The following is a 54139-nucleotide window of genomic DNA, read 5'->3' on the forward strand; positions in this document are numbered from 1 at the left end:
AGGGACTGCTGGCCGAGGTCGCCAAGTACGGCACCGCCCACGTCAAGCGGGCCTACGGCGACTGGACCGGCACGAGCCTCAAGGGCTGGAAGGACCACCTGCTGGCCCAGTCGATCCAGCCCATCCAGCAGTTCGCGTACACGACCGGCAAGAACGCCACGGACGCGGCGATGGTCATCGACGCGATGGACCTGCTCTACTCGGGCCGCTTCGACGGCTTCTGCATCGTGTCCAGCGACAGCGACTTCACCCGGCTCGCCGCCCGCCTGCGCGAGTCCGGCCTCACCGTCTACGGATTCGGCGAACGCAAGACGCCGCAGCCGTTCGTCGCCGCCTGTGACAAGTTCATCTACATCGAGAACCTGCTCGCGCCGCCGGTCGAGGCCGCGCCGAAGCCGAAGACCACGTCGGCCGCCGAGCAGCTCAAGGCCGACAAGGCGCTGGTCAAGCAGCTGCGCAACGCGGTCGAGGCGGCGTCGGATGACGACGGCTGGGCGGCGCTCGCGTCCGTGGGCAGCATCATCACCAAGCAGCGCCCGGACTTCGACTCGCGCACCTACGGCTACTCGAAGCTCAGCGACCTGATCACCGCGACGACGTTGTTCGAGTTCGACCGCCGCAGCCCCGGTGACGGCAAGTCGGCCATCATCTACACCCGGGACAAGCGGCGCAGGCCGGTCGCCTAGACCAGTTCGAGAACGACGTCCAGCAGCTCGTCCGGCGTCTCCACCTGCGGCAGGTGTCCGCTGCGGGGCACGAGCGTGAAGGTCGCGCCGGGGATCGCAGCGGCGAACGCCTTGCCGTACTCGACGTCGACGATGCGGTCGCTCTCGCCCCACACGACGTGCACCGGGACCTTCACCTCGCCCAGGCGCGCGGCGAGCGTCGGGTCGGCCATCGCGGGGCCGGTGTAGCCGATCAGAGCCATGATGTCCGGGCTTGGGCCGGGACCGCCGGTGGGCCGCGGTGCCTTGCTCGGGTCGTGCCACGACAGCTGCTGGATCTCGGCGATCGACAGGCCCTTGACGTCGGTCTGCGGGTGGCCGTCCACCTCGACGCCGACGCCGTTGACGACCACGGCGGCGTGCACGCGCGGGCTGCCCAGCAGGGCGATCTCGGCGGCCACCCAGCCGCCGAACGAGTTGCCGATCACGGTCACGTCGGTCAGGTCCAGCTCGTCCAGCAACGCGACGTAGGTGCGGGCCAGGTCCGTGACGCCGGCCAGCTCCGCGGGTTTCGGGGTGCCCGCGAAGCCGGGGTGGGTGGGCAGCAGCACGCGGGAGTGCGTGCGGTCGGCGAGCAGGTCGGCGAACCCGGCCATCGTCGGCACGCCGCCACCGCCGTGCAGCAGCAGGTAGGGCCGGGTGCGGTCGCGGTCCTGGACGGTCAGCGGGACCGAGCCGAGGGTCAGTTCGAGGGTGGAGGTCATCGTCGCTCCCAGCGAGGTCAGGTTGCTTAGATAAGGAACCTTAGATCAGCTTCCTTATCTAAGCAACCTGAGTAAGGTGGGGTAGGCTCCGGCCATGCCCCACCAGCCCGCCGAAGTCGCCCTGGCCGTCAAACGCCTGCAGCACCGTCACCACCGCGCGCTCAGCAAGGCGCTCGCACCGCTCGGGCTCTCGCTGGTGCAGTGGGACGTGCTGCGCCACCTGAACCGGAACCCGGACGCCTCGCTGCACGACCTCGCCGTGCTGACGTTCCAGACCGACCAGTCGTTCGGGACGCTGGCCACGCGCATGGCCGACCGCGGGCTGGTCGAACGGCTGCCGGGACCCGGACGACCGGTGCGGCACCGGCTCACCGACGAGGGGGAACGGCTGCGCGCGGCCGGTCAGGAGCTCGTCGACGGTGTCGTGCAGGCGTCGTTCCAGCACCTCTCGGCCACTCAGATCGAGCAGCTGGGCGCGCTGCTCGACGTGGTGCTCGCGACCGACCCGACGGCCTGACTCAGCCGAGGAACGCCGTCAGCTCGGCGAGCAGGGCGTCCGGGCGGTGCTGCGGGATGATGTGGCCGCAGCCGGGCAGGACCACCCCGCGCACGTCGTCGGCCACGGCCTTGAGCTGCCGGAACGTCGCGTCGCCGACCGGTGCGGCACCCACCGCCAGCGTCGGCACGGCGAGCCGCCGGCGCGCGACGGCCTCGGCTATCTGCCGGCCACTCTCGGGCAGCGCCCGGTAGTGCTCGAACGCCGACCGCAGCGCGTCCTGGCCGAGGTAGGCCTCGTGAACGGCTTCCCGGAACCGCGGCGTGACGCCGTCGCCCGACGTGCCCAGGAGCAGGAAGAAGTCGAGGTACTCGCGCTCGTGGCCGGGCAGGACCGTCTCGGCCAGCCCGGGAACGGCGTGGAAGCCGAACCACCACGGCGGCCCGCCGCGCAGGAAGTCCTCCGCGCCCGGCAGCGTCCCGACCAGCGCCTCCATCAGCACCAGGCGCCGCACCCGGTCCGGGTGCTCCAGACCCAGCAGGAACGCGGGCGGCGTCCCCAGGTCGATGCCGACGACGTCCGCGCGGCCGATGCCCAGCTCGTCGAGCACGCCGACCACGTCCGCCGTCACCTCGGCGACGGAGCAACGCGACTCCGGACGGGACGACGCACCGAGCCCGCGCAGGTCGGGAGCCACGACGGTGTGCCGCTCGGCCAGCGCCGGGATGACCGGCTCCCAGAGCTGCCAGGTGTGCGGGAAGCCGTGCAGCAGCACGATCGCGGGCCCGGCACCGGTCACGGCGACGTTCAGCTCCACGCCGTTGGTCGGGATCTTGCGCACTTCGATCATGCGACGACCGTAGGAACGGCGCTGACCAGGCGGAAGACGGCACTTCCCGGTCAGGTGGTTTCCCCGGCGTAACCGCGGGCCCTGTCGATCTCGGCCATGTGCGTCTCCGCCCAGTCCCGCAGCCCGGCCAGGTGCACCTCGAGCGACTGGCCGAGCGGGGTGAGCCGGTAGTGCACCTTCGGCGGCACGGTCGGCTCGACCCGCCGCGCGACCAGGCCGTCGTTCGTGAGCGACCGCAGCGTCGAGGACAGCATCTTCTGCGAGACACCGGGCATCCGCCGCTGCAGCTCGGCGAAGCGGACCTCGCCGTCACCCGCCTCGGCCAGCAGCTTCACGACCATCGACGTCCACTTCGTCCCGATCCGGTCGAGCAGCAGCCTGGTCGGGCAGGCGGGGCTGAAGAGGTCACCACGACCGGTCGGGGAGGTCATCCTCCGAGCCTAATCACCAGCCACGAAGACGCGGCCACGTCGCGAGTGGAACGCCGCCGCTCACGACCTCGTAGCGGTCGTGCTGGGCGGCGGTCGCGCACGCGTGGTTGGGGAAGATCCGCAGCCGGGTGCCGATCGGCAGGTCGGGCACGGGCGAGCCGTCGCGCGTGCTCAGGACGCCGTGCTCCTGGCTCGCCCCCGTCATCAGCAGACCGGGGACCAGGTCGCCGCCCAGGCGTGCGACCAGCCCGTAGCCCTGGTCGACGGCCTGCGCCTGCGTGCCCCGGTCCCGCGAGGTGGCCATCCAGCCGCCGTCGGTGAGCACCCGGTTCTTGTCGGGCTGGTGACCGATCACGGTGACGACGACGGACAACGCGAGGTCGTCCGTCGTGCACACGCCGATCCCGGCCATGACGAGGTCGAAGAAGACGAAGTTGCCGGCGCGGACCTCGGTGACGCCGGTCAGGTCGGTCGCCGCGTGGGCCGTGGGGGTGGACCCGACGCTGACGATCTCGCACGTCAACCCGTTGTCGCGCAACGTGGTCGCGGCCGCCACGGCGACGTCCCGCTCGTTGTCGGCGGCCTTCCGCAGTGCTTCGGGCGTGTAGGCGAAGTAGGACTCACCGGCGTGCGTGAGCACTCCCGCGAGGTTGGCGCCGAGTGTCCGGCCGATCGGAACCAGGCCGGGATCGGCAGGCAGGACGCCGCCGCGGTGGCCGTCGCAGTCGATCTCGATCAGGGCGGGCACGCGAAGACCCTGCGCGGCCGCGAACTCGGCCACCGCCTCGGCCTGCACGAGCGTGTCCAGCAGCACCGTGAGCGTCACGCCACGACGCAGCAGGGCGGCGACGCGAGGCAGCTTGTGCGGGGCGATGCCGACGGCGTAGAGGACGTCGCGGTAGCCCGCGTCGGCGAAGTGTTCGGCCTCCGCGAGCGTCGACACCGTGATCGGGCCGCCGTCGTGCACCCGGCGGGCGACGTCGACGGACTTCGCCGTCTTGACGTGCAGGCGCAGCGGAACGCCGAGCGAACCCAGGTGGTCGCGCAGCCGGGACGCGTTGCGGTCCAGGCGATCCGCGTCGACCAGCGCGTAGGGAGTGTCCGAAGTGGTCACTGGGCTCCTCCTGAGGAACGGGACAGCAGCGCGGCGGCGAGGGTGAGGTCCTGGAGGGCGAAACCGGAGCTGTCGAACACCGTCACGTCGTCGTCCGACCGGCGGCCCGCGGCCTTGCCCGTGAGCACCGCGCCGAGCGCGACGGGCACGGAGGACGCGTGCTGGAACTCGCCGATGGCCCGCGACTGGTCCGGCAGGTCGCAGAACAACGACGCGCGCTTGTACAGCGCGATCGGCAGCTCCTGCTTGCCGGGACCGTCCGCGCCCATCGCGGAGATGTGCGTGCCGGGGGCGACCCAGCGGGCGTCGAACAGCGGTTCGCGTGCGGTCGTGGCCGTGACGAGGACGTCCGCGGCGGCGACTCCGGCCGGTGCGTCGACCGGTTCGGCGGGCAGGCCGGTCGCGGCGGTGACGTCGGCGGCGAACGCCAGGGCCGCGTCGGCACGCCGGCCGATGACGAGGACCCGGTCGATCGGCCGCACCCGGCTGACGGCACGCACCTCGTGCAACGCCTGGTGTCCGGTGCCGATCACGGTCAACGTGCGGGAGTCCTTGCGCGCCAACGTCTCCACGGCGAGCGCGTCGGCGGCGGCGGTGCGGTAGGCGTTGGCCGCGGCGGCCTCCACCACGGCGCGCAGCCGGCCGGTCGCGGGGTCGAGCAGCACGATCGTCGAACTGTGCCGCGGCAGTGCGGTGTTGCCGGGCCAGAAGCTGCCGACCTTCACGCCGACCAGGTCGCCCGCCGAGCCGGACTTGAGGGTGAACCTGTTCTGCGGCACCGACGAGTGCCCGATCACGACCGGGAACGACGACCCGGTGGCGGTCGCCAGGAACGCCTCCCGCGCGGCGGCCAGCGCCAGCTCGTCGTCGACGAGCGCCGCCGACTCGGACTCGCTGAGGAAAACCGGGGTCATGACTTGTCCTTCCTGAGCTCGGCGAGGTCGTTGTAGAGGCCGGTGCGGGAGATCCCGAGGCGCTTCGCGATCCGGCCCGGCGCGCCGCGCAGGCCGAAGACCCCGGCCTCGTTCAGCGACCGGACGAGCGCCAGCCGGTCCTCCCGCCCGAGTGCCGTCACGGGCACGGCGTGGGTGCGTTCGGCGCGTTCGACCAGGGAGTCGACCACCTGGTCCAGATCGCCGGAGAAGTTCGTCGTCGTGCCCGAGTCCTCCACGGAGGACAGTCCGAGCAGGTCCGAGAGCACGCCCGTGGCGCGGTTGATGGCCGAGAGGTCGATGTTGACGCACAACGCGCCGATCAGCGTCCCGTCCACGTCGCGCAACGGCAGCGTCGTGCACTTGAGCAGCCGCCCGTCCTGCGCGCGGGTGACGTACCCGACCTCGTTGCGGGCGTCGTCCCCGGCGGCGAGGACGCGCAGCCCGATCTCGCTCATCGCGTCGCCGACCTCCCGGCCGGTGACCGATCCCGCTACCGCGACGACCGAGCGCTCCGGGTCGCGGTAGTCGTGCAGGACCACCTCGCAGCTGCGTCCGAACGTCGCGGCGATGCCCTCGATCACGGGGGACATCGCCGCGAAGACGGCGTCAGCGGTGCTGCTGCCGGGCACGGCACCTCCAGGTCTGAACAAACTGTCAGAAGCTGGACGAAGTGTCACACGCGCCGGCGCCGGCTGTCACGTCAGGAGTGGGCGACGCCACGCAGAAGGGCCTCCAGGTCCCGCTCGCCCACCACCGTCTGGGCTCCGGTGGCCATCGCGCCGCTCATCAGCCGTTGCGCGGCGGGACGGGTGACCAGCGACGCCCAGGCGTCGTTCTCGGTGACGAGCCCGGTCCCGAAGTCGGTGGGAGGCAGCGCGCGCTTCGCGGCGGCGACCACCCCGTCGGCGAGCGAGGCGATGTTCCGCGCGACGCGGCTGACGTGCTCGTCCAGCTCGGCGGCGGGCACCGCCCGGTTGACCCAGCCGTACGCCTCGGCGGTGCGGGCGTCGACCAGCTCGCCGGTCAGCACCAGCTCCAGGGCGCGGTTGCGGCCGACCCGCTCCCGCAGGTACTGCGTGCCGCCACCACCGGGCGTGATGCCCATGAGCGCCTCGACCTGTCCGAGCCCCGCGGTCTCGACGGCGGCGAACGCCAGGTCGGCGGCGGCGACCAGCTCCGCACCGCCACCACGGGCCTTGCCCGCCAGCTTCACGATCGTGACCTGCGGCTGGTGCCGGATCTGCTCGCCGACGGCCTGGAACACGTTGACGCCTTCGGGCGCGGCGGCGGCCAGCTCCTCCAGGACCTCGCGCTCGTCGAGGATCGCGATGTCGACGTGGGCGAGGAAGAACTCGGGGTTGGCGCTCTCGAACACGACGACCTTCACCGAGTCGTCGTTCTCCAGCCCTCGCAACAGATCCCGCAGCTCGCGCATGGTCGTGGCGCCGAGCGCGTTCACCGGTGGGTTGTCGAAGACGACCGTCAGCACGCCGTCGTCGGTGCTCGTGCGCAGCGTGGGGTTCATGTGCGGATCCGTTCGGGGTAGGTATGCGATGAATACCTAGGGTCGAATCCGCTGCTAGCCTCGCGCAAGAACGCACTTTCGGAACACCAGGGATCCTGGAGGACACCACCGTGCCGGAGGACCCCGTCTTCAGCCCCGACTGCCCGAGCCGGCCGATTCTCGACCAGATCGCCGACAAGTGGTCGATGATGGCCATGGCCGTGCTGGAGAAGCCGACCAGGTTCAACGAGCTGAAGCGCCGGCTCGGCGGTGTCACGCAACGGGTGCTGACCCAGACGCTGCGCCGGTTGGAGCGCAACGGGATGGTGAAGCGGACCGTGCTGCCGACCTCACCGGTGGGTGTCGTGTACTCGCTGACGCCGATGGGGGAGTCGCTGCGCGTCCCGTTCGGCCACCTCTACGGCTGGACCGTCGAGCACAGCGAGCAGATCCGGCGCTGCCAACGGGAGTACGACGAGAGTCAGGTCGTCGCGTCGAACGTCTGAGCGCCCAGGACGTTCAGCAACGCCAGCGCCTCCGCGTCACGGGACCCCTGCGGCGCGCTGTAGAGCACGAGGTACTGGTCGCGTTCGCTGAGCTCCAGGGTGTCGCACTCGACGGTCACCTTCCCGACGAGCGGGTGGTCGAACGACTTCGTGAGCACGGCCGTCGCCTGCACGTCGTGGCGCTCCCAGAGCCGGGCGAACTCGGGGCTGCCGGCGAGCAGGTCGTCGAGCAGCCCGGTGATCGCCGGGTCGGACGGGTAGCGCGCGACCACCGCCCGCAGCCGCCGGACGACGTGGTGCCGGAACTCCGCGGCGTCGGACACGCCGTACAGGCCCTCGCCGAGGAACGCGCGGCGCGCCAGGTTGCGGTCGCGCGGGGCGAGCTTGCGGAAGTCCTCCATCAGCGCGGCCGTGAGGTCGTTGCACGCCAGCACCTCGAACGCCGCCGACACCACGAACCCCGCCGTCTGCGGCAGGCGGTCGAGCAGCGTGAGGATGCTCGGCCGGACGTCGCGGCGGTGCAGCCCGGACCGGTTCGGCGTGGTGCCCGCGAGGACGTGCAGGTGGCCGGACTCGTCGTCGGTGAGCAGCAGCGCGCTCGCGATCCCGCCGAGGACCTCCGCCGACGGGCGCGGCGCCCTGCCCTGTTCGAGGCGGACGTAGTACTCGGTGGAGATGTGCGCGAGGACCGCGACCTCCTCGCGGCGCAGGCCGGGCGTGCGGCGGCGCGGACCGGAGGGCAGGCCGACGTCCTCCGGCCGCAACCGCTCACGGCGGCTGCGCAGGAACTCCGCGAGCTGCTGCTTGTCCATGACCCGAGTATGGCCCCGGCGCGACGGCGGAGCCTGGTACCGCCTGTACCTGTATCCGCCCGTGGAACGGATCGACGCTGGTTCCCATGACGAACAACAACTCCGCCGGTCTGCTGACCGGCAAGGTCGTGCTCATCACCGGTGCCAGCCGCGGCATCGGCGAGGCGGCCGCCCGGCTCTTCGCCGAGGAGGGCGCCTCCGTGGTGCTGGCCGCCCGCGGGGTCGACGCCCTCGACACCATCGTGAAGGAGATCCGCGCCGACGGCGGCACCGCCGACGCGGTCGCGATCGACCTCGGTGACCGGGCGAGCGTCCGCGCCGGCGTGGCCAAGGTCGAGGAGCTGCACGGACGGCTCGACGGTGCCTTCAACAACGGCGCGGTGATCCAACAGCCCGGACCAGTCGACCAGACCAGCGACGAGGACATCGACCAGCAGTTCGCGGTCAACTTCCGCGGCCACTGGACCGCGATGACCGCCGAGGCCGCCCTGATGCGCCGCGGTGGTGGCGGCGCGATCGTGAACACCTCCAGCATCGGCAGCCGCCGGGCCAACCCCGTGCTGCCCGCCTACGGCGCCATGAAGCGCGCGCTCAACAGCCTCACCGAGAGCGCGGCCGTGACCTGGGCTCCCGAGGGGATCCGGGTCAACGGCATCACGCCCGGCGGCACCGCCACGGCCATGATCGACGAGTGGGAGGCGGCGACGCCCGGCGTCGTCGAGCGGATCGGCAGGACCGTGCCGATGGGGCGCATGGCCGAGCCCCGCGAGGTCGCCGAGGTGGCGGCGTGGCTGCTCAGCGACCGGGCGTCGATGGTGACCGGCGCGATCGTGCCGGTCGACGGCGGCGCGGGCGCCTGACGCAGGGGCGGGGACGGGCGGCCCGGTCCGGGCCGCCCACCCGCGTCACCGCTGCTGGAGCTTCGCGAGGGTGAGGACCTCGCCCCGGATGCCCCAGCCGCCGTCGACGACCTCGTCGACGAGGACCATGGTGTTGGCACGGGCGGCGTCCCCGAACGTCTCGGCGTAGAGGTCGGTGACCTTCTCGACGAGCGTCTGCTTCTGCTCGGCGGACAGCGTGCCGGCGGGGACCTTCAGGTTGGCGAACGGCATGACGTGCTCCTTTTCGTTGTGCCACCCACACTTCCCGCCGGGCAGGACCGCTACCAGTTGCCGGTTACCCCGGGGTCGGCGTCCCCTGGCTGCGACACCGCCGGTCGCGCAGACTGGACACGTGAACCTCGCGGAGCTCGGCCTGTTCCTGCAGTCGCGGCGCGCTCGCATCACGCCCGCCGAGGTGGGCCTGCCGACGGGCTCGCGCCGCCGCGTGCCCGGACTGCGCCGCGACGAGGTCGCCCAGCTCGCCGGGGCGTCGGTGGACTACTACATCGAGCTGGAACGCGGCCGGGGCGCGCAGCCGTCCGTGCAGATGCTCGTGGCGCTGGCCAGGGCGCTGCGGCTGGACAACGACGAACGCGACCACCTGTTCGTGCTGGCCGGCAGGCCCGTGCCGCCCGCGCACGGGGTCTCGGCGCACGTCGCGCCCGCCATGCTCGCGTTGCTCGACCGCCTCGACGGCACCCCGGCGCGCATCATCACCGACCTGCACGAGACGCTGGTGCAGAACCGGCTCGGCACGGCGCTGCTCGGCCCGGCGTCGCAGGAGAGCTTCATCGCGGAGTGGTTCACCGACCCCGCCGTGCGGGCGATCTACCCCGGGGACGACCACCCGCACCACTCGAAGGTGATGGTGTCCGACCTCCGCGCCGCCGTGGCCCGGCACGCGCCGTCCGGTGCGGCGGCCGCGATGGTCGCCCGGTTGCGGCAGGCCAGCGAGGAGTTCGCGGCCCTGTGGGACACCGGCGACGTCGCCGTCCGGCGGGGCGAGCAGAAGCGGATCGTCCACGCCGAGCTCGGGGTCGTCGAGGTGCACTGCCAGAACCTGTTCAGCGAGGACGGGCACCAGCGGTTGCAGTTCTTCGTCCCGGTGCCCGGCACTCAGGCCGTGGACCAGCTGCGGCTGCTCGACGTCATCGGGGTGCAGCAGTTCGCGCGGTGACGGTCACCAGGGCAGGACCTGGTTCTGGTGGTCGACGAAGTGCAGCCCCTTCTCGCCCGCACGCGCCTCCACGGTGTCGACCACGCCGGGAACGCTCTCGTCGATCTCCAGCAGCGCGCCGGGGCCGCCGAGGTCGGTGCGCACCCAGCCCGGGCTGATCAGCAGCAACGTCCGCGCACCCGCGGCACGGGCCGCGTAGCTGCGCATGAGCTGGTTCAGCGCGGACTTGCTGGCCCGGTAGACCTCGTGGCCGCCGTTGGTGTTCATCGTGAGGCTGCCCTGCCTCGACGACATGACGGCGATGGTCCCGGTCTCGGTGACCAGGGGGCCGAGCGTCTCGACCACGCGCAGCGGGCCGAGCGCGTTGGTGACCATGACCTCGGTGAACGACTCGGTGGTGACCTCGCCGACGCCGATGTTGTCGTGCGCGATGCCCGCGTTGACGAACAGCAGGTCGAGACTCCGCCCGGCCAGCCGGTCGCCGAGGGCGTGGATCTGCTGCTCGTCGGTCATCTCCAGCTGCTCGACCTCCAGGCGGTCGGCCGCGAGGTCGTGCAGGCCGGTGTGCCGCTCACCGCGCACGGTCCCGATGACGTGCCAGCCGCGGCGGTGCAGCTCGGTCGCCACCGCCAGCCCCAGGGTGCGGGAGGCGCCGATGACGAGAGCGGTCTTGGTCATGGTGAGGCTCTTCCTCTTGCGAAACCCGAATATCGAAACACGGTGTATCGAAACCGTAGCGGTTGCGATACACCGTGTCCAGTTATCCTGTCGCCGTGACCAGTTCCGGTGGGCGCCCGCGCAGTGAGGAGGCACGGCTCGCTGTCCTGCACGCCGTGGACGACCTGCTGGTGGAGGTGGGGTACGCGGCGATGACCATGAAGAGCGTCGCCGAACGGGCCGGCGTCTCCCGCGCGACCGTCTACCGCTGGTGGTCCACGAAGGCGGAGATCCTCTTCGAGGCGAGCGTGCTCGACTCCGAGAAGGAGCTCGCCGTCGCGGCCACGGGCGACCCGCTCGCCGACCTCACCGCGTACCTGGAGGCGCTCGCGGAGTTCCTCCGGTGCTCACCGGCCGGCATCGCCTACCGAGTCCTGCTCACCGAGGCCGCCGCCGACAGCGCCGTCGCCGAGCTGCTGGGGTCGAAGGACGTGCTCGGCGATTCCGCCAGGACCGTGCTGGACCGAGTCCTGCCGGACCTCGACCCGTCCACTGCGGACCGTGCCGCCGCGGCGCTGGTCGGCCCGACCTTCTTCTGGGTCACCAGCGGCCGCGACCCGGCCAGGCTCGACGCGCGCGAGCTCGCCGAGGCGTTCCTGCGCTCAGCGGGCCGCTGAGAACCGCTCCTGCAGGAACGCCACCGCTCCGGCGACGCCGACCGTCTGCTCGGCGCCGTGGGTCTGCCCCTCGTGCTCGACCATCACGACGTCGGCGCCGCGGGCCCGGTACTGGGCCGCCAGCTCCCGTGCCGCCGAGATCGGCAGCAGCTCGTCGGCCGTGCCGTGGTACATCAGCACCGGTGCCGTCGGGGTGCCGCCCATGCCGACCGGGCTGACGCCGTGCGCGAGGTCGTGGAACGCGCCCGAGGTGAGCGATCCGGGCGACGCCTCGAACTGCTGGACCGTCGCGAAGTGCGGCCCTCCGACGATCGCGGCGCCCGCGCACCCGTGCGCGACCTTGTCGGCCGACTCGCGGCCCAAGGTGTTGAGGTACTGGTCGACGTTCGCGCGCGGGTGGGCGTTGCGCAGCGCCGCGAACCCGAACGGCAGCCAGCCGGAGAACACCTGGCCGCTGAGAGCGCCGATGGCCGCGTTCACGTCGGCCACCACACCGCCCTCGGCGATGCCGGAGATCTCCAGCTCGGGCGCGTACCGGGCCTGCCGTTGCGCGGCCGCCGCGGTGGCGAGCCCGCCGCCGGAGTAGCCCCACAGCCCGATCGGGGCGTCGCGGTCCACGCGGGCGAGCGGGAACGACCGCGCCGCGCGGATGCCGTCGAGCACGCCGTGGGCCGCGGCCTCGGTGCCGAGGAACTCCGACCTCGGGCCCTCGTAGTCCGGGACCATCACCGCCCAGCCGCGGTGCACGGCGTCCGCGACCTGGTCGCGGTCGAACCGGGCCTGCCCCTCGGACGGCTGGTCGTACGTCACCGACCCCGCGCGCAGCAGGTAGGACGGCGCGCACGTGGTGGCCAGGCCGTCCTCGGGCGTCTGGTACGACAGCAGTGGTCGTTCGCCGCCACCGGTCCAGCCGGCCGTCGGCACCAGCAGCGTGCCGACCGTGGCCGTGGGTTTTCCGGCGTTGTCCCGGGTCTTGTAGAGCAGCTGCCAGACGTGCGCGGGCGCCGGGACCGCGAGCGCGCTGGACGGCAGGCGCCGGAACCGCAGCACCGTGCCGTCGCGCTTGGTGTCCAAACGGGACGGTACGGCGTAGAACGGGTCGTCGTCCGGCGCCAGGACGTCCGCGGCCGAGGCCGGTGACGCGGTGACGGCCGGCGCGACGAGCGTCGTGACGGCGAGTGCGGCCACGAGGGTGAGTTTTCGCAAGCGGGCGAGCATGTGTCGGCTCCTCGTTCGGGTGCTGTCCACTCGCGAACCTAGGGAGCTTCCGCCGGACCTCGGTTGTCCCGGTTTTCCTGGGAATCCGAGACCCACCTTCCCATCGCGGCCCGCTGGCACACTGGCCGCATGACCAGCAAGCACCTGCACGCCCGCGAGCTCGGCACGTTCCTGCGCGCCCGGCGCAGCCGCCTGCGCCCGCAGGACGTGGGCCTCGAGCCCGGCGGCCGGCGCAAGGTGCCGGGCCTGCGCCGCGAGGAGCTGGCGCTGCTGGCCGGCCTGAGCACCGACTACTACCAGCGCATGGAGCAGGGCAGGGAGGTCCGGCCCTCCGACGACCTGCTCGACGCGCTCGCCTCCGCCCTGAACCTCGACGACGAGGAACGCCGGCACCTCTTCGCCCTCGCCGACGCCGTGCGCCGCGGCCGGCCGGAAGCGCAGGACCCCGGATCCCAGGACAGCGTCCCCGCCGCCACCCGGCACCTGCTGCAGACCATGGGCACCCCGGCGTTCGTGCTGAGCCGCCACCTCGACGTGCTGGCCTGGAACCGGCCGGCGGAGGCCCTGCTCGGCCACCCGGCCGGCGTCCGCCCGGAACAGCGCAACCTGCTGCTGGCGCTGTTCCTCGACCCGTCGGTCCGATCCCGGTGCGCGCACTGGGAAAGCTTCGCCACCCAGTACATCAGCATGCTGCGCGCCACCGTCGCCGCCGACCCGTCCCACCCGCGCGGCACGGCGATCGTCGGCGAGCTGAGCATCCGCAGCGCCGACTTCCGCCGGCTGTGGGACCAGTACGACGTGCACGCGCCCGTGCAGGGGCGCAAGGTGTTCCACCGCGAGGGGATCGGCGACATCACCGTCGACTGGGCCACCTACCCGCTGCCCGGCAGCCCCGGCCCGGTGCTGATGGTCTACACGGCCGAGCCGGGCAGCGTGGACGCCGAACGGCTGCGGCGGCTCGGGGCGTTGAGCACCTAAGCCAACGGACCGAGCAGCCACGCCCCGGGCCCGTCCGGGTCCTCCGAGTAGTAGTAAGCCCGAAGCGCCGCCAGCAGGTCCTCGGTCCCGATCAACCCGTCACCGTCGTGGTCGAGCCGTGCGTGGGCGGCGCGCGCGTCGGCGGGGGAGACGTTCATCAGCGCCTCCGACCACCGCACGTGCTCCTCGACGCCGATCTGGCCGTCCCCGTCGTGGTCGGCGACGGCCAGCAGTGCGTCGAGGTAGGGCACGTAGATGTCGTCGAACGCCTCGGGACGGCCCAGCAGGCCGTCCGCGAACGCCGTCTTGTACTCGGACAGGCTGATCCTGTCGTCGTCGTTGACGTCCGTCACGGCGGCCAGGTGGTCCCAGACGCCCAGCAGCTGCTCGTGGAACCGCTTCGCCGGCAGGTCGTCCTCGCGCAGCCCGAAGGCCTTGGTGAGGCGGTCGCTCGCCAGGTCGAAGTCCTCGCGTTCGACGTAGCCGTCCCGGTCGGTGTCGTAGGTGGCGAACCTGCGGCCCAGCCTGAGGTCCAGGAACGGCGTGATCGTCATGCCCCCTTGGTACCCGTTCAGCGCTTCCTGCGTCGAGCCGGGGCTCCCACGTAGTCCGCCAGGTGTTCGCCGGTGAGCGTCGACCGGCCCGCCACCAGGTCGGCGGGCGTGCCCTCGAAGACGACCTTGCCGCCGTCGTGGCCGGCGCCGGGGCCCAGGTCGATGATCCAGTCGGCGTGCGCCATCACGGCCTGGTGGTGCTCGATCACGACCACCGACTTGCCCGACTCCACCAGGCGGTCCAGCAGGCCCAGGAGCTGTTCGACGTCGGCCAGGTGCAGGCCGGTCGTCGGCTCGTCGAGGACGTAGACACCGCCCTTGTCCGCCATGTGCGTGGCCAGCTTCAGGCGCTGGCGCTCGCCGCCGGACAGGGTCGTCAGGGGCTGGCCCAGCGACAGGTAGCCGAGGCCGACGTCGTTCAGCCGCTCCAGGATCGCGTGCGCGGCCGGCGTGCGGGCCTCACCGGCGCCGAAGAACTCCGCCGCCTCGGACACCGGCATCGCCAGCACCTCGGAGATGTCGCGGCCGCCGAACTTGAACTCCAGCACGGCCTGGTCGAACCGCTTGCCCTCGCAGACGTCGCACGGCGTCTCGATCGTCGCCATGATGCCGAGGTCGGTGAACACCACGCCGGCGCCGTTGCAGTTCGGGCACGCGCCCTCGGAGTTCGCGCTGAACAGGGCCGGCTTCACGCCGTTGGCCTTGGCGAACGCCTTGCGGATCGGCTCCAGCAGGCCGGTGTACGTGGCCGGGTTCGACCGCCGCGAGCCCTTGATCGGCGTCTGGTCCACGACGATCGCGCCGGAGTCCTTGGGCAGCGACTGGTGGATCAACGACGACTTGCCAGACCCCGCCACGCCCGTGACCACGGTCAGCACCCCGAGCGGGATGTCGACGTCCACGTCGCGCAGGTTGTTCGCGGACGCACCCCGGATCTCCAGCACGCCGGAAGGCGACCGCACCGTCTCCTTCAACGACGCCCGGTCGTCGAGGTGGCGCCCGGTCACGGTGTCCGACTTGCGCAGCCCCTCCAGCGACCCCTCGAAGCAGATCGTGCCGCCGTTGCGGCCGGCGCCGGGGCCGAGGTCGACGACGTGGTCGGCGATCGCGATCGTCTCGGGCTTGTGCTCGACGACGAGCACGGTGTTCCCCTTGTCCCGCAACCGCAGCAGCAGGTTGTTCATCCGCTCGATGTCGTGCGGGTGCAGGCCGATCGTCGGCTCGTCGAACACGTACGTCACGTCGGTCAGCGCCGAGCCGAGGTGCCGGATCATCTTCACGCGCTGCGCCTCACCACCGGACAGCGTGCCCGCGGGCCGGTTCAGCGACAGGTAGCCGAGACCGATCTCGACGAACGAGTCCAGCGTGTGCGCCAGCTTCTCCACGAGCGGCGCGACGCCCTTGTCCTTCACCCCGCGGATCCACTCCGCCAGGTCGGTGATCTGCATGTCGCACAGGTCCGCGATCGACACGCCCTTGATCTTCGACGACCGCGCCGCCTCGGTCAGGCGGGTGCCGTCGCAGTCGGGGCAAGTCCCGAACGTCGCCGCGCGGTCCACGAACGCGCGGATGTGCGGCTGCAGCGCCTCGCGGTCCTTCGACAGCATCGACTTCTGCAGCTTCGGGATGAGGCCCTCGTAGGTCAGGTTGATGCCGTTGACCTTGATCTTGACCGGGTCCTTGTACAGGAAGTCGTGCAGCTCCTTCTTGGTGTACTTGGCGATCGGCTTGGCCGGGTCGATGAAGCCGGACTGCGCGAACGTCTGCACGGTCCACTGGTTGTCGACGTTGTAGCCGGGCACCTTGATCGCGCCCTCCAGGATCGACTTCGAGGCGTCGTACACCTCGGTGAGGTCGATGTCGGAGACCTTGCCGCGGCCCTCGCAGCGCGGGCACATGCCGCCGGTGATGGAGAACTCGCGGCGCTCCTTGACCTTCTGGCCCGCCTTCTCGATCGTCACGGCACCCGCGCCGGAGATCGAGGCGACGTTGAACGAGAACGCCTGCGGGCCGCCGACGTGCGGCGTGCCGAGGCGGCTGTACAGGATGCGCAGCATCGCGTGCACGTCGGTCGCGGTGCCGACGGTCGAGCGCGGGTCGGCGCCCATCCGCTGCTGGTCGACCAGGATCGCCGTCGTGATGCCCTCCAGGAGGTACACCTCCGGGCGCGGCAGGGTGGGCATGAAGCCCTGGAGGAACGCCGAGTAGGTCTCGTTGATCAGCCGCTGCGACTCCGCGGCGATGGTGCCGAACACCAGTGAGCTCTTGCCGGAGCCCGAGACGCCCGTGAACACCGTCAGCCGGCGCTTCGGGATCTCGACGTCGACGTCGCGCAGGTTGTTCACCCGCGCGCCCTGCACGCGGATCAGATCGTGGGTGTCCGCGTCGTGCGGCGCCGGTGCTGTCCTGGTCATGGCGCAAAACCTAACTCGCAGGTCCGCGTCCTGCCTTCTTGATTCCTGATTGCTTATGCACGGATCCGATAGTGGTACGTGCACACCTCGCGGAAGCCCGTCCGCTCGTAGAGGCGGAACGCGGCCACGTTCGACTTCACCATCTGCAGGTACATGTGGTTCGCCTCGCGCGCGGCCGCCCACGTCGCCAACGTCGCGAGCACGGACCGTGCGGCACCTTGCCCACGTGCCTCTGGCAACGTTGCCATGCCGAACACACCGGCCCAGCCGTCCTCGTCCACGGCCCGACCCACGGCCACGACCTGGCCCTCCACCGCGGCGTACGCGTACGCGCTGGGGTGCTCGATCCGGCTGAGCAGGTCGCGTTCGGCACTGACGTCCCGTCTGCTGACGGCCTGCCACGCCGCGAGCCACTCGTCGGTCGGCCGCGAGCTCACCTCGCCCACGTCGGCGTGGGTCTGGCGCAGCACGTCGGCGGTCGACGCGATCTGCAACGACATGTCGTGGCTGCGCTCGTACCCGCGGTCGCAGAGCCGTTCGTCGAGGTCGTCCGCGCACACGCCCGGCGTGATCTGGAACCGCACCTGGGACCCGAGCGAGGTGCAGAACGTCTCGGCGAGGTCGACCCGGTCCTCGCGGTCGTGCGGCAGCACGGACCCGACCCACCAGGCGTCGCCGGGGGAATGCCGCAACCACCAGCCGCCCGCCTCCTCGACGAGCGCCGCCGGCTGGGCCCGCGCCGCGCACTCCTGCAGTGTCTTCAGCAGCACGTCTGGTCAACGACCCCCGGATGCGGTGCTCTCCATGAGTCCCTTGTACCGCATCCGGCCGCCCGGCAACACGTCTCAGTGCCTGCCCAACCCGCCCAGCGCAGCGGCCACGACCGCCATTCCGATGACGCTGATGATCGCCGTGACACCGCCGACCGCGGGTTTCGACACCTGCTGGACGTGCGCGACGGGCTTCGGCGGCGCGGGCTGGTCCGGGGTCGGCGCCGGCGGCTCCACCGGCGCGGCCACCGAGGCGATCCGCACGACGGCGCTCTCGCTGACCGCCTGACCGGCACCCGCGCCGGACACCGTCAGCCGCGAGCTCACCGGCGCGACGACCCGGCAGGTGTAGGTGAGGCGTTCGCGGGGTTTCAGCACCGGGAACGTCCGGCGGCACGCGGCCGGCTCGCCCTCGACGCGGACGTTCTCGATCGCGTGCTCGGACGGGTTGCCGACCGTGATCGTCACCGTCACGACCTCGCCGTCCGCCGCGCGGTCCTTCGACCAGACCGCGGCGATGGTCAGCCGCGGGTAGATCACCTTGACCCGCACCGACGCCGAGGCCTCGACCTTGCCGCCGAGCTTGTCCGACGCCGTGACGGTCGCGGTCAGCGCACCGGTCTCGTCGCCCGCGGAAGCCGTGCAGTCGACCTTCGCCGTCGCGCCGGGGTCGAGCTGGCCCTGCATCGACGTGCATCCCGACGCAGCGCGCGCGTTGAGGCCGAAGAGCGGCGTGTCACCGGTGTTCGTGACGGTCGTGGCGAACGTGACGGCCTGGCCGGGCAACGCGGTCATCGGCTCCGCGGCCGTGGTGGCCTTCAGCGCCGGGTGCAGCACGTCGACCGTCGAGGTCCGGCTGGCGGCGAGGAGGTCGCCCGCGAGGCTGGCCCCGCTGACGGCGACGGTGGCCGGGTAGTCGTCCTCCGCGGCCGTGGACGAACACGTGCGGCTCACCGTGGCGCGCGGTGCGATCGTGCCGACCTGCTGACCGCACACCAGGACGTCCGCGGCGGGCGCGTCACCGGTGTTGGTGACCTTCGCGGTCTGCTGCACGGTGCCCTTCGGGTGCGCCGCCGGCTGTTCCGGGTCGACGGCGAGGGTGAGCTCGGGCAGCGGGAACGACCAGGCGACGCTCTGCATCAGGAACGCGTCGTCGTCCCGCTTGAACGTGAGCTCGGCGCTCTTGGTGCCGGGCTTCAACGCACCCTCGTCCACCGTCAACGTGCGTGCGTCCACGCTCATGTTGTTGGGGTGCTGCGCGCCCTGGGCGGACGAGACGAACACGTTGCGGCCGCCGACGGGCGTGCCGTTGACCAGCAGCTGGTCGCCTTCACTGGCCCAGTCGCCCTCGTAGGCGGTGATGCCGAGCCGGACGACGCCGCCCGCGGGGTGGGTCGGCGCGACGGGGGTGCGCAGCGACGGCACCTTCGTGGGGAGGCGGACGTGACCGCCGTGCACCGCGACGTGCCGCTTCGCCGGGGCGGCGGGGGTGGCGTTCGCGAACTTCCACACGACGGTCAGCGACCAGCCGCCGAAGCAGTCGAAGCCCTGCGGCGTCCAGACGTTCCCGACGGTCACGGTGCCGGCCCCCACGAGCCGGGTGACGTCGGCCTCCGCGCTGTAGAAGGCGTTGTCGGTGCTGGTCAGCTCGTCGGGGGAGTCGGCGCGGAACTCACCGGGGCTGACGGCCGTGCCGTTGAACACGACCGGGTCGCGCGGGGCCCCGGGAGGCGCGGCCGCGTCGCGGCACGCGGAGTTGCCCGCCCAGCCGAGCTTGGCGTAGGCGACGGTCGCACCGGCGGGGAGCTCGAGCCGCGCGCTGGAGGAGTTGAACGTCGCCGGGTCGGCGTCGACGTCGGTCCACGACATGCGGTGCGCGTTGTTCTGGGCGGACGGCCCGCGGCCCCTGCGGTCCAGCGCGTCCACACAGGACTGCGGCGGGTACTTCGGCTGCGGACCGGCCTGCTCGGGCGTCGGGCAGGTGAGCACGGCGTTGCCGACGACCACGACGTCCCCGTACACCGCCTCGTCGAACTGGGTGCGCCACACCTGGGCCGCCTCGACCGGCGGACCGGGCGTGAGGAGCGGGACCAGCAGCACCACGGCGATGAGGATCGGTATGCGCATGCCACGCCTTCCCGTCGGGGTCGGCACAGGTTGGCACGCGCGGTCGTGGTTGTCACCGCCCGATGATCACCGCGTCCTCACTCTCCGTCGAGGACGGTGCCGCGGCGGTTCTCCTGTTCGTGTGCACGGCTTTCCGGCGCTGCGTCCGATGTGGACGGGCTGTGTCCAAGATCCACCGCCGGTTGGTCTTGTCGGGCGGGAGAGACCGCCGGGAAGCGTGGTGTTGGTGGTCAAACGGCGTGCGGCTGTGGGGAGATGGAGGACATGTGGACAGCGCTGGTCATCGTTCTCGCCTCGGTGGTCGTGACCGCCGTCGCCTGCATCCTGTTCGGGCGCTCGCGCTCTCACGAGCAGTCCGATGACCGGGACGCGGACTCGCGCGGGTTCCTCGGCGCCGTGATCAGCGGCCTGTTCATCGTCGCGCTGGCGTTCTACGTGGTGATCGTCTGGGAGGAGAACGGCGCCGCCGAGGACAACGCCTCCCGCGAGGCCGCCGCCGTCGCCGACGTCTACTGGCAGACGTCGGTCATGCCGCAGCCCCAGCGGGACCTCATCCGCGGCCTGCTGACGGAGTACCCGAAGCTGGTGGCGGAGAAGGAGTGGCCGCAGCTCGCGGTGGGGGAGTCTGACCAGGAGACCGCGGCGGCGCTGAGCTCGTTGCACGCGGAGATCCTCAGCCTGCCCGCCTCGCCGGACGAGGTGAAGAGCGCGCGGGAGCGGGCGGTGGAACGGCTGCGGGAGATCACCGACCTGCGGCGCGACCGGATCGACTCCGCGAGTGGCCTCGACGACACCGGCAACCTGATGCTGATCGGCACCATCGTCGGCGCGGTGGCGATGGTCGTGTTCCCGTTGCTGATCGGCTTCACCGCGCGCCGGCGGCACGTGCTGCAGATGTGCCTCACCGCCGCGGTGCTCGCCTTCGTCTGCGTGCTGTGCCTGGGGATGACGCAGCCGTTCGACGGGATGCTGCGGGTGGACCCGGACTCGTTCACCAGCCTCACCGACGAGCTCGCGGGCATCCCGGTCGAGCAGAGCAGGTGAGACGGCGCCGCCCCGCGCGCCGGGGGCACGCGGGGCGGCGGTCACGCGGTCGTGGTCACCAACCGCGGTCGGGCATGATCACCCACAGCACGAGGTAGACGACGAACTGCGGTCCGGGCAGAAGGCAGGACAGCAGGAACAGAAGGCGCACGGTGCCCGCCTTCATGCCCCAGCGCTGGGCGAGCCCCGCGCACACACCCGCGATCATCCGGTTGGTCCTGGGCCTGCTCAAAGCGACTGTCGTGGTCATACTTCGAGGATGCCCGTTTTCCGCGATCTGGTGCATCGGGACCAACCCTGATTTGACCCCGAGGGGGCAGGCCCCACCTCCCGGGGTGGGGTGAGCTCTACCCCACCGACGCCGTGGACAGCTGGTCGACGAACCGCAGGCAGGTGGTCCGCATGACGTCGACCGTCATGGCCCGCGAGCCGGCCAGCACCTGCAGCGCCAGCCCGTCGAGCATGCTCACCAGCATGTTCGCCAGCTCGACCGGGTCACCCGGCGTCAGGATGTCGCCGGACGCCTGGCCGTCGCGGAAGATCGCCGCCACGATGTCGCGCCACTCGCCGTAGAAGCGCTCGTTCAGCTCCTGCAGCTCGGGGCTGCGGATGGCCTCGACCCACAGCTCGGCCCAGACCTTCCACGCCTCGACGGTCTCCGCGCCCTCGGGCAGGTAGGACTCCACGACCATGCGCAGCCGCGAGAGAGGCGGTTCGTCGGACTCGAGGATCCACCGGCGGCGGGTCACCGACTGCTGGAAGCAGTGCTCGAACGCCGCGTCCGTCAGCTCGCGCTTGGTCTCGAAGTAGTAGTGGACCGTGCCACCGGAGACGCCCGCGTCCTTCGCGACGTCGGAGACGCGGAGGTGGCGGAAGCCCTCGGCCGCGATGACCTTGCAGGTCGACGCGAGGATCTGCGCCTTGCGTTCTGCTTCCACGCTTGGACGGGGCATCCGCCGTCACCTCCTGATTTGCGTTGAACCTTACCGAAACAGTGAACGCAGTTGACGCTTGTCGACCTTTCCGACCTTCGTCAGGGGCAGTTGAGGCAGGATCGTGACCCCCCTGGGCTGGTAAAGCTCTCCCAGTTCGGCGACGACCGAATCGCGAATGCTGTCGAAATCGACAGCGTTGTCGTCGTCCACCACCAGGAACAGGTGCACGACCTCGCCCAACGCTTCGTCCGGTCGGCCCACGGCCGCTGCCTGCCGAATGCCGGGCAACGTCACGAGAAAGTCGTCGAGGAGTCGTGAGTAGACGTTGTCCGAGGTCCGCCCGGTGACGATGACGTCTTTGCTCCGGTCGTTGAGGTAAAGGTAACCGTTGTCATCGAAATAGCCCATGTCCCCGGTGTCGAACCAGCCGTCCGCCGTTTCGCGCAATGGCGGTTCGCCCCAATAGCCCTCCATGACCATCGGGCCGCGCACCCACACGTCGCCGTCGCGGACCTCCACCTCCATGCCGGGAACCGGCTTGCCGACCGTGCGCAGGGTGTCGGGCCGGGCCAGGTCGACGTCGGCGGCCGGCATCATCGAGATGCCGAGCGCCTCCGTCATGCCGTAGGCCTGGAAGACCACCGGTCCCCACTTCTCCACGGCCTGCCGCAGCCGGTGCGGGGAGAGCATGGCGCCGCCGACGCTCACGCCGAGGAACTGCGGGCCGGGGCAGTCCGGGTGGTCGAGGACCTCGTACATCATCGGCGGGACGAACATCGTCATGGTGATCTTCTCGTCGACGGCGAGCCGCACGAAGGTGTCCGCGTCGAACGTCGAGGGGCCCAGCACCAGCTTCGAGCCGACGACCAGCGCCATCCTCGACACCCCGGCGCCGCTGCCGTGGGTGATGAGGGTGTTGCACAGCATGGTCGACGGGGGCAGCTGCCTCAGCGCCTCCCACCTGGTGCTCGTCCGCTCGTGGTGGACGGCGAGCTTGGGCAGGCCCGTGGTGCCGCCGGTGTAGCTGACGGTGGTGAAGCCGGGCGCCGGGGTGCGTTCGACGGGGTCGCCCGGCAGGTCCTGCAGGTGCCAGCCGTCGAGGCGGTCGCTGAAGGTGGGGTCGACGACGACCGCGGCAACGTCGGCCCTGCTGATCAACGCCGCGAGCTCCTTCGGTCCCGGCTCCGGCGGCACGTGGACGAGCCGGCAGCCCAGCAGGTGCACGGCCACGGTGAGCAGGAGCGCCTCCGGCGTGTTGCCGATGAACACCGCCACGCCGTCACCGGGGCGCACGCCACGCCGGACGAGGCCGTCGGCCAGGCGGAACAGCAGGTCACGGGCCTGAGAACGGGTGAGTCTGGTGTCGCCGCCGACCAACGCCTCACGTTCGCCGTCCGTCGAGAGCTTCTGCAACACAAGATCCACGTAGGTCATGACGTCCTGTGTACTCCAGGCCTCGTAGGCTGATCGGGTGGTCGCACCCCCCATCGCGCCGGAATCGTCGGAATTGCCCGCGCGTAGGCGGAAACTCAGTCCGCCGTTGCTGTTGCGCCTGGCACTCGCCGTCGCCGGCGGTGTGCTCGTGTACCTGTCGTTCCCGCCGCGGCCGCTGTGGTTCCTGGCGCCGGTCGGGTTCGCGTTGCTGGCCTGGACGATCCACGAGCGCCGCGCGCGGGCCGGGTTCGGCTACGGGCTGCTGTTCGGGCTCGGGTTCATGGTGCCGCTGCTGCGGTGGACGGGGGAGTTCGTCGGCCTGGTCGCCTGGCTGCCGCTGGCGCTGGCGTGCGCGCTGATGATCTCCATCGGCACGACCCTCATGGCGGTCGTCTCCCGCGTGCCGGGGTGGCCGGTGTGGGCGGCGCTGCTGTGGGTCGGCGACGAGGCGCTGCGCGGGGTGTTCCCGTTCGGCGGCTTCACCTGGGGCAAGATCGCGTTCGGGCAGCCGGAGGGCTGGTACCTGCCGCTCGCGTCGCTCGGGGGAGCGCCGCTGGTGTCGTTCGCGGTGGTGCTGACCGGGTTCGGGCTCTTCTGGCTGCTGCGCAACTGGAAGCTCGGCGCGCCGCTGGTCCTCGTGCCGCTGCTGGCCGGGTTCGCGGTGCCGGTGGGCGTCGACGCGTCCGGCGGGACCGTCACCGTCGCGGCGATCCAGGGCAACGTGCCGCGCGCCGGCCTCGACTTCAACGCGCAGCGCCGCGCCGTGCTCGACAACCACGCCAAGCGGACGCTGGAGCTGGCCGCCGACGTCGCCGCCGGCAAGGTGAAGCAGCCCGACATCGTCATCTGGCCGGAGAACTCCTCCGACATCGACCCGTTCCGCAACGCCGACGCCGCCGCCGTGATCGACGCGGCCGCCGACGCGATCAAGGCGCCGATCGCGGTGGGTGCCGTGGTGGTCGACCGCAACGACAACCTGCCGCGCAACACCGTGGTGCTGTGGGAGCCGGGCAAGGGGCCGACGGACACCTACACCAAGCGCAAGCTGCAGCCGTTCGGCGAGACGATGCCGATGCGCTCGTTCTTCCGGCTGTTCGCCTCGGAGGTCGACCGGGCGGGCGTCTTCCAGCCCGGCACCGACCCCGAGGGTTTCGTCATGGGGCCCGCGAAGGTCGCACTGGACACATGTTACGAAGTGGCGTTCGACTCAGTCGTCCGCGACTCCGTGACGGCCGGCGCGACGATCATCGCGATCCCGACGAACAACGCCACGTTCGGCTACACGGAGATGACCTACCAGCAGCTTTCCATGTCCCGCCTGCGCGCGGTGGAGCACGGCAGGGCGGTCGTCGTGGCGGCCACGTCGGGGGTCAGCGGCATCGTCGAACCGGACGGTTCCGTCACTCAGAAGACTGGGCTTTTCGAGCCGGGAGCCCTGGTGGCGACGTTGCCACTTCGGACGCAGACTACGCTGGCGACTTGGCTAGGAGCCTGGCCCGAGTGGGTGATGTCCGCTGCGGGCCTTGTGGCGTTGGCGCTGGGCTTCACCCGACGACGGAAGGACTCGAATGGCGCGGCAGCCTGACCAGGAACTCGGGCAGGTGCTGGTGGTGATCCCGACCTACAACGAGCGGGACAACATCGGAAAGATCGTCCAGCGGCTGCACACGGCACTGCCCGACGTGCACGTGCTGGTGGTCGACGACGGCAGCCCCGATGGCACCGGCCGGCTCGCCGACGAGATGGCGGCCGCCGACGACCGGGTCAACGTGATGCACCGCACCGAGAAGGCCGGGCTGGGCGCCGCGTACGTCGCGGGCTTCCAGTGGGCGCTCGACCGCGGCTACGGCGTCATCTGCGAGATGGACGCCGACGGGTCGCACGCCCCCGAGCAGCTGCACCGCCTGCTGGACGCGCTGCCGAAGGCCGACCTGGTCATCGGCTCGCGCTGGGTCCCCGGCGGCGAGGTCGTGAACTGGCCGATGCAGCGCAAGGTGCTGTCGCTGGGCGGCTCGCTGTACTCGCGGGTGGCGCTCGGCGCCAACGTCCGCGACATGACGGGCGGCTACCGGGCGTTCCGCGCGGACACCCTGCGCAAGCTCAACCTGGCGTCGGTCGCGTCGGCGGGCTACTGCTTCCAGATCGACCTGCTGTGGCGCACGATCGAGCTCGGCTTCCGCGTCCGCGAGGTGCCGATCACGTTCCTGGAGCGCGAGTTCGGCGAGTCGAAGATGAGCGGCAACATCGTCCGCGAGGCGCTGATCCGCGTGACCAAGTGGGGCCTGCGCCGCCGCGGCACGCAGGTCAAGGAGCTCTTCGCCGGGAAGAGGAAGTAGGACCACCGCAGCGCCGCAGCGGCCCCGTGACGGGCCGCTCCGGCGTCCGCGCATTACGATTCGGAATCGTTGCGGCGGAGGTGAGCGGTGGAGTGGAGTGCGGGAGCGGTGGCGCGGATGCTCGGCATCGCGCCCACGACGCTGCGCACGTGGGACCGGCGGTACGGGCTCGGTCCGAGCACGCGGCAGGAAGGCAAGCACCGCCGCTACAGCGACGACGACCTGGCACGGCTCAAGCGCATGGTCGAGCTGACCGGGTCCGGTGTCGCCCCCGCGTCGGCCGCCGCCACGCTGGTCGCCCCTGACGACCTGGACTTCGTCGCCGCCGCCGACCGGATGGACGCGGCGGGGATGCGCAGGGTGGCCGCCGACCTGATCGCCCGCCACGGCGTCGTGCACACCTGGGACGCGGTGCTGGTCCCGTTCCTGGTCGAGATCGGCGAACGGGTCGCGTCGACCGCGGTGGGCGTCGAGATCGAGCACGTCGCGAGCGGCAGCATCACCGACGCGATGCGCGCCTCCGGGGTGGCCGTCGGCACGCCCGCGGTGCTGCTGGCGTGCGCGCCCGACGAGCAGCACAGCCTCCCGATGGACGTGCTCGCGGCCGCGCTGGCCGAACAGGACTGCGTCGCCCGCAACCTCGGCGCCCGCGTGCCGGCCGCCGCCCTGGTGAGCGCCGTGCGGCTGCTGCGGCCAGAGGTGGTGGTGGTCTGGGCCCACGATCGGGTGTACGCGGACCAGGTGCCGTTCGCGGACCTGCGCGACGTCCCGGTGCTGGTAGCGGGCTCGGGCTGGAACGACGTGCCGCTGCCGCCCGGCGTGTCGGTCGTCGACACGCTGCGGGGTGCGGTTGAAACGATTCTGAGTCGAATCTAGACTCGGACCATGGGCCTCGCCGACCGCATGATCCGCCTGCTGTGGGCGGCGGGAGGCGAGGACGTGGCCGAGCGCGTCCTGCGGGCGCACTGGCGGGTGCTGCCGACCGACGACGCCGCGGGGCGGGCGTTGCGGACCCGGCTGGTCGAGGTGCTCGTGCGCGAGCTGCCCGGCCGGTTCGAGAAGATCCGCCAGGCCGTGCTCGCCGACGAGCTGTCCCTGCTCGACGACGCCGAACGGGCGGCCCCGAGCCGGTCGACGGTGCTCGCCATCATCCGCGCACTGCCTGTCGGGGGTTCTTGATGACCGCGTTGCCGATGCGCCACCACCCGGTGCGCGTCCTGTTGCTGTTCATCGCCGCGGTGGTCGTCACCGCCGTGGTGGGATCGTTGTTCTCGGTGTCCGCGGGCGACGACTACCTCGCGCTGCAACGCCCGTCGTGGGCACCGCCCGCCTGGTTGTTCGGTCCGGTGTGGACCGTCCTCTACGGACTGATCGCGGTGTCGGGCTGGCTGGCGTGGCGCAACGGGGCCACCCGCGGCGAGCTGACGCTGTTCGGCGCGAACCTGGTGCTCAACGCGCTGTGGACGCCGCTGTTCTTCGGGCTCGGCTGGTTCGGGGTCGCGTTCGCCGAGATCGTGGTGCTGTGGCTGACGATCGTCGCGCTGGTCGTGGTGTTCTCGTGGCGCAGCAAGGTCGCGTCGGCGCTGCTGGTGCCGTACCTGGCGTGGGTGAGCTTCGCCGGGGCGCTGAACATCTCGATCGCGATGCTCAACTGACCGGCCGCGTGCCGGCTGGTGTGCGCCCGGCCGGCCCCGGACCGCTGTCCCGGCGCGACCACGCCGCTCTCCTGCCGCGAGTGGCCGTGGCCTCCTCGCCGCCGTGAGCCCAGCTCAGTTCACCGGCGAGCTGCTCCGCCGCCGCTCCACCACCGTCACCGCGATCCCGAGCAGGATCATCGCCGCGCCCAAGCCCAGGTGCAGCCAGTTGTCGGCGGTGTTGACCGGCAGGAAGTTCGTGTCGGAGTGCTCGCCGATCGCCGAGCCGTACACCCACAGGAACACGTAGATCCCGCCGCCGACGACGAGGAACGCACGCGCGAACTGCGTCGTCCTGGCGGCGAGCAGGCCTGCCACGCCGAAGAGCAGATGCACGAGGTTGTGCAGCACCGACACGGAGAACAGGCCCAGGAGCAGGGCGCCGGAGTGGCCGGCGGGCGCGAGCTCGTCGTAGTGCGTGGTGATGCCGGGGATGAACCCGAGCACGCCGACGAGCAGGAACGCCGCACCGACCACCGCGGAAGCCTTCTGAACTGGTCGCATGCGCCTCGGCTACCCCGCGAGCGCCGGAGTGAACTCCCGCAGCACCTCCATCCCCCTGATCGAGGGCGCGCCGGAGGGCTCCGGGCCGAGCACGCGGGCCAGGACCGGGCCGAGCACCTCGCGGAAGAACCGGTCGGCGTGCTCCTGCGAGTCCCACACGGCGATGACCTGGAACGCGCCGTCGGCCCGGCAGGCGTAGCGGGCGCGCAGGCCGTCCGGGGCCGTCGCTCCCAGGACCTGGTCGAGCCGGTCGAGGTCGGGCACGGGCGGGGTCGCGATGGTGAGCCACATGATGTCCTCCTTCGTCGTGGTGACCACGAAGGTAGGCAGTTCGCGCTGGTCAGCCATCCGCCGGAGTACTCGGACGGGTACTCATCCACGCCGCGACCTGGCTGCGGGTGCGGAAGCCGAGCTTGGTCAGGATGTGCTGGACGTGGTTCTGCGCGGTCCGCTCCGAGATCACCAGCCGCCGCGCGATCTCCCGGTTCGTCAGGCCCTCGGTGACCAGCGCCGCGACCTCGTGCTCCCGGCTGCTCAGCTCGGCCGTGGTGAACGCGGTCATGCCCAGTGCCCGGATGGCCCGGTCGGCGGCGCGCTGCACGGCGTCGGCGTCGTCGCCCCTGGCGCGCAGGGCGGCAGCCAGGTGCCAGCGCGCCTCGGCCGCGAACGCCGCCGCGCCCGCCCTGGAGGCCTCGTCGACGGCGGTGGTGAGCTCGGTGACGGCCTGGTCGAGGTGCCCAAGCGCCATCCGGCCGCGGCCGAGCGCCAGCGTCACCGGGCCCATGTACGCGACGCCGTTGCCGGCCGCGTGCTCGCCGCGGAAGGGCTCCAGCCGCGACAGGACCAGCTCCAGGTCGCCGGTCAGCCCCAGGGCCGAGGTCACCAGCACGGCGTCGACCAGCCCGGGGAGCACGAAGAACGCGGGCAGGTCCCACTCCGCCACCGGGCCGCAGCGGCGGTAGTGCTCCAGCGCCTCGTCGCGCAGACCCGCGCCCAGCAGCAGGTACGCGCGCGTCAGCTTCGACATCAGCCGGAAGCGCGGCGGCGGGTCGTGGAAGTGGCGGGCCAGCGCCAGGCCGTCCTCGGTGGCGTCGAGGTGGCAGGACAGCCCGCACTGCAGGGCGAAGTACGCGCCGGACGCGGGTTCGCGCTCGATGACCCGCATGCGGTCGTAGGCTTGCCGCCCGGCCTCCCGCGCCTCGGCGAACCGGCCCTGCGCCTGGGCCAGGCACGCCGTGACGACCCCCAGGTGCCAGAGCGGGACCTCGCCACCCACCCGGTCGCAGGCGAGCCTCAACGCGGGCAGCTCCTCCTGCGCCGCCGCGAGCTCACCGCTCTCGACCAGCGCGTGGATCCGCCACAGCGCACCCCACATCGCGCCGCGCGGGCTGTGCGTGCGGTGGGCGAGGTCGATCATCTCGGCGGCGAGCCGCAGCCGTTCGGTGCGCCCTGACGGGCCGGGGCACGCCTCCTGCCGCGCGTGCAGGGCCTCGGCGAGCGCGCGGTCGTCGCCGCTGCTCCTCGCCAGGTCGAGCGACTCGCGGCTGAGCTCGTCGAGGCGGTGTTGCTCGCCGCGGTAGAACGCGAGGTGGCTGCGCTGGGCGAGCAGGCGGGCGCGGGTGGCGGGGCCGACCTCCTGCCGCAACGCGTTGTCGCACAACGGGGTCGCGATCGCGTTCACCCCGGCGCCGGGCGCGGCCTCGAGGACGAGCGCCGCCTCCGCGGCCTCCTCCGGCGTCCGCGCGAGCTCGGCGGCGCGCTGGGCGGCCTGGACGCACGTCGTGAGATCGCCCGCGAAGTAGGCGGCTCGGCCCAGTGCGACCTGGACGTCGTTGCTGTCCTCCAACTCGGCCGCGGCGCGGTAGAGGCGGACACCTTCCTCGTAGGCGAGCCTGGTCACGGCGTCCCCGGCGGCGCGGATCGTCCACGTCCGGGCCTCTTCCGTTGCGCCGCAAGCGTTCCAGTGCCGGGCCACGTCCGCGTAGCGCGTGCTGCCGGTCATCGCCTCGGCGATCCGGCGGTGGATCGCGCGGCGTTCACCGGGGGTGAGGGCCGCCTCGACGGCGTCGCGGGTCAGCGCGTGTGTGAACCGGTGCCCGGTCGCGTCGATCAGGGTCGTGGCCGCGTCGAGCGCGCTGATCGGCAGACCCGACGCCGCGGCGGCGAGGTCGAGGTCGAAGTCGCGGCCGATCAGCGCCGCGGTCGTGACCAGCGCGCGCGTGTCGGCGGGCAGCCGGGAGAGCCGGGCGGTGACGATGTCCCGCACGCTGCGGGGCGGCCGGTCCGCGCGCCACGTGCCGTCGTCGACCGCCCGCGCGATCTCCGTGACGAACAACGGGTTGCCGCCGGTCAGCTCGTGGATCGTGGCGGCGTGCTCCGCCCCGGTCAGTTCGGCGACCTCGGCGGCGGACAGCCCGTGCAGGTCGAGGCGGACGGCCGAGCGCATCAGGTCGGCGACGGCCGGGCACGGGTCGCGGAACGTGGCGAACACCAGCACGTCGCCCGGCTGGGTCGCGAGGTGGGCGAGCACGAGCAACGACGCCTCGTCCGCCCAGTGGACGTCCTCGAGGACGATGACCAGGCCGTCGCGGTCCAGCGCCGCGGCCACCGCGTCGAACACCCGGAACCTGTCCTGCGGCACCTCGGCGTCGTGGGCCAGCACCCCGTCGGGGTCCGCGCCGACGGCCTTCAGCACCTGCCGCCACGGCCAGAACGCCGGTGCGCCCGCGGTCTCGACGCAGTGCCCCCAGACGACCTCACGGCCGAGCGCGAGCGCGTGCCCGGCCACCTCCTGGGCCACCCTGGTCTTGCCGATGCCGGGCTCGCCGGCGCACAGGACGAGCCGGACCGCCCCGTCGCCCAGCCACGACCGGACCGCGGCGAGCTCACGGGAGCGCCCCACCACCTTCACGCCCGAGATATCGCCCGCGGTGCGGAGCGCGTTTCCGATAATCGGTTGATCGGGTTCGTGAAGAAGGGCGATGATATCGATATCAGTGCAGCTCAGAGGCCATTGGAATTGAGCTCGCGCATTGGTGGAGATGGGGCTGTGGAGCCCCGCCCGTCTGTAAAACGGGAGCCATGCGCAAAGGCGGTTCGACTCCGTCCTCCACCACTCGTTGCTCCACCGGGGTGAACCCCGGCAACACCCCTTCCTCCCGGCACGACCTTGCAGGCGAGGGAAGGGGAGTCACATGTCCATCGATGTGCAGCAGCCGAGACCGCTCGGCCTGGTCGGGAGCCACGTCCAGATCGCCGGCACCGCGGGCGGGGCGTTCGAGGCGCGGTTCGGCTACCGGATCCACGAGGGGCACGACGAGGTCTCCGGCGGGTTCTCCGCGGGGGACGGGGGCGGCGGCCACGGCCAGTTCCAGGTGGACGTCGACGTGTCCGGTGCGTCGTTCGCGCTCGACCGGCTCTTCGTCGAGGTGTTCTGGTCCTCGCCGAAGGACGGCGCCGAACTGGACAAGGTCATCGTGCCGGTGGTCTACGGGCCGCGGATCGTGCCCGGCTACAGCGTCTACGACGAGTACGAGATCAAGTCCGGCGACACGTTGTGGGGGATCGCCACGCGGTTCTACGGCTCCGGCACCCTCTACACGCGACTGGTCAGGGCGAACCCGCACGTCATCACGAACCCGAACGTGATCCACGCCGGGGACGTGATCCGGGTCCCGCGGTCCTGAGCCTCGGGCCTCTCTCGAAGCGGACATGAGGGAGCACTCGCCGGGTGAGCTGGGACACGGGCCTCAAGCGAAGCTGTGCCGAGGACCTGGTGCCTTGTTGGTTTCATACAAAGCACGCTGCTCAACTCGCTTCGCTCCAGCGGTTTTGTTACCGGGTAGTAGTCGGGAGTGTGTACATCGATTGGGCGGCGACAGCCGCTGAGGTCGTCATGTCCGCGAGGAGTCAAGTCGTTGTTCAGTCGTGTAGCGATCGTCAACCGCGGGGAAGCCGCTATGCGGCTGATCCACGCCGTCCGTGAGCTCGCCGCCGAGACAGGGGAACGGATCGAGACCGTCGCCCTGTACACCGATGTGGACAAGTCGGCGCCCTTCGTCAGGGAGGCCGACCTCGCCTACAACCTCGGCTTGGCGGCCGATCGTCCATACCTCAACCTCGAGGTTTTGGAGACCGCACTCGTCGAGACGAAGGCCGACGCGGCGTGGGTCGGCTGGGGCTTCGTCGCCGAGATCCCCGAGTTCGCCGAGCTCTGCGAGAAGGTCGGCGTCACGTTCGTCGGCCCGTCCGCCGAGGCGATGCGCAAGCTCGGCGACAAGATCGGCTCCAAGCTGATCGCCGAGGAGGTCGGGGTTCCGGTCGCGCCGTGGTCGCGCGGTGCCGTCGAGAACCTCGAGCACGCGCTGAAGGTGGCCGAGGAGGTCACCTACCCGTTGATGCTGAAGGCGACCGCCGGTGGTGGCGGCCGCGGCATCCGGAAGATCACCTCTCCCGCCGAGATGGAGGAGAACTTCGAGCGCACCAGCCTGGAGGCCGCGCGCGCGTTCGGCTCCGGCGTGATGTTCCTGGAGCGCCTCGTCACCGGCGCCCGGCACGTCGAGGTGCAGGTCATCGCCGACGGCCAGGGCACGGCGTGGGCGCTCGGCGTCCGCGACTGCTCGGTGCAGCGGCGCAACCAGAAGATCATCGAGGAGTCGGCCTCCTGCGTGCTGGAGCCCGCGCAGGTCGACGAGCTGAAGGCCTCGGCGGAGCGGCTCGCGAACGCGGTGGGCTACCGCGGCGCGTGCACCGTCGAGTTCCTCTACCACCCCGGCGAGAAGCTCTTCGCGTTCCTCGAGGTCAACACCCGCCTGCAGGTCGAGCACCCGATCACCGAGATCACCACGGGCTTCGACCTGGTCAAGGCCCAGCTGCACGTCGCGGGCGGCGGCAAGCTCGACGGTGCCAAGCCCGTCGAGCAGGGCCACGCCGTCGAGGCGCGCCTGAACGCCGAGGACCCCGACCGCGACTTCGCGCCGTGCCCCGGCACGATCGTCCGGCTGGAGCTGCCCGCCGGCCCCGGCATCCGCGTCGACACCGGCGTGGCCGAGGGCTCGCAGATCCCCGCCGACTTCGACTCGATGATCGCCAAGATCATCGCGTACGGGCGCGACCGCGACGAGGCGCTGGGCAAGCTGCGCCGCGCGATGGCTGAGACGACCGTCATCATCGAGGGCGGCACGACCAACAAGAGCTTCGTGCTCGACCTGCTCGACGAGCCCGCCGTGATCGACGGCTCCGCCGACACCTCGTGGATCGACCGCGTCCGCGCCGAGGGCGGCCTGGTCTCGCACCGGCACTCCGCGATCGCACTGGCCGCGGCCGGCATCGAGGTGTACGAGGACGAGGAGCAGATCAACCTCGCGCAGCTGCTGGCGTCCGCCCGCGGTGGTCAGCCGCGCACCAACCACGAGGGCGCGAGCAAGCTGGAGTTCGTGCTCCGCGGCCAGCCGTACGTCGTCCAGGTCGCGCGCATCGGTGCCACCAAGTACCGCGTGGGCGTGTCCGCCGCCGACTCCGACACCGTGCTGAGCGGGGACGTCGACGTCGAGCGGTTCGACCACCACGTCGGCCAGATCACCGTCAACGGCACGCGGTTCCGCGTCGTCACCGGCACGCACGGCCCCGTCCACCAGGTCGAGGTCGACGGCGTCACCCACCGCGTCACCCGCGACGAGGGCGGCGTCCTGCGCTCGCCGATGCCCGCGCTGGTCGTCGCGACCCCGCTGGAGGTCGGTGCCGAGGTCGAGGCCGGTGCCCCGGTGCTCGTGCTCGAGGCGATGAAGATGGAGACGGTGCTGCGCGCGCCGTTCCGCGCCCGGCTGAAGGAGCTCAACGTCGTCGTCGGCACGCAGGTGCCCGCCGGCGGCGCGTTGCTGAAGCTGGAGGAGGTCGAGGACGCGGACGGCGCCGCCGAGGTGGCCAAGCCCGAGTCGTCGGTCGAGCTGGAGCTGCCGGCGCCGCGCACGGACGTTCGTCCCGAGGAGCTGGCCGCCCGCGGTCAGGACGACCTGCGGGCGTTGCTGCTCGGCTTCGACACCACCGCGGCCGACACCGACCGCGTCCTGACGGACTACCTGCGCGCGCGGGAGGACCTGAGGGAACGGCCGCTCGTCGCGGAGGCCCAGCTGCTCGGCATCTTCGCCGACCTGTGCGACCTCTCGCGCAACCGCCCCGCCGGCGAGGAGACCAAGCCGGAGAACCACATCCACTCGCCGCGCGAGCACTTCCACACCTACCTCAAGACGCTCGACGCCGACCGCGCCGCGCTGCCGGAGGGCTTCCGCGCCCGGCTGACGAACGTGGTCGGCCACTACGGCATCACCGAGCTCGACCGCACGCCGGCGCTGGAGCAGGCCGTCTTCCGCATCTTCGTGGCGCAGCGCCGCGGGGTGTTCGACGCGGCCGTCGCGACCGCCCTGCTGCGCCAGTGGGTCGAGGAGGCGCCGCCCGTCGAGTCCGAGCGGGTGCGCGTCGGCCTGGTGCTGGAGCACATCATCGCCGCGACGCAGGTCCGTTACCCGGCGGTGGCCGACCTCGCCCGCAGCGTCGTGTTCACGTGGTTCGCCCAGCCGCTGGTGCGCCGCAACCGCGCCCGCGTGCACACCGAGGTCCGCAGGCACCTGATCCACCTCGACGCGCAGCCGCAGGCGGCCGACCGCGAGGAGCGGATCGCCGCCATGGTGGCGTCCGCGGAACCGCTGGTGCGCCTGCTCGGCCAGCGCATCGGCAAGCCCGGTGCGGACAACACTCCGTTGCTGGAGGTGCTGGCCCGCCGCTACTACACGAAGAAGGCGCTGGCGAACCCGCGCGTCAGCGGGGCGTTCTTCCTCGCGGAGAACGAGCCGGAGCAGACCAGGCTCGTGTCGACCGCGGTGGAGTTCCCGCAGCTGACGGACGCCGTCGGCGACGTCGTCAAGCACGGCGAGGGCAGCGCGGTCGTCGCGGACCTCTACGTCAACTGGGCCGACGGACCGTCCGACCAGGACGAGATGGCCGCCGGTCTGGGTGCCGCCCTGGCCGCGCACCAGCTGCCGCCGACGATCACCCGCATCACCACCACGGTGGCGGGCCGTCGCGGTGAGTCGATGCACCACCACTTCACGTTCCGCCCGTCGTCCAACGGGTTCGCCGAGGAGAGGCTGGTGCGCGGGCTTCACCCGCGCATCGCCGAACGCATGCAGCTGGAGCGCCTGCGCGAGTTCGACCTCACGCGGCTGTCCTCCGTGGACGAGGACGTGTACCTGTTCCGCGCCGTGGCCAAGGCGAACAAGTCCGACGAGCGGTTCGTCGCGCTCGGCCAGGTCCGCGACCTGACGCCGCTGCGCGACGACGACGGCCGGATCGTCGCGCTGCCCGCCGCGGAGGACGTGCTGGCCACGTGCCTCGACGGCATCCGCCGGGCCCGCGCCCAGTCGGGTGGCCGCACGCGGCTCGCGACGAACCGCGTCGTGCTGTACGCGTGGCCGCCGACCGAGCTCGGGTCGAAGGACCTGGACGCGATCGGCCAGCGCGTGCTGCCGACGACCGCGGGCCTGGACCTGGAGGAGGTCCTGTTCCTGGCGCGCCGCAGGGATCCCGTCTCCGGTGAGCTCTCCGACATCGGCGTGCGGATCGCCCAGGACGCGGGCGCCGGCGTGTCGTTCTCGTTCGTGCAGCCCCCGACCGACCCGATCCAGCCGCTCGACGACTACCGCCAGAACGTGCTGCGGGCCCAGTCGCGCGGCACGATCTACCCGTACGAGCTGGTCGACATGCTCGTCGGCGACGGCGGCTCGTTCACCGAGCACGACCTCGTCGACGGCGCGCTGGTGCCGGTGGACCGCCCGCGCGGTGGCAACAAGGCGGGCATCGTCGTCGGCGTGGTGACCACGCCGACCCCGGCCTACCCCGAGGGCATGAAGCGCGTCGTGCTGCTGGGCGACCCGACCAAGTCGCTGGGCGCGCTCGCCGAACCCGAGTGCTCGCGCGTGATCCACGCCCTCGACCTGGCTTCGGAGCTCTCCGTTCCGCTGGAGTGGTTCTCGCTCTCGTCCGGCGCGAAGATCTCGATGAGCTCCGGTGTCGAGAACATGGACTGGGTGGCCGCGGCGCTGAAGCGGATCGTCGAGTTCACGCAGGACGGCGGCGAGATCAACGTCGTCGTCAACGGCATCAACGTCGGCGCCCAGCCGTACTGGAACGCCGAGGCCACGATGCTCATGCACACCAAGGGCATCCTGGTCATGACCCCCGACTCGGCCATGGTGCTGACCGGCAAGCAGGCGCTGGACTTCTCCGGCGGCGTCTCGGCGGAGGACAACTACGGCATCGGCGGCTACGACCGCGTCATGGGCCCGAACGGCCAGGCGCAGTACTGGGCCCCGAACCTGCGTTCGGCGTTCGACGTCCTGCTGGCCCACTACGAGCACAGCTACATCGCACCGGGCGAGGCCGGCCCGCGCCGGGTGTCCACTTCGGACCCGTCGTCGCGCGACGTGTCGTCGTTCCCGCACGTGGTCGGCGACAGCCCGTTCACGACGGTCGGCGAGATCTTCTCGGTCGAGGCGAACCCGGACCGCAAGAAGCCGTTCGACATCCGCACGGTGATGCGCGCCCTGTCCGACCAGGACCACGAGGTGCTGGAGCGCTGGGCGGGCATGGCCGACGCCGACACCGCGGTCGTCCAGGACGTCCACCTCGGCGGCATCCCCGTGACGCTGCTGGGCATCGAGTCGCGCGGCGTGTCCCGCACCGGCTTCCCGCCCACCGACGGCCCGGACACCTACACCGCCGGCACGCTGTTCCCGAAGTCGTCGAAGAAGGCGGCCCGCGCGATCAACGCGGCCTCGGGCAACCGCCCGCTGGTCGTGCTGGCGAACCTGTCGGGCTTCGACGGCTCACCGGAGTCGATGCGCGAGCTGCAGCTGGAGTACGGCGCGGAGATCGGCCGCGCGATCGTGAACTTCCGCGGCCCCATCGTGTTCACCGTGATCTCGCGGTACCACGGCGGCGCGTTCGTGGTGTTCTCGAAGGCTTTGAACCCGTCGATGACCGTGCTGGCCGTCGAGGGCTCGTTCGCCTCGGTGATCGGTGGCGCTCCGGCCGCGGCCGTGGTGTTCGCCCGTGAGGTCGACGGGCGCACGGCGAACGACCCGCGGGTGAAGAAGCTGGAGTCCGCCGTCGCGGAGGCTTCCGGTGCCGAGCGCGCTGCGCTGACCGCCGAGCTCGCCGTGACGCGGCAGTCGGTGCGGACGGAGAAGCTGAACGAGATGGCGGCCGAGTTCGACCGGGTGCACAGCGTGCAGCGCGCGGTGGAGGTCGGGTCGGTGGACGCGATCATCTCGGCGGCGGAGCTGCGGCCGGCGATCATCAAGGCGATCGAGGACGGCCTGGCGAAGTAAGTTGTGCGGTGAAGGGCCCGGTCACCTCGTGGCCGGGCTCTTCTCGTTCCGTCAGGCGGCGTCCAGCTTGAACGGGTCGTGCTCCGCCAGCAGCTTGTCCAGCCGCGCCCGGTCCACCCGGCTGGAGATGTAGGTGTCCTCCTGCCGGTCCCGGATCACCTTCGCCAGCGTGAACGCCGACGTGACCGTGTAGAGCATGGCGATGCCCAGGAACGCGCGCACCCACCCGTCGACGGGCAGGAACACGACTCCGATGCCGACGGCGGTCATCGAGAGGCCGAACGACAGGACGGCCTGCACGTAGAAGGCGCCGGACGTCGGCGTGTTCGCGGGCTTCGAGGTCATGGACTCAAGAGTCCTGGGTCACACCAACGTTGTCATGAGTACGGCTACTCATTCGAGACGCCGAACGGGACGTGCACGCACGGCACGGTCTCGACCAGGTGGCCGCGCTGGTCGTCGAAGAAGATGTGCGGCCGCAGCACGTCGAGGATCGGCCCCTTCTTCAGCCCTCCCAGGAAGAACGCGTCGTTCACCCGCAGTCCCCACGCCTTCAGGCTGTTGATCGCGCGTTCGTGGGCGGGGGCGGAGCGGGCCGTCACCACCGACACGCGGACCCGGTCCTCGGCGACGCGCTGGATCCGGTTGATGCCGGCCAGGAAGCCCTTCAGCGGTCCGGGATCCAGTGGCGTCACGACGTTGCGCGCCTCGTGCTCCTGGAACCGGTCGAGCCCGCCGGCCTGGTAGATCCGCTCCGAGGCGTCCGAAGCCAGCACCCCGTCGAAGTCGAACGCGATCCGCAACGCCGGATCGTCGTCGTCCAGGAACGACGACTTCAGCACCTGACCGGCGGGCATCCCCGCGAGCGAGGCCCGTCGGACGTCCTCGGCGTGAGCGGACAGGAACAACGACATGTTCAGCGCCGGCATGAACTCGTGCGGCGCCCGGCCCTCCGTGAAGATCGCCCGCGTCATCGGCAACGAGTGGTGCGCCGCCGACCGCAGGATGCGCAGGCCGGTGTCGGGGGAGTTGCGCGACAGCACGATCACCTCGACCAGCGGCCCGAACGAGTTGAGTCCCAGCAGCCGGCGGATGAACGGGAACGCGACGCCGGGCGCGAACGGCTCGTCGAGGTGGGCCTCCTGGTACGCGCGGTAGGCCTGCTCGCCCTCGGTCGTGAACACCGCGTCGGACGCGGACAGGTCGAACAACGCGCTCGACGCCACGCCCACGACCAGCAGGTTCTCCAGGCTCGGTGGCACAACCGAGATCGTAGCGAGCGGTTCTGGTACGGTCGTACCAATGTACTGGGTGGTGCTGGTGGCGTCGGGCGTGCTGGAGGCGGTGTGGGCCACCGCGCTCGCGGCGTCGAAGGGGTTCCGGCGGCCGTGGCCGGTGGTGGTGTTCGTCGTGTCGATGACGCTGAGCGTCGTCGGGCTCGCGTGGGCGATGCGGGAGATCCCGGTCGGCACGGCGTACGCGGTGTGGGTCGGCATCGGAGCCGTGCTCACGGTGCTCGTGGCGGTCGTGCGCCGCGAAGAGAGGCTCACCGTGGCGAAGGCGGTGCTGCTGGCCGTGTTGATCGGCTGCGTCGCGGGCCTGAAGGTGGTGAGCTGATGTACTGGGGTGTGCTGCTCGGAAGCGCTGTGCTGGAGGCGGTCTGGGCGACGGCACTGTCCGAAGAGGCCTATGTGCTGTTCCTCGTCGCCGCCACGCTCAGCATGGTCGGGCTGTCGTTCGCGATGAGGAAGATCCCGGTCGGGACCGCCTACGCGGTGTGGGTCGGGATCGGCGCGGCGCTGACCGTGACGTGGGCGATGATCACCGGCGGGGAAGCGGTCTCCGTCTGGAAGATCGTGTTCCTCACCGGGATCATCGCCTGCGTCATCGGGCTGAAGTTCCTACGCGAACGTCCAGCGCTGGTTGGCGGTGGCGGCGCAGTCCCAGAGCTGGAGCCTCGTGCCGTCGGCGGAGGAGTTGCCGGTGGCGTCGAGACACCTTCCTGAGGCCGAGTTGCGGAGCTGACCGTTGGACTCGAGCGTCCAGCTCTGGTTGGCCGCACCGGTGCAGTCCCAGATCTGGGTCACCGCGCCGTTGGCGGTGCCGTTCGCGTCCAGGCACTTGCCCAGGGCGCGGACGGTGCTGCCGTTGCGGGACCACTGCTGGGCGTTGGTGCCGTTGCAGGTGTAGAGCTGGACCGCCGCGCCGTTGGCCGAGCTCGCGGCCGCCACGTCGACGCACTTGCCGCCGAAGCCGGTGATGGTGCCACCGGTGGGAGGCGTGGTGCCGCCGTTCGCGGTCTCCCAGATGGCGTTGAGCAGGCTGGTGCTGCCGGTCGTGTCCTGGGAGAGCTCCCAGTTCATGATCCCGCCCGCGTTCGCCAGCGCCCACGACGTCTTGCGCTTGATCGTGGGGATGCCGTTGTACTGGTTGCCGTTGTAGCTGTCGCGGTTGGCGTTGGCCGGGTCCTGCGCGACCAGGTCCCTGTAGGAGATGTAGGTCGGCCGGCTGTAGAACGGCACGCCGAGCACGGCCTTGCTCGCGGGCAGGCCGCGCCCCTTCCAGAAGTTCACGGAAGCGATCGACCAGTCGTAGTTCGCGTGCGGGCTGCCGCCGTCGTAGGCCATGATGTTCAGCCAGTCGACGACGCCGAAGACCGCGGTCTGCACGCCGTTCGCGGTGCCGCCCTCGCTCACGACCGCGGCCGTGAGCAGCTTGCCGCGGTTGTGCAGCTCGTTGCCGAGCTGCGTCATCAGCGCCGTGTAGTTGTTCCCCGACGTGCCGGGGTCCGGGTACTCCCAGTCGATGTCGACGCCGTCGAGGTTGTACTGGTTGACCAGGTTCACGAGGCTGTTCACGAACGTCGTGCGCGAACCGGAGTTGCCTGCCAGCTGCTCGAAGCCCGAGTCGTTGCCGTCGTTCCAGCCGCCGACCGCGATCGAGACCTTGACGCCGTTCTGGTGGCCGAGGCTCACCAGCTGCTGCAGCTTGCCGGGGTCGGGAACGCCCTGGAGCGTGCCGTTGCCGTTCGGCAGGACGAAGGAGTAGTTGATGTGCGTGAGCTTGCTGTACTGGATCGAGCCGACGTCGCCGGACCACGACGGCAGGTAGCCGACGCTCTTGAACCCGGCGGGGTAGGCGGCCTGCGCTGCAGGCGCCATGACGGTGATCGTCGCCGCGGCGGCGGCCAGCGCGAGGCCGGTTGCGCCGAGGCGTGAACGGAGAGAACGCATTGCAGGGGTTGCCTTCCACTGTCGTCGAGCGCCCACGGCGACGGTAGTGGTCTAGACCGGTTGACGGGAGATCAACACCGGACCGGAACTGGTTCCGGTCGACCGGTCCGGCATCAGCGCAGGTAGGAGGCCCCGTTCACATCCATGATCGTGCCGCTGGCCCAGGTCGCCGCCGGGGACACGAGAAACGCCACCGCCGCGGCGACTTCCTCGGGTTCGGCGACGCGCCCGAACGGGCTCTGCGCGCGGATCGCGTCACCCCGCTCGCCGGCGAGGAGGCCGGCGGCCATGTCCGTGGCGACGAACCCCGGCGCGACTCCGGCGACCGCGATGCCCTGCGGCGCCAGGGACTGGGCGAGCGACTGGGTCAGCGCGTGCAGACCGGCCTTCGCCGCGCCGTACGCGGGGGCGTCGGGCTCGCCGCGGTAGGCGCCGCGCGACCCGACGTTGACGATCCGCCCACCGGCGGTCATGTGCCGGACGGCGTGCCAGGTGAGGTCCGCCGGGCCGTACAGGTTGAGCTCGACCGTGCGGCGCCACGCCTGCTGCCACTCGTCGAAGCTCGTCGTGGCGATCGGGTGGTGGAAGTAGATGCCCGCGTTGTTGACGAGCACGTCGAGGCCGCCGAGCTGCTCAACGGTCTTCGCGACGACCCGCTCCGCCTGGTCGTCGCCGAGGTCGCCTTGGACGGTGACGTGACCGTCGCCGGGGAGCGCGTCGGCGACGGCCCGGGCCTCGGCGGCACCGGAGCGGTAGTGCACCGCGATCCGGTGGCCGTCCGTCGCGAGGGCGTGGGCGATGGCGGCACCGATGCCGCGGGAGGCTCCGGTGACGAGCGCGCGTCGGGTCATGCCCCCATCATCCCTGGCTGTTGATCAGCCACTTGCCGTTCTGCTGCACGAACGTGAACGTGGCCGTCTCGGTCTGGGCGACGCTCTGGCCCTGCATGTACTGCAGCGTCGCGGTGACGGCGTTGTCGCCCTGCGGCACGAAGTTCGACAGCTGCACCGAGGTGTACTGGCGCCAGAACGACTGGTAGCTCTCGAAGCTCAGCCCGCGTCCCGACTTGAACGAGTCGGTGAGCAGCGACCAGCCGGTCTGGAGGTCGCCGGGGATCAGTGCGTAGTAGGAGGTGAGCGCCTGCTGGGCGTTCTGCGGTCCAGCCGGGGGCTGGGCCTGGCCGGGGTTGCTGGCCGGCGGGTTCGTCTGGGTCTCGGGCGGGGGCTGCGTCTGCGTCGGCGTGTCGGACGTGGTCGTCGGCTGCGACTGCGTCTCGGACTGGCTCGTCGCGGGCGGGTTGGTGCTGGAGGTGCCGCCGGACGGGGTGTTGTTCGCCTGGTTGTTCTTCTCGCCCTTGGGCCACAACAGGAACGAGCCGACGCCGACCGCGATCACCAGGAGCACGATCGCGATCGGGACGAGCGGGAACTTGCGGCGGTTCTCGTCGGACTCGGCAGGCGGCGGCACCGGCGGGCTGCTGGGCGCGGCCTCGCGCATCTCCTCCCGCGAGGGCGCGGGGAGGACGGGCGTCGGGTGGACCGGGGCGGGCTCGGGCGTCGGCACGGGGGCTGCCGCCGCGACCGTGGTCTTGTCCTCCACGGGCGCCGGTTCCGGCTCTGGTTGCGCCGCCGGCTCTTCCGCGACGGGTTCGGGCTCGGGCTTCGCGGGCGGCGCGGTCAGACCGGCGGCCTCGGCGGCCGCGGCACCCGCGACCAGTCCGGCGGCGGCCGCACCGGCGCCCTTCCTCGCCTTCTCCTCCGGCTGGGCCTCGGCCGGCAGCTCGACGGTCGACGGGATGACCACCGTCGCCTCCGACCCCTTCGGCGACTCGTTCACCACCGACGCGAGCAGGTGGACGGCCTCCTCCATGGACGGCCGGCGCTCGGGTTCGTTGGACAGCAGGCGGAACAGCACGGGGGCCAGCAGCGGCCCGGCGTTGGCCGGCGGCATGATCGAGCCGCTCGCGACCCGGTGCAGCATCGCGATGGTGTTGTCGGCCGTGCCGAACGGCGGGCCGCCCTCGACGGCGTTGTAGAGCGTGGCGCCGAGGGAGAACACGTCGGAGGCGAGTCCGGCGTCCTCACCGCGGGCGACCTCGGGGGAGAAGAACGCGGGCGTGCCGACGGTCCCGGTCGCGGTGGCGGTCGCGTCCTCACCGGTGGCGCGCGAGATGCCGAAGTCCGTGATCTTGACTTCCTGGTCGCCGATCAGGACGTTGCCGGGCTTCACGTCGCGGTGCTGGATGCCGTGGCGGTGCGCGGCGGCCAGCGCGGCGGCGGTGTAGCAGCCGATCCGCGCGACCTCGCGCGGCGGCAGGGTGCCCTGCTCGGTGATCACGGCCGCGAGGCTGCGGGAAGGGAGGTACTCCATGATCAGCCAGGGCTGCCCGTCCTCCTCCACGACGTCGTAGACGCGGATGGCGTTCGGGTGCTCCAGCCGGGCGGAGAGACGGGCCTCGCGCATGGCTCTCGCCTTGGCGCGCGCGATCCTGTCGTCGTCCAGACCGTCGAGGGCGAGCAACGCCTTGGCCGCCACGACGCGGTGAAGCTGCTCGTCATAGGCCTGCCAGACGACTCCCATCGCCCCTTGGCCGACCTTCTCCCTCAACCGGTAGCGGCTCCCGATGAGCCTGCTGCTCTCCTCCACGCCTGTGCCCGTCCCCTCTGATCACCCACAAGTGTGACGGTTGCCGCGTTCGCCGTTGACCATAACCCTATATGGGGGTACATATGGGGTTATGCCTAAAGTCAACGTGTACCTGCCCGATGACCTGGCCGAAACGGTCAAGGAGCTCAACCTTCCGGTTTCCGCGATTTGTCAGCGCGCGTTGGAGGTTTCGGTCAAGCGGCTCGCCGCCGTGCGAGGCCTCACCGTCGCCGACCTGGACGGTGAGAAGGGTGCCCAGCTCACGCAGCGCCTACGCACCGTGCTGAGACTTGCCGCCGAGTCACCCGTCGTGACCACCGCCGAGCTGGCGCGGGCGATGGTCGACGAGGGCGGCAACCTGGCGCTGGACGTCCTGCGGGCGATCGACGTCGACCCGCGGGCGGTGCGCTTCGACCCGTCGTCGATCGAGGGGTCCGGGTTCGCTCCGGACGCGGTGAACGCGCTGGAGCTGGCGGTCGTGGAGGCGATCGCCCTGGGACACAACTACGTGGGCTGCGAGCACCTGCTGCTCGGGCTCGTGGCCGAACCGGACGGCGAGGGCGGCGAGCTGCTGCGCTCGCTCGGCGCGGACCTCAAGGGCACGCGGCGGGCGGTGCAGACCGCGCTCGCCGGCATCATCCACCTGCAGAAGCAGCAGACCTCGGCGCCGGACCCGGCGAAGGTGCTGCAGATGATCATGTCCCGGCTGGACCGGCTGGAGAAGCAGGCCGGTATCGGCTGACGAGCTCCGCGCCGATGGTGGCGAGGTGCTCCGCGACCTCGGGCGACTCGACGGTGACCAGGCCGCCCCACCCGGCGACGTTGCGGGCGATGTCGAGCGGACGGGGCGCGGTCAGCTCGACCCTGGTGTGGTCGCCGACCTCCTCGACGACCGTGCAGTGGCGGCCGTGCTGGTGCCGGAAGACGTCCAGGAAGCGCGTGGGGACCAGGACCGTCGCCGACGTGGCGGACCGTCGTCGCTCGACGGCGGTGACGACCTCGTCCCACGCGCCCGCGAGCTCGAAGCCGGGCGGCCGCGCGGAGGGGGTGCCGGTGAGGACCGCGCCGTGGATCCGGTCGAGTCGGAACGTGCGCTGCCCGTCGGGTGTGCCCGCGATGAAGTACCAGGTGCCGTCCTTGTCGACGACTCCCCACGGGTCGACGACGCGTCCCTCGGGTGCCTGGCCCCGTTTCTGGTAGGTCAGCCGGACCTTGATCTGCTTCACCACGGCCGTCTGCAGCGTGGTGACCAGGCCGGGTCGTTCCCTGGTGTCCTCGCCCCACGCGGCGGTGTCGATGATCGTCGCCTCCGCGGCGGCCTCGGCGTCGGCGCGGAAGGTCTGCGGCAGCGCGCGTACGAGCTTCCTCAGTGCTGACTTGATCTGCGGCGCCACGGACGCCGCCGGACCGGCGATGAGGAACAACGCCTGGGCTTCCGCTGACGTGAGCCCACTGAGGTCCGTGCGCGCGCCGCCGACCAACGACCAACCGCCGCCACGGCCGGGTTGGGGGTACACGGGCACGCCCGCCGCGGAGAGCGCCTCCAGGTCCCGACGGGCCGTGGCGCTGGAGACCTCCAGCTGTTCGGCCAGCTCAGCGGCGGTGATCCGGCCGCGCGACTGCATCAGCAACAGCGTGGCCACGAGTCGGTCTGCGCGCATGTCCCCAGGTTTCCGCCGAAAGTGCTCACTGGATGAGCACTTTACGGCCGAAGCTCCACCCATACCCACCAAGTGTTTTCTGGAGGCAGTCGTGTTGCGAGGAATGTCGACCGTGTCGTACTTCGCGGATGACGTGGCGCAGGCCCGTGCCTGGTACGCGTCGTTCCTGGGGATCGACGCGTACTTCGAGCGGAGCACCCCGGACGGCCTGCTCGCGTACGTCGAGTTCCGGATCGGCGACTACCAGGCCGAGCTGGGGATCGTGCACCGCGCGTTCGAGGTGACGCCGTCGGCGGGGCCGGCGGGGGAGATCGTCTACTGGGCGGTCGACGACCTGGAGGCGGTGCTGGCGAGGCTGGCGGAGCTCGGCGCGCGGGTGCACGACGCACCGAGGGTGCGCGGGGAGGGGTTCGTGACGGCGTCGGTCGTCGACCCGTTCGGCAACATCCTCGGCGTCATGACGAACGTCCACTACCTGTCGGTCCTGGGGTCGGCTGCGGAGGCCGTCCGCGAGCAGGCAGGGGAGCCGGCCGCGGCGAAGATTGCCCGCTGAACCTCGCCGTTGCCGCTTATCCTGCACAGATGCAGCTCGCCATCACCGGACACCGCGGTCTCTCCTCCGACCTGGAGGCGCGGGTCGACCGCATGATCCGGGACGCCGTCGCGGCCAACGGCGACGTCGTGGGGGTGTCGTGCCTGGCGGACGGCGCGGACGCGGTGTTCGCGCAGGCCGTGCTGGACGCGGGCGGGTCGCTCGTGGCCGTGCTGCCCGCGTCGCGGTACCGCGAGACGTTGCCGGAGGAGTACCGGCCCGTCTACGACCGGCTGCTGGCGCGGGCGGGCAAGGTCGTGCAGCTGCCGTTCGTCACGCCCGACCCGCACGCGTACATGGAGGCGGGCAAGCGGATGATCGACGAGTCCGACTCGCTGCTCGCCGTGTGGGACGGGCAGCCCGGCCGTGGTCCGGGTGGTACGGCCGACGTGGTCGCCTACGCGCGGTCGCGGGGTGTGCCGGTCACCGTCCTGTGGCCCGAAGGCGCGATCCGCTGAGCACACGCCACAAGACCGCCGGTGCGAGCAGTTTCACCGGACGGTCGGCCATCTGCGTGACGCGGACGTACGCGCGGTAGACGCGTGTGCTGCCCGGGATGGCCTGGGTGAGGCGGCGCGCGTACCACTGCCGCAACCGGGTGCGCAGCGGCGGCTTCCTGTCGCCCCAGCCGAGGTCGGCGGTCGTCACCTCCTTCCAGGCGACCTGGACCGTCCTGGCGACCGCGCGCTGGAACAGCAGCGGTTCCTTCGCCAGGTCGTGGCCCTGCAACAGGTGGTGCAGCTCGGCGCAGTGCAGCGCGGCGAGCGTCATGCCGTGGCCGTGGACGGGGTTGAGCGAGGCCACGGCGTCGCCGAGCGCGAGCAACCCGCGCGGCCAGTCCTGGACCTGGTGGTAGCGGTTCCAGCGGCTGCGCAGCGTGCCGGAGCGGTGGATCGCCGACGCCGGGCTCGCGGTCTTGACGATCTCGGCGATGTCCTGGCACTGCAGGGTCGCGGCGTACTCGGCGAACCCGTCCTCGTCGTCCGGCGCAGCGTCGCCGTCCGCGCCGGACAGCGAGACGAACCAGTGGCGTCCGTCCACTTCGGACACCGTGCCGCCGCGCCGCGTCCGGGGAGCCTGGGTGAGCTCGCGGGCGGTCTTCCAGTCGAGCTCCAGGTCCTCGGTGAGGTGGTAGAGCCGCGACGTGCAGGTGGTGTGGCCGTTGACGATCATCGGTGCGGGGCAGTGCACGCCCTGCTCGGCGAGCCACGGCACGAGCTTGCTGCCGTGCCCGGACGCGTCGACCACGAGGTCGGCGTAGTCGGTGAACGGGCGGTCGTCGCGGGTGCCGTGCACGCCGGTGACCGTGCCGCGGTCGTGGAGCAGGCCCTCCACCGCGACACCGTCCACGATGGACACGTTCGGGAGCTTCAGCACCCGCCTCCTGATGGTCCGCTCGATCGTCACCCGCGTCGCCGAGAGCACGCTGAGACCGAGGTGGTCGCGCGGGGCCCAGCCGGTGGGGAAGCGGACCAGGTGGTCGCTGCCGACGTCCGCGCGGACCGCGCCCGCGTCCACGAGCTCGTCGCCGAACCGGGGGAAGAGCGCGCTCAGCACCTCGGCCCCGCGCGCGTGCAGAGCGTGCGGGTGGTGCGCCTGGGGCACGCCGGAGCGGTACCGGGTGTCCGCGGCGAGCCGGTCCCGTTCCACCACGACGACGTCGCCGTACGACTCGGACAGCACCCTGGCCGCCAGCAGACCCGCGAAGCCGGCGCCGATGACCAGGGCGCGGTCGGAGTACATGGCGGCCATGCTGACACGGCGGGGCGTCTCGGACGATCCGCCGAAAGTCCTTTCCACCGACAGCTCACCGACAAAATCCGCGCGCCGGACCGCGCGGCGGGCCTAGGATCCACGTCTACGACTGCACGGGGGACTGCTGGTGAAGACTGTGGAACTGCCCGACGGCGCCGTGATCACCGGTCGCGGGCTGCGGGACGGCAAGCTCGTGGAACCGCACCCGGACTACGGCGTCTACCTGCAGCCGAAGGCCGTCGACGTGCCGTGGCCGCACGACTGGATCGACTGGCCGGACTTCCGCCTGCCGCGCGACCACGACGCCGCCATCCGCCTGATCCGCGCGCTGCACGCCCGCGCGTTGTCCGGCGAACGCGTCGAGGTGGCGTGCAGCGGCGGCATCGGGCGCACCGGCACCGTGGTCTCGTGCCTGGCCGTTCTCGCCGGCGTGCCCGCGGCCGAGGCCGTCGCGTGGACGCGCGCGAACTACCACCCGCGCGCCGTCGAGACGCCGTGGCAGAAGCGCTGGGTCCGGAACTTCCCGGCGGTCTAGACCGCCGTGCGCCGGTGCACCAGGTCGACCACCTCGGGCGGCACGGAGTCGCCGGCCTCCAGCAGCCGCGGCAGCAGGTCGGCCTCCGTCAGCACGGCGCGGAAGAACAGCTCCACCGTGACGTCGTGCTCCGGCCGGTGCACCACCGCGATCTCGTCGCCCGCCGCGACCAGCCCCGCCTCCAGCACGCGGAGGTAGGCGCCGGGCCGCGCGACCTCCGTGAACCGCTTCACCCAGCCCTGCCGGCCGAGGAAGCCCGCGAACGTCCGGCACGGGATGCGCGGCGCCGTGACCTCCAGCAGCGCGGTGCCGACCCGCCACCGTTCGCCGATGCGGGCGTGCGTCTGGTCGATGCCGCGCGTGGTGAGGTTCTCGCCGAACTGGCCGTTGCGCAGGTCCGCGCCGAGCTCCGCCTGCCACCAGTCGAGGTCTTCGCGCGCGTAGGCGTACACGGCCTGGTAGTCGCCGCCGTGGTTCGCCTTGTCGGCGATGGCGTCCCCCACGACACCACTACCGATGACGCCACTGCTCGAGACGCCACTGCTCTTCGCGCCGGGCGCGCGGACCTCGAGCGGACCGTCGACCGGGCGCTTGTCGATGCCGGTGGCGCCCTCCCGGGCGTAGTCGACCGGGACCGTCCGCTGGGCGATGTTCAACGAGAGCACGACAGCCATGAGCGCGAGGCTATTGGCCGACGGCCTTCGCGGCGATCGAATTGACGTAATCCTGGTAGAGCCCGACCTTGTGCGTGATCAGCTCCATGCACTCCTGCAACTGCTCCATCTGCCGCGCGACGCGTTCCTGGTGCTCCTTGAGGATCGCCAGGCGCTGCAGCTCGTTGCCGTCCCCCTGCCGGACCAGTTCGGTGTAACGGCGGATCTCCGGCACCGGCATCCCGGACATGCGCAGCATGATGCACATGCGCAACCAGTCGATGTCCTGCTGCGTGTACACCCTGCGGCCGCCCGGTCCTCTGTGGACCTGGTGGGCGAGGATGCCTTCCTTCTCGTAGAACCGCAGCGCGTGCACGCTCAGCCCGGTGCGTTCGGCGACCTGTCCGATGCTCAACTGCATGGTTCCGAGCATAGGTGTCCCACGCCGCCGGAACCGGGCGCGCCGAACCCGCCAGCGCCGAACCCGCCAGCGCCGAACGCGGCTGCGGCGGACCTGCCCGCACCGATCCTGCCTGCGCTGAACCTGCCCGCGCCCAACCCGTCTCCCGCGCCAGGCCTTCCCAGCCCCGCCGCCTTCCCCGCACCCCCGCTGCCCGCACCGCCGCTGCCCGCAACCGGCGCACCCCCGCAGCCGTCGGCACCCCCGCTGCCCGCACCCCCGCAGCCGGCGCCCCCGCAGCCGGCGCCCCCGCAGCCGGCGCCCCCCGCCGTCGGCACCCCCGCGGTCCACCCTCCACCCGCGGCGCTTGACCTAGAGTGCCCTCTAGTTCCTAGGTTTGCCGCATGAACATGCGCTATCGCGTACTCGGGGGAACCGGCATCGAGGTCAGCCACCACTGCCTCGGCGCCATGATGTTCGGCTCGGTGGCCAACAACGACCGCGAAGAAGGCGTGCGGATCATCCACCGCGCCCTCGACGCGGGCATCAACTTCGTCGACACCGCCGACATGTACTCGGCGGGCGACTCCGAAGAGATCGTCGGCAAGGCTTTGCAGGGCAGGCGCGACGACGTCGTGCTGGCCACCAAGGTGCACTTCCCGCTGGGGGAGGGGCGCAACCGCAGCGGCAACTCGCGGCGCTACGTCGTGCGGGCGGTCGAGGACAGCCTGCGCCGGCTCGACACCGACTGGATCGACGTCTACCAGGTGCACCGGCCGGACTACACCACCGACGTCGAGGAGACGTTGTCGGTGCTCACCGACCTGGTGCGGGAGGGGAAGATCCGGGCGTTCGGCTGCTCGACGTTCCCGGCGTCGGAGATCGTCGAGGCGCACCACGTCGCGCTGAACCGCGGGCTGATGCGGTTCCGCACGGAGCAGCCGCCGTACTCGATGCTGGCGCGCGGCATCGAGCGGACGGTGCTGCCGACCTGTCAGCGGCTCGGCATGGGTGTGCTCGTGTGGAGTCCGCTGGCCAGCGGGTTCCTGTCGGGCAAGCACCGCAGGGGCGCGGCGCACGAGGCGTTCCGGGCGACGCTGTCGCCGGAGCGGTTCGACGAGTCGTTGCCGGGCAACGCGGCCAAGTTCGAGGCCGTGGAGCAGTTCGCGAAGCTCGCCGACGAGATGGGGGTGACGCTGCCCGCGCTCGCCATCGCGTTCGCGACGACGCACCCCGCGGTCACGTCGGCGATCACCGGGCCGCGCACGATGGAGCAGCTGGAGTCGTTGCTGGAAGGCGCTTCCCTGGTGCTGACCGACGACGTGCTGGACCGGATCGACGAGATCGTCCCGCCCGGCACCGACACCTACGACGTGCACGGCGCCTGGAAGCCCGCGGCACTGGTGGACGTCCACCAGCGCCGCAGGCCTCTCGACCAGCGCTAGCGACTACCAGGCCTGGGTGCTCAGACCCGTGCCGAGGTAGATCTGGTCATACCCGTTGCCGTCGTTGTCGTCGGTGTAGACGACGGTGACGCGGCCCCACGGGTCGACGCCCACGGCGGGTTCGTCCTGCCTGCCGGTCGCGGTCGAAACCGTGAGCTGCCGTTCAGGACGGCCCGTCGTGGTGCCGTCGGGGTTGTAGACCTGGGTGTGGACGTCCTGCGACTCCGTCGTGGTCACCGCGACGCCGAGCTGGTCGTCGATGCCGATCTGCGGGTCGGCGCCGGTGGTCGCGGCGACGGCACCGCGCGGCGCCCCGGCCGGGGTGAACGACTGCGAGCGGACCCCGGACTGCTCCCAGGCGATGGCGAAGTCGCCGTTGAAGTTGGCGGCCACGGCGGGACGTTTTCCCTGTCCCGTCGTGGTTTGCGCCAGCGCGACGCCACCGGCCGCGGTGACGATCTTGCGGGCGACGTTCCCGTCCGCCTCCCAGACCACGACCGCGTTGCCGGCGGCGCTCATCGCCACCCGCGGCTTGGCGTGGGTGCCGCCGGAGTTGTTGACCTGGGCCTCGTAGGACTTGGAACTGATCGACGCGAACATGCCCACCCGCACGGTCGGCGCCGCCGTGCCCTGCTGGTCCTCCCACGTGACGGCGAAGCCGCCCGAGTCGGGATCCGCCGCCACGCTGGGGAAGTACTGCTGGCCGTCGGCGCTCGCGTTGGCCGTGCCGGAACCGGAGACGGTGCCGGACGCGCTGATGGAGCGGACGGCGATGTTGTAGTAGCCGTTGCCGTCGGGGTCCTCCGACCAGACGACGACCGCGGTGCCGTTCTCGTGCAGCGCGACGTCCGGCTGCCAGTGGCGCCAGTTGCCCGTGCCGCCGGTCGAGAGCTTCTTCTCGTAGACCGACGCCCCCTCCTTGTAGAGGCGGATCCAGACGTCGGAGTGGATCGGGTCGGCGGGGTCGGTGGTGTCGCGGTCGTCCTCCCACACGACGGCCGTGTAGCCGTTGCGGGTGGCCGAGACGGCCGCGTTGTCCTGGTCGCCGGTCGAGTCGCTGTTGACCGTGGACCACGTCATGGGGGCGGGTGCCAGCAGGAGGCTCGCGATCAGCAGTGTCTTCACGGCGCCTGCAATCCGGGGTTGGTGGACTCGATGACGTAGCTGCCGACAGTCTTCACCGGGTAGTCGCGCACGCTGACCTTGTCGACGGCGCGGAAGTCGACCCGCATCTCGGTCGACGTGGTCTGCGTCTTCACGTAGCCGCGCAGGTTCTTGAAGTACTTCACGTGCGGGTTCAGCGTCGGGTTGAGGCTGTTGTCGGCCGCGTTGCCGTCACCGCCGGACGTGACCGACGTCGTGACGAGCTCGGTGCCGATGATCCGGTTCTGGGTGCTGTAGTTCTGCATCAGGTTCGCGGCCCAGCTGCGGTGCACGTCGCCGGTCAGCACGACGGTGCCCTTGTTGCCGTTGGTGTCCCACGCGTTCTGGATGCGGGCGCGGTTGGCGGTGTAGCCGTCCCACGCGTCCATGCTCTTCGACCCGTCGGAGGCGGCGAGGCGTTGCGCGAAGAACACCTGCTGGCCGAGGAGGTCCCACGTGCCGAGCTTCTGCCGCAGTCCGTCGATCAGCCACGACTCCTGCGAGCTGCCGGTGAGCGTGCGGGCCGTGGCATCGGCGTCGGGGCAGACCTTCGTGCCGTCGCCGCACGCCTGGTCGTCGCGGTACTGGCGGGTGTCGAGCATGTGGAACGTGGCGAGGCTGCCCCAGCGGACCCTGCGGTGCAGCAGCATGTTCTCGGCGCTCGGGGCCTGCGCGCTGCGCAGCGGCATGTGCTCGTAGTAGGCCTTGTACGCGGCCGCGCGGCGGGCCTTGAAGTCGCCGGTGGGGGTGCTGTCGTTGCGGACCAGGTTGGCGTAGTTGTTCTCGACCTCGTGGTCGTCCCACACGACCAGCCACGGCGCGGTGGCGTGCGCGGCCTGCAGGTCGGGGTCGGTCTTGTACTGGGAGTGCCGGACCCGGTAGTTGGCCAGCGTGCTGATCTCGGCCGACGGGGCGAACTGGCGGACCTTCGTGGTGGTCGCGGCGCCCTCGTAGATGTAGTCGCCGAGGTGCAGGATCAGGTCGGGGTGCTCCTCCGCCATCCGGCGGTAGGCGGTGAAGAAACCCTCCTCGTAGTGCGAGCACGAGGCGAAGAGCATGGACAGCGCGGGGGAGGTGCCGACCGCGGGGGCGGTGAGCGCGCGGCCGGCGGGGGAGATGTGGCCACCCGCGCGGAAGCGGTACCAGTACTCGCGGCCCGGTTCGAGGCCGGTGAGGGTGACGTGCACGGAGTGGGCGTTCGCCTGCTGCGTCGTGAAGGTGCCGGTGCGGACGACCGCGGTGAAGCGCTCGTCGGTGGAGACCTGCCACTCGACGGCCGTGTCGGTGTTCGGCATGCCGCCGAGGCCGTCGGCGTTGAGGGGGTTCGGGGCGAGGCGGGTCCAGAGGACGAACCCGTCCGCCGCGGGTTCGCCGGACGCGACACCCAGGGTGAACGGGTAGCCGATGGCGTTCGCGGGTGAGGTGGCCGCCAGCCCGAGGCCGGCTCCGGCGCTCGCTCCCGCGAGGCCGCCCACGATGAACGTACGTCTCCGTAACGTGGTCATGACCAGCAGGCTTACCGAACGCGGGTAAAGGTCCGCCTAACGCTGTGGGGCTTCAAAGTGGTTTCCCACCAAGCAAAAGCCGCGTGGTCGTCGGTGTGGATGTCGAACGCGTCCGCGAGCAGCTCGGCGGCGCACAGCGGGATGCCGGTGTCCTGCACGGCCCGGTACAGCAGGGCGACGTGGTCGCGCGACCACGCTTGCAGGCGCAGGCCGGGTAATCGCTCGGCCGCGCAGCACGGCTGGGCGCACACGACGATGTCGAACCACTCGTCCGCGCGGTCGTTGAACGAGACGGTGACGCCGAACCGGTCCGGGCACAGCGCGGTCACGGTGCTGTGCCGGGTCTCGTAGTGCAGCGCGCAGGGGAGGGCGGCGAGCCGTTTGGCCGCGTGCCGGTCGGGGCCGGAGATCCGCACGGTCTCGTGGTGCGGGCCGTGGTCGAGCACGACGACGTCCCACGCGCTGCGGGTCAGCCGGAGTGCGGTCGCGAGCCCGGAGATGCCGGCGCCGACGACGAGTGCTGTGGCCATGACCAGCCCCTTCCCCTAAGATTGAGGCTAGCGAACTTTCAGAAATTTCTGAAGACAGGGGCGATGTGACGCGCGAGACAGACCGCAGGCAGGCCGCCGAGCACCTGGCGCTCACCCTCGTCGGGGCCGGGATGCAGAGGATGGGGGCGCGGGTGCTCTCGGCGTTCATGTTCGCCGAGCAGGAGTCGATGACGGCGGGTGAGCTCGCCGACGAGCTGGGGGTGAGCGCGGGATCGGTGTCCGGCGCGGTCAAGATGTGCGCGCAGATGGGGCTGGTCGAGCGGATCCACGTCGCGGGCAGCCGCCGTGAGCACTTCCGCGTGCGCGACAACGCCTGGACGACGCTGTACTCGCGTCAGCACTCGGTCGTGGACGACGTGCTGCGCGCCGTCGAGAAGGGCGTCGAGGCGGTGGGGCCCGGCCACGCGCGCAACCGCCTCGAGTACATGCGGGACTTCTACACGTTCCTGATCAGCGAGGCGCCGATGCTGGTGGAGCGGTTCGAGCGGGAGCGGGCTCGGGCCGGGCACCGCGGAGGACCCCGTCCATGATCAGGTCCAGCATCCGCTGAGCCTGCTCCGGGTCGCCGTTCTGCGCGACGCCGACCAGCAGTGCCATCAGGTCCACCGGTTTCGTCCGCGCGCCCAGCGGGGTCAGCAGGACCTCGACCGCCTCGGTCATCTTCGCGCGGCTGTGCTCGAACGGGTTCACACCCAGGGCGATCACGGCCTGCAGCGCTTCCTTGAGGTCGTGCTTCGTGGCCGCGTAGGCGATGAAGCGGTCCATCCACTCCCGCAGCGCGGCTTCCGGGCCGTGCTTCTCGAGCAGCTCGGGCGCCGCGTCGCAGAGCTTCTCCAGCTCCGTGCGGTAGACGGCCTCGATCAACGCCTCGCGGGTGGGGAAGTGCCGGTACAGCGTGCCGATGCCCACGCCGGCCTTCTTCGCGATGGCGCCGAGGGTCACGTCCTTCTCGTGGGTGAACGCGTCGAGCGCCACCTCGATCAGCAGCCCTCGGTTGCGGACCGCGTCTGCACGCACTTCGTCACTCCTATGGGGTACGTCACTTGCTAACCGGAGGCTCCTCCGTTTACGGTGGAACCCGAACCGGAGGCACCTCCGTTTCAGTGTACGACACAGGTTGGGGAAATCAGATGAGCGAGCGCATCACCACCCCGTTCGGC

At 71.3% G+C, this 54139-nt stretch carries 58 protein-coding genes and 1 tRNA gene (2 of these 59 running past the window's edge); 25 read left to right on the forward strand and 34 right to left on the reverse strand.

Annotated elements, in window-relative coordinates; all coding sequences use genetic code 11:
- Positions 1-686, forward strand: the 3' portion of a protein-coding gene (locus ACFWV3_RS07165) for an NYN domain-containing protein (protein WP_382409237.1). The gene continues 70 nt to the left of window position 1, outside the view; the window shows 686 of its 756 coding nt (coding positions 71-756); its start codon lies off the left edge, out of view; it ends in the stop codon at positions 684-686.
- Here ACFWV3_RS07165 and ACFWV3_RS07170 read toward each other — a convergent pair.
- Entirely contained in the window at positions 683-1429 is a 747-nt protein-coding gene (locus tag ACFWV3_RS07170) for an alpha/beta fold hydrolase (RefSeq protein ID WP_382409239.1), read from the reverse strand. The two genes, ACFWV3_RS07165 and ACFWV3_RS07170, sit on opposite strands and share 4 nt — an antisense overlap.
- Before the next feature lie 94 nt (positions 1430-1523).
- Between ACFWV3_RS07170 and ACFWV3_RS07175 the strand changes: the two genes are divergently transcribed.
- Entirely contained in the window at positions 1524-1946 is a 423-nt protein-coding gene (locus tag ACFWV3_RS07175; RefSeq protein ID WP_382409241.1) for a MarR family winged helix-turn-helix transcriptional regulator, read from the forward strand.
- Position 1947: 1 nt separating this feature from the next.
- Here the strand turns inward: ACFWV3_RS07175 and ACFWV3_RS07180 are convergent, their stop codons facing one another.
- The 6 genes from ACFWV3_RS07180 to ACFWV3_RS07205 all read right to left on the reverse strand — a co-directional run bounded on the left by ACFWV3_RS07180 (position 1948) and on the right by ACFWV3_RS07205 (position 6780).
- Complete coding sequence (locus ACFWV3_RS07180) at positions 1948-2775, reverse strand: alpha/beta fold hydrolase (RefSeq protein ID WP_382409243.1); 828 nt, start codon at positions 2773-2775, stop codon at positions 1948-1950.
- A gap of 50 nt (positions 2776-2825) precedes the next feature.
- Positions 2826-3206: a winged helix-turn-helix transcriptional regulator gene (locus tag ACFWV3_RS07185; protein WP_382409245.1), complete on the reverse strand. Its 381-nt coding sequence runs from the start codon at positions 3204-3206 to the stop codon at positions 2826-2828.
- Between the two features lie 13 nt (positions 3207-3219).
- Positions 3220-4320 (reverse strand): alanine racemase, encoded by a 1101-nt coding sequence (locus tag ACFWV3_RS07190; protein ID WP_382409247.1) that lies wholly within the window; start codon positions 4318-4320, stop codon positions 3220-3222.
- Entirely contained in the window at positions 4317-5234 is a 918-nt protein-coding gene (locus tag ACFWV3_RS07195; protein WP_382409249.1) for an ornithine cyclodeaminase family protein, read from the reverse strand. Before ACFWV3_RS07195 ends, ACFWV3_RS07190 begins: the two co-directional genes overlap by 4 nt.
- Positions 5231-5884, reverse strand: a complete 654-nt coding sequence (locus ACFWV3_RS07200) for a transcriptional regulator (protein WP_382409251.1) — start codon at positions 5882-5884, stop codon at positions 5231-5233. The genes ACFWV3_RS07195 and ACFWV3_RS07200 overlap by 4 nt, the downstream gene beginning before the upstream one ends.
- A gap of 71 nt (positions 5885-5955) precedes the next feature.
- Complete coding sequence (locus ACFWV3_RS07205; RefSeq protein ID WP_382409253.1) at positions 5956-6780, reverse strand: enoyl-CoA hydratase/isomerase family protein; 825 nt, start codon at positions 6778-6780, stop codon at positions 5956-5958.
- Positions 6781-6890: 110 nt separating this feature from the next.
- Here ACFWV3_RS07205 and ACFWV3_RS07210 point away from each other — a divergent pair, with 110 nt between their 5' ends.
- Positions 6891-7265, forward strand: coding sequence for a winged helix-turn-helix transcriptional regulator (locus tag ACFWV3_RS07210; protein WP_382409255.1), 375 nt, complete (start codon positions 6891-6893; stop codon positions 7263-7265).
- On the opposite strand, the gene ACFWV3_RS07215 is transcribed toward ACFWV3_RS07210, so the two are convergent.
- Positions 7241-8077, reverse strand: a complete 837-nt coding sequence (locus tag ACFWV3_RS07215; RefSeq protein ID WP_382409257.1) for a helix-turn-helix transcriptional regulator — start codon at positions 8075-8077, stop codon at positions 7241-7243. The two genes, ACFWV3_RS07210 and ACFWV3_RS07215, sit on opposite strands and share 25 nt — an antisense overlap.
- Before the next feature lie 86 nt (positions 8078-8163).
- Between ACFWV3_RS07215 and ACFWV3_RS07220 the strand changes: the two genes are divergently transcribed.
- Complete coding sequence (locus ACFWV3_RS07220) at positions 8164-8937, forward strand: SDR family NAD(P)-dependent oxidoreductase (protein WP_382409259.1); 774 nt, start codon at positions 8164-8166, stop codon at positions 8935-8937.
- Between the two features lie 45 nt (positions 8938-8982).
- Here the strand turns inward: ACFWV3_RS07220 and ACFWV3_RS07225 are convergent, their stop codons facing one another.
- Positions 8983-9189, reverse strand: coding sequence for a 4-oxalocrotonate tautomerase family protein (locus tag ACFWV3_RS07225; protein ID WP_382409261.1), 207 nt, complete (start codon positions 9187-9189; stop codon positions 8983-8985).
- Positions 9190-9310: 121 nt separating this feature from the next.
- Here ACFWV3_RS07225 and ACFWV3_RS07230 point away from each other — a divergent pair, with 121 nt between their 5' ends.
- A complete protein-coding gene (locus tag ACFWV3_RS07230; RefSeq protein WP_382409263.1) occupies positions 9311-10135 on the forward strand; it encodes a helix-turn-helix transcriptional regulator in 825 nt (274 codons plus the stop codon).
- 3 nt (positions 10136-10138) lie between these two features.
- On the opposite strand, the gene ACFWV3_RS07235 is transcribed toward ACFWV3_RS07230, so the two are convergent.
- Positions 10139-10813: an SDR family oxidoreductase gene (locus ACFWV3_RS07235; RefSeq protein WP_382409265.1), complete on the reverse strand. Its 675-nt coding sequence runs from the start codon at positions 10811-10813 to the stop codon at positions 10139-10141.
- Positions 10814-10908: 95 nt separating this feature from the next.
- On the opposite strand from ACFWV3_RS07235, the gene ACFWV3_RS07240 reads away from it, so the two are divergent.
- Positions 10909-11469 carry a TetR/AcrR family transcriptional regulator gene (locus ACFWV3_RS07240; RefSeq protein ID WP_382409267.1) on the forward strand — a complete coding sequence of 187 codons (561 nt, stop codon included), beginning with the start codon at positions 10909-10911 and terminating at the stop codon, positions 11467-11469.
- Here ACFWV3_RS07240 and ACFWV3_RS07245 read toward each other — a convergent pair.
- On the reverse strand, positions 11455-12687 hold the full coding sequence (locus ACFWV3_RS07245; protein ID WP_382409269.1) for a lipase family protein: 1233 nt from the start codon (positions 12685-12687) through the stop codon (positions 11455-11457). The genes ACFWV3_RS07240 and ACFWV3_RS07245 overlap by 15 nt on opposite strands.
- Before the next feature lie 129 nt (positions 12688-12816).
- Here ACFWV3_RS07245 and ACFWV3_RS07250 point away from each other — a divergent pair, with 129 nt between their 5' ends.
- Positions 12817-13665, forward strand: coding sequence for a helix-turn-helix transcriptional regulator (locus ACFWV3_RS07250; protein ID WP_382409271.1), 849 nt, complete (start codon positions 12817-12819; stop codon positions 13663-13665).
- Here the strand turns inward: ACFWV3_RS07250 and ACFWV3_RS07255 are convergent.
- The 4 genes from ACFWV3_RS07255 to ACFWV3_RS07270 form a co-directional block, all read right to left on the reverse strand.
- Positions 13662-14219 carry an EF-hand domain-containing protein gene (locus tag ACFWV3_RS07255; RefSeq protein WP_382409273.1) on the reverse strand — a complete coding sequence of 186 codons (558 nt, stop codon included), beginning with the start codon at positions 14217-14219 and terminating at the stop codon, positions 13662-13664. The two genes, ACFWV3_RS07250 and ACFWV3_RS07255, sit on opposite strands and share 4 nt — an antisense overlap.
- Before the next feature lie 17 nt (positions 14220-14236).
- Positions 14237-16633, reverse strand: coding sequence for an ATP-binding cassette domain-containing protein (locus ACFWV3_RS07260; protein WP_382409275.1), 2397 nt, complete (start codon positions 16631-16633; stop codon positions 14237-14239).
- 53 nt (positions 16634-16686) lie between these two features.
- Positions 16687-17403 carry a GNAT family N-acetyltransferase gene (locus ACFWV3_RS07265; RefSeq protein WP_382409277.1) on the reverse strand — a complete coding sequence of 239 codons (717 nt, stop codon included), beginning with the start codon at positions 17401-17403 and terminating at the stop codon, positions 16687-16689.
- 75 nt (positions 17404-17478) lie between these two features.
- Positions 17479-19530: a hypothetical protein gene (locus tag ACFWV3_RS07270; RefSeq protein WP_382409279.1), complete on the reverse strand. Its 2052-nt coding sequence runs from the start codon at positions 19528-19530 to the stop codon at positions 17479-17481.
- A gap of 264 nt (positions 19531-19794) precedes the next feature.
- Here ACFWV3_RS07270 and ACFWV3_RS07275 point away from each other — a divergent pair, with 264 nt between their 5' ends.
- A complete protein-coding gene (locus tag ACFWV3_RS07275; RefSeq protein WP_382409281.1) occupies positions 19795-20574 on the forward strand; it encodes a hypothetical protein in 780 nt (259 codons plus the stop codon).
- A 55-nt stretch (positions 20575-20629) separates the two neighbouring features.
- Here the strand turns inward: ACFWV3_RS07275 and ACFWV3_RS07280 are convergent, their stop codons facing one another.
- The 3 genes from ACFWV3_RS07280 to ACFWV3_RS07290 form a co-directional block, all read right to left on the reverse strand.
- Positions 20630-20824: a PspC domain-containing protein gene (locus tag ACFWV3_RS07280; RefSeq protein ID WP_382409283.1), complete on the reverse strand. Its 195-nt coding sequence runs from the start codon at positions 20822-20824 to the stop codon at positions 20630-20632.
- Between the two features lie 97 nt (positions 20825-20921).
- The gene (locus tag ACFWV3_RS07285; protein ID WP_382409285.1) at positions 20922-21527 is read right to left on the reverse strand and encodes a TetR/AcrR family transcriptional regulator; all 606 of its coding nucleotides are present in this window, start codon (positions 21525-21527) and stop codon (positions 20922-20924) included.
- A 30-nt stretch (positions 21528-21557) separates the two neighbouring features.
- Positions 21558-22943, reverse strand: a complete 1386-nt coding sequence (locus ACFWV3_RS07290; RefSeq protein ID WP_382409287.1) for a class I adenylate-forming enzyme family protein — start codon at positions 22941-22943, stop codon at positions 21558-21560.
- Between the two features lie 37 nt (positions 22944-22980).
- Between ACFWV3_RS07290 and lnt the strand changes: the two genes are divergently transcribed.
- The 5 genes from lnt (at position 22981) to ACFWV3_RS07315 (ending at position 26934) form a co-directional block, all read left to right on the forward strand.
- Positions 22981-24528 (forward strand): apolipoprotein N-acyltransferase, encoded by a 1548-nt coding sequence (gene lnt, locus ACFWV3_RS07295; RefSeq protein WP_382409289.1) that lies wholly within the window; start codon positions 22981-22983, stop codon positions 24526-24528.
- Positions 24512-25279: a polyprenol monophosphomannose synthase gene (locus ACFWV3_RS07300; RefSeq protein WP_382409291.1), complete on the forward strand. Its 768-nt coding sequence runs from the start codon at positions 24512-24514 to the stop codon at positions 25277-25279. The genes lnt and ACFWV3_RS07300 overlap by 17 nt, the downstream gene beginning before the upstream one ends.
- Before the next feature lie 87 nt (positions 25280-25366).
- Complete coding sequence (locus ACFWV3_RS07305; protein ID WP_382409293.1) at positions 25367-26155, forward strand: MerR family transcriptional regulator; 789 nt, start codon at positions 25367-25369, stop codon at positions 26153-26155.
- Between the two features lie 9 nt (positions 26156-26164).
- Positions 26165-26458 carry a hypothetical protein gene (locus tag ACFWV3_RS07310; RefSeq protein WP_382409295.1) on the forward strand — a complete coding sequence of 98 codons (294 nt, stop codon included), beginning with the start codon at positions 26165-26167 and terminating at the stop codon, positions 26456-26458.
- On the forward strand, positions 26458-26934 hold the full coding sequence (locus ACFWV3_RS07315) for a TspO/MBR family protein (protein ID WP_382409297.1): 477 nt from the start codon (positions 26458-26460) through the stop codon (positions 26932-26934). Before ACFWV3_RS07310 ends, ACFWV3_RS07315 begins: the two co-directional genes overlap by 1 nt.
- Positions 26935-27048: 114 nt before the next feature.
- Here the strand turns inward: ACFWV3_RS07315 and ACFWV3_RS07320 are convergent, their stop codons facing one another.
- Genes ACFWV3_RS07320 through ACFWV3_RS07330 form a run of 3 tightly spaced genes read right to left on the reverse strand, consistent with a single transcriptional unit; the run spans position 27049 to position 30388 of the window.
- A complete protein-coding gene (locus ACFWV3_RS07320; protein ID WP_382409299.1) occupies positions 27049-27477 on the reverse strand; it encodes a DUF4383 domain-containing protein in 429 nt (142 codons plus the stop codon).
- A gap of 9 nt (positions 27478-27486) precedes the next feature.
- Positions 27487-27825: a hypothetical protein gene (locus ACFWV3_RS07325; protein WP_382409301.1), complete on the reverse strand. Its 339-nt coding sequence runs from the start codon at positions 27823-27825 to the stop codon at positions 27487-27489.
- Positions 27818-30388: an ATP-binding protein gene (locus ACFWV3_RS07330; protein WP_382409303.1), complete on the reverse strand. Its 2571-nt coding sequence runs from the start codon at positions 30386-30388 to the stop codon at positions 27818-27820. Before ACFWV3_RS07330 ends, ACFWV3_RS07325 begins: the two co-directional genes overlap by 8 nt.
- 123 nt (positions 30389-30511) lie before the next feature.
- Here ACFWV3_RS07330 and ACFWV3_RS07335 point away from each other — a divergent pair.
- From ACFWV3_RS07335 to ACFWV3_RS07345, 3 genes are all read left to right on the forward strand, one after another.
- Positions 30512-30592: transfer RNA gene (locus tag ACFWV3_RS07335), tRNA-Tyr, on the forward strand.
- Between the two features lie 79 nt (positions 30593-30671).
- Entirely contained in the window at positions 30672-31163 is a 492-nt protein-coding gene (locus tag ACFWV3_RS07340; protein WP_382409305.1) for a Gmad2 immunoglobulin-like domain-containing protein, read from the forward strand.
- A gap of 231 nt (positions 31164-31394) precedes the next feature.
- A complete protein-coding gene (locus ACFWV3_RS07345; protein WP_382409307.1) occupies positions 31395-36860 on the forward strand; it encodes a carboxyl transferase domain-containing protein in 5466 nt (1821 codons plus the stop codon).
- Positions 36861-36911: 51 nt separating this feature from the next.
- On the opposite strand, the gene ACFWV3_RS07350 is transcribed toward ACFWV3_RS07345, so the two are convergent.
- Together ACFWV3_RS07350 and ACFWV3_RS07355 are read right to left on the reverse strand one after the other, a co-directional pair.
- Positions 36912-37205 (reverse strand): YiaA/YiaB family inner membrane protein, encoded by a 294-nt coding sequence (locus ACFWV3_RS07350; protein WP_382409309.1) that lies wholly within the window; start codon positions 37203-37205, stop codon positions 36912-36914.
- 44 nt (positions 37206-37249) lie between these two features.
- Positions 37250-38122: a 5'-nucleotidase gene (locus tag ACFWV3_RS07355; RefSeq protein ID WP_382409311.1), complete on the reverse strand. Its 873-nt coding sequence runs from the start codon at positions 38120-38122 to the stop codon at positions 37250-37252.
- Between the two features lie 40 nt (positions 38123-38162).
- Here ACFWV3_RS07355 and ACFWV3_RS07360 point away from each other — a divergent pair, with 40 nt between their 5' ends.
- Both ACFWV3_RS07360 and ACFWV3_RS07365 read left to right on the forward strand, forming a co-directional pair.
- On the forward strand, positions 38163-38477 hold the full coding sequence (locus ACFWV3_RS07360) for a DMT family transporter (protein ID WP_382409313.1): 315 nt from the start codon (positions 38163-38165) through the stop codon (positions 38475-38477).
- Complete coding sequence (locus tag ACFWV3_RS07365; protein ID WP_382409315.1) at positions 38477-38866, forward strand: DMT family transporter; 390 nt, start codon at positions 38477-38479, stop codon at positions 38864-38866. The genes ACFWV3_RS07360 and ACFWV3_RS07365 overlap by 1 nt, the downstream gene beginning before the upstream one ends.
- Here ACFWV3_RS07365 and ACFWV3_RS07370 read toward each other — a convergent pair.
- The 3 genes from ACFWV3_RS07370 to ACFWV3_RS07380 all read right to left on the reverse strand — a co-directional run bounded on the left by ACFWV3_RS07370 (position 38762) and on the right by ACFWV3_RS07380 (position 42739).
- Positions 38762-40093, reverse strand: a complete 1332-nt coding sequence (locus ACFWV3_RS07370; protein WP_382409317.1) for a glycosyl hydrolase family 18 protein — start codon at positions 40091-40093, stop codon at positions 38762-38764. The two genes, ACFWV3_RS07365 and ACFWV3_RS07370, sit on opposite strands and share 105 nt — an antisense overlap.
- 113 nt (positions 40094-40206) lie before the next feature.
- Positions 40207-40944, reverse strand: a complete 738-nt coding sequence (locus ACFWV3_RS07375; RefSeq protein ID WP_382409319.1) for an SDR family NAD(P)-dependent oxidoreductase — start codon at positions 40942-40944, stop codon at positions 40207-40209.
- A 7-nt stretch (positions 40945-40951) separates the two neighbouring features.
- Positions 40952-42739, reverse strand: coding sequence for a protein kinase (locus tag ACFWV3_RS07380; protein ID WP_382409321.1), 1788 nt, complete (start codon positions 42737-42739; stop codon positions 40952-40954).
- A 91-nt stretch (positions 42740-42830) separates the two neighbouring features.
- Here ACFWV3_RS07380 and ACFWV3_RS07385 point away from each other — a divergent pair, with 91 nt between their 5' ends.
- A complete protein-coding gene (locus ACFWV3_RS07385; protein ID WP_382409323.1) occupies positions 42831-43481 on the forward strand; it encodes a Clp protease N-terminal domain-containing protein in 651 nt (216 codons plus the stop codon).
- On the opposite strand, the gene ACFWV3_RS07390 is transcribed toward ACFWV3_RS07385, so the two are convergent.
- On the reverse strand, positions 43435-44400 hold the full coding sequence (locus tag ACFWV3_RS07390) for a helix-turn-helix transcriptional regulator (RefSeq protein ID WP_382409325.1): 966 nt from the start codon (positions 44398-44400) through the stop codon (positions 43435-43437). The genes ACFWV3_RS07385 and ACFWV3_RS07390 overlap by 47 nt on opposite strands.
- Positions 44401-44491: 91 nt before the next feature.
- On the opposite strand from ACFWV3_RS07390, the gene ACFWV3_RS07395 reads away from it, so the two are divergent.
- Both ACFWV3_RS07395 and ACFWV3_RS07400 read left to right on the forward strand, forming a co-directional pair.
- On the forward strand, positions 44492-44953 hold the full coding sequence (locus tag ACFWV3_RS07395) for a VOC family protein (protein ID WP_382409327.1): 462 nt from the start codon (positions 44492-44494) through the stop codon (positions 44951-44953).
- Between the two features lie 29 nt (positions 44954-44982).
- Positions 44983-45450 (forward strand): hypothetical protein, encoded by a 468-nt coding sequence (locus ACFWV3_RS07400; protein WP_382409329.1) that lies wholly within the window; start codon positions 44983-44985, stop codon positions 45448-45450.
- On the opposite strand, the gene ACFWV3_RS07405 is transcribed toward ACFWV3_RS07400, so the two are convergent.
- Complete coding sequence (locus ACFWV3_RS07405) at positions 45416-46735, reverse strand: FAD-dependent oxidoreductase (RefSeq protein WP_382409331.1); 1320 nt, start codon at positions 46733-46735, stop codon at positions 45416-45418. The genes ACFWV3_RS07400 and ACFWV3_RS07405 overlap by 35 nt on opposite strands.
- Before the next feature lie 139 nt (positions 46736-46874).
- Here ACFWV3_RS07405 and ACFWV3_RS07410 point away from each other — a divergent pair, with 139 nt between their 5' ends.
- Complete coding sequence (locus tag ACFWV3_RS07410) at positions 46875-47282, forward strand: protein-tyrosine phosphatase family protein (RefSeq protein ID WP_382409333.1); 408 nt, start codon at positions 46875-46877, stop codon at positions 47280-47282.
- Here the strand turns inward: ACFWV3_RS07410 and ACFWV3_RS07415 are convergent.
- Positions 47279-47956: an MOSC domain-containing protein gene (locus tag ACFWV3_RS07415; RefSeq protein ID WP_382409335.1), complete on the reverse strand. Its 678-nt coding sequence runs from the start codon at positions 47954-47956 to the stop codon at positions 47279-47281. The two genes, ACFWV3_RS07410 and ACFWV3_RS07415, sit on opposite strands and share 4 nt — an antisense overlap.
- A 10-nt stretch (positions 47957-47966) precedes the next feature.
- The gene (locus tag ACFWV3_RS07420; RefSeq protein WP_382409337.1) at positions 47967-48356 is read right to left on the reverse strand and encodes a MerR family transcriptional regulator; all 390 of its coding nucleotides are present in this window, start codon (positions 48354-48356) and stop codon (positions 47967-47969) included.
- A gap of 389 nt (positions 48357-48745) precedes the next feature.
- Between ACFWV3_RS07420 and ACFWV3_RS07425 the strand changes: the two genes are divergently transcribed.
- Positions 48746-49780 (forward strand): aldo/keto reductase, encoded by a 1035-nt coding sequence (locus ACFWV3_RS07425; RefSeq protein WP_382409381.1) that lies wholly within the window; start codon positions 48746-48748, stop codon positions 49778-49780.
- Positions 49781-49783: 3 nt separating this feature from the next.
- Here ACFWV3_RS07425 and ACFWV3_RS07430 read toward each other — a convergent pair whose 3' ends face one another.
- The 3 genes from ACFWV3_RS07430 to ACFWV3_RS07440 are packed head-to-tail and all read right to left on the reverse strand — an operon-like array spanning position 49784 to position 52958.
- Positions 49784-50905, reverse strand: coding sequence for a hypothetical protein (locus ACFWV3_RS07430; protein WP_382409339.1), 1122 nt, complete (start codon positions 50903-50905; stop codon positions 49784-49786).
- Positions 50902-52428, reverse strand: a complete 1527-nt coding sequence (locus ACFWV3_RS07435) for an alkaline phosphatase D family protein (protein ID WP_382409341.1) — start codon at positions 52426-52428, stop codon at positions 50902-50904. Before ACFWV3_RS07435 ends, ACFWV3_RS07430 begins: the two co-directional genes overlap by 4 nt.
- An 11-nt stretch (positions 52429-52439) precedes the next feature.
- Positions 52440-52958, reverse strand: a complete 519-nt coding sequence (locus ACFWV3_RS07440) for an FAD-dependent oxidoreductase (RefSeq protein WP_382409343.1) — start codon at positions 52956-52958, stop codon at positions 52440-52442.
- A 65-nt stretch (positions 52959-53023) separates the two neighbouring features.
- Here ACFWV3_RS07440 and ACFWV3_RS07445 point away from each other — a divergent pair, with 65 nt between their 5' ends.
- Complete coding sequence (locus tag ACFWV3_RS07445; protein ID WP_382409345.1) at positions 53024-53509, forward strand: GbsR/MarR family transcriptional regulator; 486 nt, start codon at positions 53024-53026, stop codon at positions 53507-53509.
- Here ACFWV3_RS07445 and ACFWV3_RS07450 read toward each other — a convergent pair.
- Positions 53430-53996 (reverse strand): TetR/AcrR family transcriptional regulator, encoded by a 567-nt coding sequence (locus ACFWV3_RS07450; RefSeq protein WP_382409347.1) that lies wholly within the window; start codon positions 53994-53996, stop codon positions 53430-53432. The genes ACFWV3_RS07445 and ACFWV3_RS07450 overlap by 80 nt on opposite strands.
- 113 nt (positions 53997-54109) lie before the next feature.
- Here ACFWV3_RS07450 and ACFWV3_RS07455 point away from each other — a divergent pair, with 113 nt between their 5' ends.
- Positions 54110-54139, forward strand: the 5' portion of a protein-coding gene (locus tag ACFWV3_RS07455; RefSeq protein ID WP_382409349.1) for an SDR family NAD(P)-dependent oxidoreductase. It continues 915 nt past the right edge of the window; the window shows 30 of its 945 coding nt (coding positions 1-30); the start codon lies at positions 54110-54112; its stop codon lies off the right edge, out of view.

This window comes from Lentzea sp. NPDC059081 (assembly GCF_042738015.1).
Taxonomy (GTDB): Bacteria; Actinomycetota; Actinomycetes; order Mycobacteriales; family Pseudonocardiaceae; genus Lentzea.

Excerpts from the sequence above, each read along its gene's own strand:
- ACFWV3_RS07280 (WP_382409283.1), bottom strand. The coding sequence starts at position 20,824 with ATGACCACGACAGTCGCTTTGAGCAGGCCCAGGACCAACCGGATGATC.
- ACFWV3_RS07440 (WP_382409343.1), bottom strand. The coding sequence starts at position 52,958 with ATGGCCACAGCACTCGTCGTCGGCGCCGGCATCTCCGGGCTCGCGACC.
- ACFWV3_RS07350 (WP_382409309.1), bottom strand. The coding sequence starts at position 37,205 with ATGACCTCGAAGCCCGCGAACACGCCGACGTCCGGCGCCTTCTACGTG.
- ACFWV3_RS07360 (WP_382409313.1), top strand. The coding sequence starts at position 38,163 with ATGTACTGGGTGGTGCTGGTGGCGTCGGGCGTGCTGGAGGCGGTGTGG.
- ACFWV3_RS07245 (WP_382409269.1), bottom strand. The coding sequence starts at position 12,687 with ATGCTCGCCCGCTTGCGAAAACTCACCCTCGTGGCCGCACTCGCCGTC.
- ACFWV3_RS07415 (WP_382409335.1), bottom strand. The coding sequence starts at position 47,956 with ATGGCTGTCGTGCTCTCGTTGAACATCGCCCAGCGGACGGTCCCGGTC.
- ACFWV3_RS07220 (WP_382409259.1), top strand. The coding sequence starts at position 8,164 with ATGACGAACAACAACTCCGCCGGTCTGCTGACCGGCAAGGTCGTGCTC.
- ACFWV3_RS07365 (WP_382409315.1), top strand. The coding sequence starts at position 38,477 with ATGTACTGGGGTGTGCTGCTCGGAAGCGCTGTGCTGGAGGCGGTCTGG.
- ACFWV3_RS07420 (WP_382409337.1), bottom strand. The coding sequence starts at position 48,356 with ATGCAGTTGAGCATCGGACAGGTCGCCGAACGCACCGGGCTGAGCGTG.
- ACFWV3_RS07435 (WP_382409341.1), bottom strand. The coding sequence starts at position 52,428 with ATGACCACGTTACGGAGACGTACGTTCATCGTGGGCGGCCTCGCGGGA.
- ACFWV3_RS07400 (WP_382409329.1), top strand. The coding sequence starts at position 44,983 with ATGCAGCTCGCCATCACCGGACACCGCGGTCTCTCCTCCGACCTGGAG.
- ACFWV3_RS07315 (WP_382409297.1), top strand. The coding sequence starts at position 26,458 with ATGACCGCGTTGCCGATGCGCCACCACCCGGTGCGCGTCCTGTTGCTG.
- ACFWV3_RS07370 (WP_382409317.1), bottom strand. The coding sequence starts at position 40,093 with ATGCGTTCTCTCCGTTCACGCCTCGGCGCAACCGGCCTCGCGCTGGCC.
- ACFWV3_RS07405 (WP_382409331.1), bottom strand. The coding sequence starts at position 46,735 with ATGTACTCCGACCGCGCCCTGGTCATCGGCGCCGGCTTCGCGGGTCTG.
- ACFWV3_RS07385 (WP_382409323.1), top strand. The coding sequence starts at position 42,831 with ATGCCTAAAGTCAACGTGTACCTGCCCGATGACCTGGCCGAAACGGTC.
- ACFWV3_RS07310 (WP_382409295.1), top strand. The coding sequence starts at position 26,165 with ATGGGCCTCGCCGACCGCATGATCCGCCTGCTGTGGGCGGCGGGAGGC.
- ACFWV3_RS07285 (WP_382409285.1), bottom strand. The coding sequence starts at position 21,527 with ATGCCCCGTCCAAGCGTGGAAGCAGAACGCAAGGCGCAGATCCTCGCG.
- ACFWV3_RS07235 (WP_382409265.1), bottom strand. The coding sequence starts at position 10,813 with ATGACCAAGACCGCTCTCGTCATCGGCGCCTCCCGCACCCTGGGGCTG.
- ACFWV3_RS07275 (WP_382409281.1), top strand. The coding sequence starts at position 19,795 with ATGTGGACAGCGCTGGTCATCGTTCTCGCCTCGGTGGTCGTGACCGCC.
- ACFWV3_RS07320 (WP_382409299.1), bottom strand. The coding sequence starts at position 27,477 with ATGCGACCAGTTCAGAAGGCTTCCGCGGTGGTCGGTGCGGCGTTCCTG.
- ACFWV3_RS07205 (WP_382409253.1), bottom strand. The coding sequence starts at position 6,780 with ATGAACCCCACGCTGCGCACGAGCACCGACGACGGCGTGCTGACGGTC.
- ACFWV3_RS07300 (WP_382409291.1), top strand. The coding sequence starts at position 24,512 with ATGGCGCGGCAGCCTGACCAGGAACTCGGGCAGGTGCTGGTGGTGATC.
- ACFWV3_RS07390 (WP_382409325.1), bottom strand. The coding sequence starts at position 44,400 with ATGCGCGCAGACCGACTCGTGGCCACGCTGTTGCTGATGCAGTCGCGC.
- ACFWV3_RS07255 (WP_382409273.1), bottom strand. The coding sequence starts at position 14,219 with ATGACGATCACGCCGTTCCTGGACCTCAGGCTGGGCCGCAGGTTCGCC.
- ACFWV3_RS07325 (WP_382409301.1), bottom strand. The coding sequence starts at position 27,825 with ATGGCTGACCAGCGCGAACTGCCTACCTTCGTGGTCACCACGACGAAG.
- ACFWV3_RS07290 (WP_382409287.1), bottom strand. The coding sequence starts at position 22,943 with ATGACCTACGTGGATCTTGTGTTGCAGAAGCTCTCGACGGACGGCGAA.
- ACFWV3_RS07175 (WP_382409241.1), top strand. The coding sequence starts at position 1,524 with ATGCCCCACCAGCCCGCCGAAGTCGCCCTGGCCGTCAAACGCCTGCAG.
- ACFWV3_RS07180 (WP_382409243.1), bottom strand. The coding sequence starts at position 2,775 with ATGATCGAAGTGCGCAAGATCCCGACCAACGGCGTGGAGCTGAACGTC.
- ACFWV3_RS07225 (WP_382409261.1), bottom strand. The coding sequence starts at position 9,189 with ATGCCGTTCGCCAACCTGAAGGTCCCCGCCGGCACGCTGTCCGCCGAG.
- ACFWV3_RS07195 (WP_382409249.1), bottom strand. The coding sequence starts at position 5,234 with ATGACCCCGGTTTTCCTCAGCGAGTCCGAGTCGGCGGCGCTCGTCGAC.
- ACFWV3_RS07270 (WP_382409279.1), bottom strand. The coding sequence starts at position 19,530 with ATGCGCATACCGATCCTCATCGCCGTGGTGCTGCTGGTCCCGCTCCTC.
- ACFWV3_RS07340 (WP_382409305.1), top strand. The coding sequence starts at position 30,672 with ATGTCCATCGATGTGCAGCAGCCGAGACCGCTCGGCCTGGTCGGGAGC.
- ACFWV3_RS07250 (WP_382409271.1), top strand. The coding sequence starts at position 12,817 with ATGACCAGCAAGCACCTGCACGCCCGCGAGCTCGGCACGTTCCTGCGC.
- ACFWV3_RS07260 (WP_382409275.1), bottom strand. The coding sequence starts at position 16,633 with ATGACCAGGACAGCACCGGCGCCGCACGACGCGGACACCCACGATCTG.
- ACFWV3_RS07185 (WP_382409245.1), bottom strand. The coding sequence starts at position 3,206 with ATGACCTCCCCGACCGGTCGTGGTGACCTCTTCAGCCCCGCCTGCCCG.
- ACFWV3_RS07375 (WP_382409319.1), bottom strand. The coding sequence starts at position 40,944 with ATGACCCGACGCGCGCTCGTCACCGGAGCCTCCCGCGGCATCGGTGCC.
- ACFWV3_RS07170 (WP_382409239.1), bottom strand. The coding sequence starts at position 1,429 with ATGACCTCCACCCTCGAACTGACCCTCGGCTCGGTCCCGCTGACCGTC.
- ACFWV3_RS07215 (WP_382409257.1), bottom strand. The coding sequence starts at position 8,077 with ATGGACAAGCAGCAGCTCGCGGAGTTCCTGCGCAGCCGCCGTGAGCGG.
- ACFWV3_RS07425 (WP_382409381.1), top strand. The coding sequence starts at position 48,746 with ATGCGCTATCGCGTACTCGGGGGAACCGGCATCGAGGTCAGCCACCAC.